Origin of the sequence: Yinghuangia sp. YIM S10712, from assembly GCF_051388935.1 — a bacterium.
Taxonomy (GTDB): domain Bacteria; phylum Actinomycetota; class Actinomycetes; order Streptomycetales; family Streptomycetaceae; genus Yinghuangia.
The window spans coordinates 719-54255 of record NZ_JBPKBI010000026.1; the positions used below are offsets into that span (position 1 = coordinate 719).

Genomic DNA, 53537 nt, shown 5'->3' on the forward strand with positions numbered 1-53537 from the left:
GGCGGCGGGCCCGGCCGGGACTTCCCGGTCGGGCCCAACTCACCTGCCTGGTTTGCCGCGTCGCTCAGCGGCCGAGAGCGCAGGTGTCCTGGTGGTCGCCCGGTCCCGCGTCGTAGGTGCGGCCGTCCGGGAGGGTGACGGTGGCGGTGGTGCCGGGCGGGACGGTGAACGCCAGGTCGAAGCGGCCGTCCTCGATGGACCACCGGGTGGAGATGCGGCCGTACGGGGTGTCGAGTTCGGCTTCCGCCCGGGTCAGGCCGCCTCCCGGTTCGGGGCGGATGTCGAAGTGCCGGTAGGCCAGGGCGTCTTCGCGCGGGCGGATGCCGGCGGTGTGGCGGTGCAGGAAGGAGACGACGGCGCCCTTGCTGTAGTGGTTGAGCGAGGCGTGGGCGGTGCCGTCCGCGTCGATACCGTCCCAGTCCTCCCAGACCGTGGTGGCGCCGCGGTCGATCATCACGAGCCAGGAAGGCTCGGTGTCCTGCATCAGCAGTTCGTAGGCGACGTCCAGGTGCCCGGTGTCGGCGAGCACCGGCAGCAGGTACGGCGTGGCCAGGAACCCGGTGGCCAGATGGGTGCCGGCTTCGCGGATGAGGGCGACCAGGCGCGCCGCGGTCTGTTCCCGCAGATGCTCCGGCACCAGGCCGAAGGCCAGCGCGCGGACGTGGTTGGCCTGCGTGTCGACGGTCAGGTGTCCGTCCGGGCCGATGAACTCGGTGCGCCACGCCGCGAGCACGTTGTCCGCGTATCGCCGGTAGCGGTCGGCGTCGTCGGCCCTGCCGAGCACCGCGGCGGTCTTCGCGAGCAGTCGCGACGAGTAGTGCAGGTACGCGGTGGCGATGGGACCGGGGTCCTGCGCGTAGAACGGGGTGTCGTGGGTGCCTTTGGGTTCGCACCACTCGCCGTAGTGGAACGCGGAGTCCCACAGGAACTCCTCGTGCGCGGCGGGCTCGGGGCGGGCCTCGGCGCGGGCGCCCCAGCGGCCGGTGCGGGCGATGCCGGCGGCGTAGTCGTGCCAGCGGACCATCGAATCGTACTGATCGGCGAGAACCTGCTCGTCGCCGTACGCGCGGTACGTCTCCCACGGCACGATCACCGCGGCGTCGCCCCAGCCGGCGGAACCCTGGATGTATGTGAACAGGTCCTCGCCGCGGCGTTTGTGCCCGCCGTCGGGGATCACGTTGGGGACCCGCCCGTCGGGCCACTGGTCGGCGGCGAGGTCGCGCAGCCACTTCGCCGAGAACCCCGCGACGTCGTACAGGAAGGCGGCGGTCGGGACGAAGATCTGCCAGTCGCCGGTCCAGCCGTCGCGTTCGCGCTGCGGGCAGTCGGTGGGGATGTCGCAGGCATTGCCGCGGAAGCTCCACAACGCAGCCTCGTGCAGGCGGTTGACCCGCTCGTCGCTGCACCGGAACCAGCCGGTTCGCGCGAAGTCCGTGTGGACGACGACCGCTTCGATGTCGCCAGGGGTGAGAGTCCCGGGGTGGCCCTCGACGCGAACGTACCGGAAGCCGTGTGTGGTGTGCCGTGGTTCGAAGACCTCGCCCGTCCGCCCGGACGACACCACTTGGTCCCGCTGGTCCGGGCCGCGCGTTCCGTCGCCGTCGGTGATGAAGAGGTGATCCAGTGTCACATCGCCGTCGGGGCCGAGTGTTTCGCCGTGGGTGAGAGTCAACTCGGTGCCCTGCGGCCCGAGTTCGTTCAGGCGTACCCAGCCGTTGATGTTCTGGCCGAAGTCGACGACCTGCACGCCGGGCCGGGGCGCGGTGATCGCGACCGGGGTGAGTGCCTGTACGCGGCGGACCGGCGGCGCGGGGCTTGCGGCGAGGCGGTCGGTCTTCGCATAGAGGCCGTCCTGCGCGACGACGGCCTTGCTCCAGGCGCTGTCGTCCGCGCCGGGCTCGGACCAGCCGGGGACGGCCAGGCGGAAGTCGGTCCGCTGGCCGTCCATCAGGTCGGCGGCGGTGATCTCCGCGCGGGTGGACCGCCAGCCCGGTCCGGTGCCGACCATGGTCACGTCGCCGGTCTCCGTGGTCGCGCGCAGTTGCGCCAGCAGGGCCGTCCGGCTGCCGAACGCGTCGGGCGTCAGGCGGGAGGTGATCTGTCCGCGGAACCAGCCGTCGGACAACACCGCGCCGATCGCGTTCGCCCCCGGACGCAGAAGCGCCGTGACGTCGTACGTCTGGACCATCAGGCGTGAGCCGTACGCCGTGAACCCCGGCGCGAGCTCTTGGTCGCCGACCCGGGTGCCGTTGACGAACAACTCGTAGACGCCGTGCGCGGTGGCGTACACCCGGGCGGTCGTCGGCGCGGCGTCGAGGGTGAACTCGTGTCGCAGAAGGTAGGCGGGGCGCCTGCCGGCCTCCGGCACAGTGTCCTCGGCGGGTTCGATCCACGCGGCCGTCCAGTCCGCGACGTCGAGCACGGGCTCCCAGGACGACGGCTGCGACCAGTCGCTCTCGCCCAGATCCGTGCGAACCTTGACCTGCCACACGCAGCGCTGCCCGGGCGCGGGCACCGGCCCCGCGTAGGGCACGAGGACGCTTTGGTCGCTTTCCACCCAGCCGGAGTCCCAGTCCTGCGTACGAATCCGGTAGGCGGACTGCCGCAGCGAGCCGGCAGGCAGCCACCACGACAGTCGCGGAGCACGCACGTCGGTGCCCAGCGCCTCGTCCAGGTGTTCGACGCGCAAGCGTGTGGGTACTGCCACGGCGGCCCTCCAGCCCGCCCCGGGCACTCTCCCTGCACGGAGCCGCCGGGGCCACCCGTTATTGGAACGTTTCACTGATCATGTGGCAACGAGCGCCGGACCTCCGGACCGATGGCGGGGCGCACACGTCCTCACATGCCTCGGCCACCGTTCCGGAGATCGCCCTTCGCTCGGATCGATCCCGGCACGGTAACCGCCGGGGGACACACCGCGGCAATCGGTTGCCAGATGTTGCTTCGCCCGGAAAACCCGTCGGTGACCGGGTCTGGCGCGGCCCTACCGCAGCGTTTACTGTCGACGATCACACGTCCTCACGCTCCGATTTTCTGCACCTCACAGCCAGGACATTTCATGACAGCCGTAGCACCGTCTCCGGAGCGCGAGACCAAGACCGACGAGGCACCGCGATCAACGCTTGGCGCGCGGTATGCGCTGATGGTCTTCTCCCTTGTATGGGCGGCGCACCTGACCGCGCTGCTGGGCATCCTCGCCGGCAACGCGCAGTCCAAGATCGCGCTGCACTTCCAGACCACGGAGATCGTCTGGTTCACGCTCGCCGGCAGCCTGGTCGGCACGTTCGTCACGCCGTTCGTGGTGAAGGCCGCGGGCATGTTCGGCAAGAAGCGCGTGATGGTCGTCGTCGCCGTGCTCGGCCTGGTCGGCGACCTGATCGCGGCGCTGGCGACCAGTTACGGCATGCTTCTGGTCGGCCGCGGGATCGCCGGCGTCTACCTCGCGGCCGGCCCGATCGCCTACGCGCTGACCCGCGACATCTTTCCGCGCCACATGGTCGGCACCGCCACCGGTCTTCTGGGCGGCACCGTCGGTCTGGTCGCCGTCGGCGGGCCGTTCCTGACCGGCTGGCTCCTCGACGACTTCGGCTTCCGCGGCGCACTGTGGTTCATGGTGATCGGGGCGGCGATCGCCCTCGCCGCCCTCGTCGCGTTCGTCCCGGAGAGCCCGGTGCGCGAACCGCGCACAAGGGTCGACTGGCTCGGCGGGCTCCTGCTCGGCGGCGGCCTGACCGCCATCGTCTACGGCTTGGGCGAAGGCTCGGAGTGGGGCTGGAGCAGCGGCAAGACCTTCGGCTACATCTGCGGCGGCGTGGTCGCGATCGTGGCCTTCGTGGTCGTCGAGACGAGGGTTCCCCACCCGATGTTCCCGATGGCCCTGCTGACCCGGCGCCCGGTGTGGACGACGCTGCTGGCCGGCGCCCTCGCACAGGCCTCGGCGTTCAGCGTCGGGACGTTCATGTACCTGATGTCGCTGATGCCGAGCATCCCCGGCGTCTCGGACGGCCTGGGCTTCTCGGCCACGCACAACGCCCTGGTCAACGCGCCGAACAGCACTGTCGTCCTGCTGTCGGCGGTGGCTGCGGGGACACTCGCCCGGCGCTTCGACGGACGCAAGGTGCTCTGCTGCGGTGCGCTCATCTTCGCGGTCGGTTTCCTCCTGACCTCGCAGTACCACCACTCCGAGGGGCAACTGATCGCGGTCGGCGTCGTCGGCGGCATCGGCATGGGCATGATCGTCTCCACCGTCCCGGTCCTGGTGATCCAGGCGGTCGAACCGTCCGAACAGGCCCTGGGCAGCGGTGCGCTGTCGATGCTCGCCGGGGTCTTCGGCGCTGTCATCACCCAGGTCGTCTTCACGGTCATGGCCGAGGACGCCAAGGTCATGCACGGCGTCGAGTTCTACCGCGACGCGGCGTTCACCAACGCCTACCTGCTCATCGCGGGACTCGCGGTGGTGACGGCCCTTCTCGCCCTGCTCATCCCCAAGACCCAGCGCATCGACGAGGTGGAGGCGGGACAGGCGGCGCCCTGACCTTGACTCCTGCAACGCAGAAGCCCGGCCGCCCCCGCACCGTGGGCCGGCCGGGCTTCCGCGTTGCGCGGTGAGGGACCGGCTGATGTTCACCGGGGTCGGGAACGGCTCCGGTGTCGCCTGTCAGGCGATCTGTGTTCCGCCGTCGATGGACAGGATCTGGCCGGTGACGAAGGCGGCGGCGTCGGAGGCGAGGTAGACGGCTGCGGCGGCGATTTCGGAGGGGTGGGCCGTCTGGCGCAGGAGGAGGGTGCGGCGGCCCACGGAGTGGAGTTCTTCGGCGCGCGTCGCGGCGAGGCGGGCGAATATGCCGTCGGGGTGCCAGCGGCTGCCTGAGCTGACGTCGCGTTCGCCGTCTTCGGGGAGGGTGCCGTAGGGGGCGATGGCGTTGACCGTGATGTTGTGCCGGCCGACCTCCTTCGCGAGGACTTTGGTGAACGCGTGCACTGCTCCCTTCATGGCCGAGTACACGGCGAGCAGCGGGTCGCCGACGATTCCCGAGACCGAGCCGATGTTGATGACGCGTCCGCTTCCGCGCTCGATCTGGCCGGGCAGGACCGCGTGGGTGCAGTTCAGGGTGCTCGTGATGTTGAGTGCGATGTCGCGTTCCCAGTCGGACGGGTCGGATTCGGCGAAGGCGTCGAGGCCGACGTTCCCGCCGACGTTGTTCACCAGCACGTCGATCCCGCCGAACTTCTCCCGCGCCGCGTCGACGAGGGCCTGCACCTGAGCACGGTCTGTGACGTCGGCGGCGTACCAGAGTGTGTCCTTGGCGCCGTGGCGCGGGAGTTCGTCGCACACCCGCCGGCCCTGGGCAGCATCGCGGCCGCACACCACCACGTTCGTCCGTTCCGCGGCGAAGGCCAGGGCAATCGCCTTCCCGATATTGGCATTTCCGCCGGTGACCAGCACCGTGCGGCCGTCGAGACCCGTCTGCAAAGCGTCCTCCCGTGATCGGACGAATGCGCTTTCCCGGTTCCGCGGAATCCGCGTTCGCGGACGCGCGTCCGTGCTTTGTGCCCTTGCCCTCGCATGCCTGCCCACCGACCGGCGCTCGGCATACGTCGACCGATGCCACTTCGGAAAATAGTTGAGTCAGTAGCCTATAACAGCTAACCTACCGAAGCGCAGGGCACAAGGCAGGCGGTTCCGCGGAAAGGCCGAGACATGAGCGACCGAGCCGGCCGCCTGTGCCGCCATCGCCGGGAATCGGCGTACCCGAAGGGCGTGACATGGCCGACACGACGCTCTACCTGGTCTTCTCGAACCCGGTCGAGGGCAAGGACCGTGAGTTCAACGAGTGGTACGACACCGTGCACGTCCGCGACGTGCTGGCGGTGCCCGGCATGGTGTCGGCGCAGCGGTACGACCTGAAGGACACGGAGATGTACCGTCTGGCCGGCGGCGGCGCGCACCGGTATCTCGTCGTGTACGAGATGGACGGCGACCCCGACGTCGTCATGCCGGGGATCCGCGAGGCGGTGGCGGCCGGCGACATGGTCATGAGCGAGACGCTGGACCTGCAAAGCGTGCAGATGTCGTTCTGGTCGCCGCACGGCCCGCGCATACAGGCCCGGCAGCAGCGGACCACATGAGGGCAACCGACCGTAGTCGTCAGTGTGTTGACGTAGGACAGGCGAGAAGGGCGGGCCAGTGGGCGCTGAGCCGTTGAAGGGCAAGGTCGCGATCGTGACCGGCGCGGCGGGGGGTATCGGGCGGGCGTACGCCCGAGGGCTGGCCGGCGCGGGTGCGTCCGTGGTGCTGGCCGATCTCAATGCCGACGGAGTGCGTGCGGCGGCCGAGGAGTTGGAGCGCGACGGGTACGACGTCGCCTCGGTGCAGGTGGATGTGAGTGACGAGGCGAGCGTCGCCGAAATGGCAGGGTCGGCGGCGGACCGGTTCGGCTCGGTCGACATCCTGGTGAACAACGCCGCGCTGATGGCCGAGATCATGGGCCAGACTCTGACGACCATCCCGATGGACACCTGGCACCGCACGCTGGCCGTCAACCTCACCGGTCCCCTGCTGTGCGCCCGGGCGGTGGTGCCCTACATGGCGGAGAAGGGCTACGGGAAGATCATCAACCAGTCGTCCGGCGGCGCCTTCCTGCCGTCGGCGCACTACGGCATCACCAAGCTGGGTGTGGTCAGCATGACGATGTCGCTGGCCAAGGAGCTCGCTCCCCGGGGCATTCGCGTCAACGCGATCGCTCCCGGCTGGGTCAACACCGAGGCGGGCCTGGCCACCACACCGCCCGAGGTCCGCGCCGCGCTCGCCGTGTCCATCCCCATCCCCTTCGGCGACCCGGAGGACCTCGTCGGCGGGCTGGTGTTCCTCGCTTCCGCAGCGAGCGACTGGGTCACCGGCCACACCCTCAACATCGACGGCGGGTGGATTCCGCGCACCTGACGCGGACCCGGCAAAGCCGACGGACCCGGTCCGGTCGACGCCGAAGCGGCACCGAACCGGCACGAACCGGCACCGGCCGGTCACACCGATCGGACCTTGCCGGCGACCGGCCGGCACAGCCGGGGAGCGGGGGCCGTCGGACTGCGGTCCGGCGATCCCGCCGTGTCGCGAAGTGCCTTATGAGGTCGTCGGTTTCAGTCCCGCCCCGTCCCACGTACAACGCCCCTGCGACAGAATCGAGCGAGCCCCGATGAAACCCCCTGCTGAATTGTTCGACCTCACCGGCAAGGTCGCGATCGTCACCGGCGGGAGCCGCGGCATCGGCCGCGCGGTCGCCGAAGGCCTCGCCGTCGCCGGTGCCGACGTCGTCATCGCCAGCCGCAAGGGCGACGCCTGCGAGAAGGCCGCCAAGGAGATCGAGGCGTCGACCGGCCGGCGCGCGCTGCCGGTCGCCACCCACGTGGGCAAGTGGGAGGACTGCGACCGCCTCGTCGAGACGGTGTACGACGCCTTCGGCCGCTGCGACGTCCTGGTGAACAATGCCGGCATCGCCCCCCTCTACGCCGACCTGCCGTCGGTCACCCAGGAGCTGTACGACAAAACGCACGCCGTCAACGCCTCGGGCCCCTTCCGTCTCTCCGCGCTGATCGGCACCCGGATGGCCGAAGGCGACGGCGGGTCGATCATCAACGTGACCACAGCCGGATCGCTGCGCCCGAACCCCGACGACCTGCCCTACGCCATGGCCAAGGCCGCCCTGAACGCACTCACCCTGGGACTGGCCGGCACCTGGGCCCCCAAAGTCCGGGCCAACCTCGTGCTGCCGGGCGCCTTCGACACGGACATCACCAAGCCCTGGGGCCCGGAGAACAAGGCCAATGCCGGCCGTATCAACCCGATGAAGCGCATCGGCCTGCCCGAGGACATGGTCGGCGTGTGCGTCTTCCTCGCCGGCGCCGCCTCCTCCTACATCAACGGCGCCCAAATCCTCGTCGACGGCGGCCTGTTCCGGACCCTGTGACGCGCACCACCGAGGAGAACCACATGCAGACGATCAACGGCCGTACGGCCTTCGTCACCGGAGCCGCGAGCGGCATCGGACTGGCGGTCGCCGAGTCACTGCTCGCCGCGGGGGCGCGGGTCGTACTCGCCGACCGCGACGAGGCGGCACTCGAACGGGAAGCCGGCCGGCTCGGCGCCGGCGCACTCGTGTGGCACCTGGACGTCACCGACCGGGACGGCTGGCAGGAGGCCAAGCGCGCCACCGAGCAGGCCTTCGGACCAGTCGACATCCTCGTCAACAACGCCGGGATCGGGCACAACCTGGTCGACACGGTCGATCTGCCCGCCGAGGTCTTCGACCGCATGATGGCCGTCATGCCGACGGGCACGTTCAACGGCGTCCACACGTTCGCCGCCGGCATGCGTGACCGGGGCGAGGGCCACATCGTCAACACCGCCTCGATGCTCGGGCTGGTGGCCAACGCCCGCTTCGGCGCGTACTCGGCGGCGAAGTTCGCGGTCGTGGGACTGAGTGAGGCGCTCGCCGCGGAGATGGCTCCGCACGGGGTCGGTGTGTCGGTGGTGTTCCCCGGCCTGGTCCGGACCAACTTCGGCAAAGCGGGTGACCGCGGCATGAGTTCGGCCGACCTGACATCCTCCGTCGGGGAGGGCATCGACCCCGGGCTGGTCGGCGCGCAGGTGGTCGACGCCATCCGCGACAACCGGCTGTACGTCCCCACGCACGGCGAGTTCGGCCCGACCGTCGCGGCACGGGCAGCCCGGCTGCAGGAAGCCTTCGCCACCGCGCCCCGGCACGACGGCGCCTGAGCACGGCGACGTTGCCACGGCGGTTCCGACGCGCCCCGGACGGCACCGGGCGCGTCGGAGCGCGCGGCATCGGGTTCCTCTGGGCGGAGGAGGCTCCGGCGCCCCCGTGGAGCGAGGCGGCGTCGGAGCCCCGGCCCCCTCGCCCGCCTACTCGATGAGGTCGACCACCAGGCGCCGGCCCAGGTCGGACGTGTCGAAGAAGGGCGCGCTGGCCTCCAGGCACTCGGCCCATGTGCTCGCGGCCCGTGCGGGGTCGTGGTCGGCGAGGGCGGTGACAAGCTCCGCGAACTTCGCGTGGGCGTTGCGGTTGGTCGTCGTCACCCACGGCAGGCTGGTCGCGCCGATGCTCACGGCGGGTCCGATGCCGACCTTGACCCACTGCAACATCTGCGCGATGACGGCCAGAGCCGGGTTCCGGGTGCCGGCGAAAGCCACCATGACGGCGTTCCGGAAGAGCTTCATGAACCGCGGCGTGTCCTCCACGGCCTCGGCCATCTCCGCCTCAAGGGCGCGCAGTGCCTGGAGCTGGTCCGCGTCGATTCGCGCGGCGGTCAGTTCCATCACGGCGGGTTCGACCATGCGAACCGCCCGGGAGAAGTCCGCGAGCGTGGTTCCCCGGGCCTCGAAGACCGTGCCCGCCAGTTGCGCGGCGACTCGGGACGACGGATACCGGACGATGGCGCCACCGCGGTCGCCGGGCCGCAGTTCCAGCAGCAGTTCCATCTCCAGGATGCGCAGGGCCTCACGCAGCGTCGGCAGCGAGAGACCGAACTCCTGGGTCAGTTCCGCGAGTGGCGGCAGCCGCTCACCGTCGTGCAGGCGTCCGTCGGCGATGCGGGACCGGATCTCCGTCGCGACCGCGGTCGCCACCCGGCGCGAGCTCTCGCCCCCCGCCTGTTCGACCTGCGCCCTCCACATCGGCACGACGTCGATCGGGCGCCGGCTGCGGCTGCGGCTGACCATCAGCCGGCCCGCGCTGTCGAGATAGTCGCTCCACGCTTCCGCGGCGAGTGCGCCGTCGCGACGTCGGGCCGCTTCCAGGAACCCGTTGTGCGCGATGACGACCCTGCGTGCGAACCGCTCCGCGGTGCTCCGGTCGGCGGTGCCGACCGCCGTGTACACCTGGCCCGCGTAGATGTGGCGGAGCACTCCGGCGACCACACCGACGGACAGGTTGCCGGAGAGCTCGGTGACGGCCTGGTCGAAGATGGCGACGGCTGTCGCGAACGACAGCGCGTCCCCGGCGGCGCCGCGTTCCGCATCGTGCAGCGCGACGAGGCGGTCAAGCCGTTCCTGGTCGCACGCGAGGGCGAACTGCGCCGCGGCGGGGGGCTCGATGACCAGGCGGGCCTCTTCCAGGTCCGCCAGCGTCGCGTGGCGCACTTGCAGAAGCAGCGCGACGTACCGCCCCACGGAGTCGAGCCCGGGCCGGCGGACGACGGCGCCGCCGCCGCGACCGCGCCGGATCTCGATGAGCGACTGCGATTCGAGGATCCGCAGGGCCTCACGCAGGGTGTCCCGGGAGACCTCCAAGGTGGTGGTCAGCTCGGCCTCGGCGGGCAGGCGCCGGCCGACCTCCAGCTCCCCGCTGAGGATCTGCCTCCGCAGCCCGGCCGCGAGGATGTGCGACGTCTTGCTGATCCGGCGCCGATGCGGCGGCGTCCAGCCCTCGTCGAGGGAGGCGAGCCCCGCGCGCGGCGACGGGACCGGCTCCGGCGCCCTGTCCGCGTGTGACGTGGCAGCCCCCTCGATTTCGGGTCGGCCTCCGTTCATGTCCACCTCGTTCCCTTGACAGTCCGGACGCCCCGGCGGTCCGGTCTCCGAGAACCGCTGATCGAACCCTGCGGCGGCGGACCGGATCCCGCCCACCCTATGTGTGGCGGCAGACCACGATCACCACGGCGGCGGGTCCGCCGTGACGAACGGCGTCAGGCGGGCGGCACGTCCCGCCGCGGCCGGGTTGTGGGCACCGAGCCCGTCGGCGTCGGCCGCACGCTGGTCCGCGCCGAGCCACGGGCGCGGGCTTTTCCGGGACGTCGGACGGGACGGAGCCCGGCAGGCGGCCTCGCCCGGTAACGCTCGTCCTTGTCCTCGACACAGTCGCGGACGCGGCGGTTCCGAGTGCCAGAGCCTCGCCGGTGGGCCCTCGGAGGTCGGCGCCCCCGAACCGGGCGTTCGCCGCATCTCAGCACCTTGTCGGCCGAAATCGCTTGTGCTGAAGCGGAGTTGGCCGCCTTTCGGCGTTCGCCTCCTCCCCCGCGCACTCGCTCCGCGGTGCTCCGTCACGAGTGGCCGTGGTGGCGCTGTTCCCTCCTTGTGCTGCGCCCATGGGTAAGCTAGCCTCATACTTACGACCTAGTCAACTATTTAAACCCGCGCCGCGGCGGACCTGCGCCGGCCGTGGGTCCGGTGCGCTCCCCGGCCGTTTCCGGATTCCCACGCCACGGCACGCCCGGCCTCACGGCGCTCCTACGACCAAGTTCTTCAGCCGGAAAGCCGCTTTCGACAGCGCGACACCGTCGGGTGGCCGGTGAGAAGTAACTTCGTTCTCGGTGAAGGATTTCCTCGATGGACTTGGACGACCTCATTCTGATCAGCGTCGACGACCACCTGATCGAGCCGCCGGATCTGTTCGTCAACCACCTCGACGCCAAATACCTGGACCGGGCCCCGAAGCTGGTCCGCAATGAACAGGGCAACGACGTCTGGGTGTTCGGCAAGCTCGTCATGGAGACCGCCGCGCTGAACGCCGTCGCCGGGCGACCGCCCGAGGAGTTCGGCATGGAGCCGCAGAGCCTCGACGAAGTCCGGCCCGGCTGCTACGACGTGCACGAGCGGGTGAAGGACATGAACGCCGGCGGGGTGGTGGCCTCCATGAACTTCCCGTCGTTCCCGACGTTCACGGCGCGGACCTTCGCCTCCGACGACCTCGACCTCTCGGGCGCCTTGGTGCGCGCGTACAACGACTGGCACATCGACGAGTGGTGCGGCGCGTACCCCGGCCGGTTCATTCCGATGGCCGTCCCTGTGATCTGGGACGCCGAACAGACCGCCGATGAGGTCCGCCGGTGCGCGGCCAAGGGCTGCCACTCGCTCACCTTCACGGAGAACCCGGCCGCGCTCGGCTACCCCAGCTTCCACAGCGAGTACTGGGACCCGGTCTGGCAGGCGTGCTGCGACACCGGAACCGTGCTGTCGATCCACCTCGGCTCCTCCGGCCGCCTCGCCGTACCCGCCGCGGACTCGCCGCCGGACGTCCTGCTCACGCTCCAGCCGATGAACATCCAGTCAGCCGCCGCCGACCTGCTGTGGTCCCGGGTCCTGAAGCAGTTCCCCGACCTGCGGATCGCCCTGTCCGAAGGCGGCAACGGCTGGATCCCCTACTTCCTCGACCGAGCCGACCGGACGTACCGGCTCCACCGGGCGTGGACGCTCCAGGACTTCGGGAACCGGCTGCCCAGCGACGTCTTCCGCGAGCACTTCCTGACCTGCTTCATCAGCGACCCCGTCGGCATCGAGATGCGCGACAGGATCGGCATCGACAACATCGCGTGGGAAGCCGACTACCCGCACAGCGACTCGCTGTGGCCCGGTGCCCCCGAGGAACTGCACACCGTGCTGACCGACAACGCCGTCGCGGACGACGACACCCGCAAGATCACCCACGAAAACGCCATGCGCTGGTACTCGTTCGACCCCTTCGCGCACATCCCGAAAGAGGAAGCGACCGTGGGTGCCCTGCGCCGGTCCGCGGCCGGGCACGACGTCTCCGTCGTCCCGCGAAGCACACGCGCCCGGACCGCCGACGAAAAGCTGGAGGGCTTCCGCGAGCGCGCCCGCCGCGCCGTTGCGGCCCAAGGCTGACACGGGAGCAGGCCGGCACGGGAGCGGCCGGCACGGGAGCAGGCCGGCACGGGGGCGGCCGGCAGCACGCCGCATCTCCGACGGCGACCGACGTACTCCGTTCGCGGCAGCCGAGACGCGCGAAAAACATCACGAGCGACATTGCGCAAGCATGGGGAAGGGACCGCCATGTCATGGGACTTCGAAACGGAGCCCGAATTCCAAAAGCTGCTGGATTGGGCGGATGACTTCGTCCGCGAGGAAGTCGAGCCGCTGGACTACGCATGGCCCGACCTCCAGTTCACCCCGCCCGACGAGACACTGCGCCGGGTCCTCGACCCGCTCAAGGAGGAAGTGCGCAGGCACAACTTGTGGGCCACGCACCTCAGCCCGGAACTCGGCGGCCAAGGCCACGGACAGCTCAAGCTGTCGCTGCTCAACGAGATCCTGGGGCGCTCGGAGTGGGCGCCGATCGTGTTCGGCTGCCAGGCCCCGGACACCGGGAACGCCGAGATCATCGCCCACTACGGCACCGAGGAGCAGAAGAAGCGCTACCTGCGGCCGCTGCTGAACGGCGAGATCTTCTCGTCCTACTCGATGACCGAGCCCGAAGGCGGCTCCGACCCGACGGCGTTTCGCACCCGGGCCGAGCGCGACGGCGACGGTTGGGTCATCAACGGCTGGAAGTACTTCTCCTCCAACGCCAAGACGGCCGACTTCCTCATCGTCATGGTCGTCACCAACCCGGATGTGAGCCCGTACCAGGGCATGTCGATGTTCCTGGTGCCCACCGACACGCCCGGTGTGCACATCGAACGCAACATAGGCCTGGCGTACGAGCCGCTCGGCGACGGCATCCACCCGCTCATCCGCTACGACAACGTCCGCGTCCCGGCCGACGCGCTGCTCGGCGGGGAGGGCCAGGCGTTCGCCATCGCGCAGACACGCCTCGGCGGCGGTCGCATCCACCACGCCATGCGCACCATCGGCACCGCGAAGAAGGCTCTGGACATGATGTGCGAGCGGGCCCTCAGCCGCCGCACGCAGGGCGGCCCGTTGGCCGAGAAGCAGTTCGTGCAGGGCTACATCGCGGACTCGTACGCCCAACTCATGCAGTTCCGGCTGTTCGTCCTCTACACCGCGTGGACCATCGACAAGCACCAGGACTACCGCAAGGTCCGCAAGGACATCGCCGCCGTTAAGGTCCTCATGCCCGGCGTACTGCACGACATCGTCCACCGGTCGCTCCAGGTCCACGGCGCACTCGGCACGACCAACGAGATGCCCTTCGGCAAGATGCTGCTCGGCGCCGCCGTCATGGGCCTGGTCGACGGTCCCACCGAAGTGCACAAGGTCACCGTGGCCCGCCAACTCCTGCGCGACCACAAGCCCAGCGACGACCTGTGGCCCACCGCGCACATCCCCAAACGCGTCGCTGCGGCACGCGAGAAGTACGCCGAATACCTGGAGCACGAGGTGGGAAACCAGTGACCGACACCGACACCCCCCGGACCGCCGACACCCCCCAGACCGCCGAGGCCGCCGTCCCGACGCTCGACGGCGAGCCGGCGAAACGGCTCGCGGCCTGGATGGACACCGCCGGCCTCCCCGGCACCGGCGAGCCCCTGGAGTCCCGATACATCTCCGGCGGAAGCCAGAACGAGATCTTCGAGCTGCGCCGCGGCGACGCGCTCCACTGCGCCATGCGAATCCCGCCCGGCACCGCGCCCGCCGACCGCGACGCGGGCATCGTCCGCGAGTGGCGGATCATCGAGGCCTTGAACGGCACCGATGTGCCGCACACCGAGGCCGTCGCGGTCTGCACCGACCCTTCCGTGCTGGGGCGCACCTTCTACCTGATGGGCTTCATCGACGGCTGGTCGCCGATGGGCGTGTCCGACAGGACGCGCTGGGCGGCGCCGTTCAACACCGACCTGAAGGCCCGTGCCGGCCTGGGCTACCAACTCGCCGAGGGCGCCGCGCTGTTGTCGACGGTGGACTGGCGGGCACGGGGCCTCGCGGACCTCGGACGCCCGGAAGGCTTCCACGAGCGGCAGGTGGACCGCTGGTCGACGTTCTTCGCGCGCATCAAGGGCCGCGAACTGCCCGGCTTCGACGAGGCGTCCGCCTGGTTGCGCGCCCGCAAGCCGATCGACTACGTCCCCGGACTCATGCACGGCGACTACCAGTTCGCCAACGTGATGTACCGGCACGGCGAACCGGCGCGGCTGGCCGCGCTCGTGGACTGGGAGATGGGCACCGTCGGCGACCCCAAGCTCGACCTCGCCTGGCTCCTGATGGGCTGGCCGGAGGACACCAACGCCCCCGAGGCCGCGACATCGACCTACGTGGACATGACGGGGATGCCGTCACGGGAGCAAATCCTCGCGCACTACTCCGAGTTGTCGGGCCGTCAGGTCGACGACATCGACTACTACAGCGTCCTCGCCAACTGGAAGCTCGCCATCATCCTCGAACGCGGCTTCCAGCGCGCGGGCGACGACGTCAAACTTCAGGCGTTCGGCCCGATCGTCCTGGAACTCATGCAGACCGCCGCCGACTTGGCCGAGAGCAGCAGGTACACATCGTGACCGAACAGATCGACAACGCCCGGCAGAACGACGAACTGGTGCGCGAACGCCGGGGTCCGGTGCTCGTCGTGCGTCTGAACCGTCCCGAGGCACACAACCAGCTCACGCCCGCCATGATGCGCGCCATCGGGGCGGCCGTGGCCGAAGCCGAGTCCGACCCGGACATCCGCGTGGTCGTCCTCACCGCCACCGGCGACCGGACGTTCTGCGCGGGGATGGACCTGCGCTCCTTCGCCGGCGGCGCGGACTTCACCGTCGGCAGCGACTCGGACATGAGCCACTACATGCGGTTCATGACCGGCCGCGCGTCCATCCCGGTGGTCGGTGCCGCCAACGGCACGGCACTGGGCGGCGGCTTCGAGGTGCTGCTCGCCTGCGATCTGATCGTCGCCTCCGAGAAGGCGCGGTTCGGGCTTCCCGAGGTGAAGCGCGGGCTCTTCGCGGCCGGCGGCGGTGTGTTCATCGGCACCAAGATCCCGATGAACGCCGCACTGGAACTCCTGATGACCGGGGACTCGATCACTGCGGAGCGCGCCCACGGGCTCGGGCTGGTCAACGCCGTCGTGCCGCCCGAGGAGGTCGCGGTCACCGCGCTGGGGCTCGGCGAGCGGGTCGCGGCCAACGCCCCGCTCGGCGTGGCCGCGAGCCGCGACCTGGCGCGCCTCGCGGTCGCGGATCTGCGGGGTGCCGAGGCCCGCATGCAGGAATTGCAGGAGTCCGTGTACGCCAGCGAGGACGCCCAGGAAGGCGCGATGGCGTTCATCGAGAAGCGCAAGCCGGTGTGGAAGGGACGCTGAGCCGACGATGCGAGCCGCCGTCTGCCGGACCCACGGAGGCCCGGAAACCGTCCGGATCGAGGAGATCCCGGCGCCGGGAATCGGCGCGGGCCAGGTCCGCGTGGCGGTGCGCGCCGCCGCGGTGAACTTCTCCGACGTGCTGGTCGTCGCCGACCGCTACCAGGCGAGCGCGCCGACGCCGTTCGTTCCCGGCAGCGAGTTCGCGGGCGTGGTGCGGGAGGTCGCCGAGGGGGTGCGGGGCATCGGCGTGGGCGACCGGGTGATCGGCACCGCGTTCGTCGGCGCCTTCGCCGAGCAGGCCGTGGTGGACGCCGCGGCGGTCACCCGCATCCCGGACGGTGTCGGCGACCGTGTCGCGGCGGCATTCGGCGTCGCCCACCGCACCGCGTACCACGTGCTGCGTTCGGTGGCCCGGCTGCTGCCGGGCGAGGAACTGGTGGTGCTGGGCGCGGGCGGCGGGGTCGGCCTCGCCGCGGTGCAGATCGGGGCGGCGCTCGGGGCATCGGTGACCGCGGTGGCGTCCACGCCCGAGAAGCTGAAGGTCGCCGGGGCGTACGGTGCCCGCAACCTCATCGGCCACCGCTCGGCCGACCTGCGCGCGGCGCTGCGCGAGCACCTGCCCGGCGGCGCGGACGTGGTGGTCGATCCGGTGGGCGGTGCCCTGTCCGAGCCGGCGCTGCGGTCGCTGCGCTGGGGCGGACGGTTCGTGACCGTCGGCTATGCGTCCGGCGTCATCCCGCGCATCCCGCTCAACCTCGTGCTCCTGAAGGGCATGCAGGTGCTCGGTTTCCAGTTCCGCGACTTCGCGGCGCACGCCGCCGAGGAGTACCGCCGCAACGAGGGTGAACTGCTCGCCCTCCTCGCCGAGCGCCGCGTCGAACCCCACATCCAGGCCGTGTACGCCTTCGACGACACGGCCGCCGCCCTGCAACACGTGGCGGACGGCCACGCAATCGGCAAGGTCGTCCTGGAGGTCGCCGGCTGACCCGCACCTCGGCGTCGGGGACCGGACGACGAAACCGCGTCCGGTCCCCTGACCTGGCCGATGCGGGCGACAGCATGAACGACCTCACATCGACGCTGCGGGGGGCAGGGCGATCGGTGTGCGGTCCGGGCCGCCGTCCGGTGGCAGGCCGACGGCGTTGAGCACGGCCGCCAGGCACAGGTAGCCGCCGATCACGAACAGCACCTCCAGCAACTGCCGTTCGTCGAAGTGGCGGGCCAGGCACCGCCAGGTCGGCTCGTCGACCGTGTGGGCGGCGACCATCTGGTCCGCAGCGGCGATCAGCGCGCGCTCGCGGTCGCCCCAGCCCGGGTCGTCGCCGGCCCCGCCGATGGCGGCGATCTCGTCGTCGTCGAGGCCGGCCCGGCGTCCGATCCGGACGTGCTCGGTCCACTCGTAGCGGGACTGTGTCCGCCACGCCACTCGGAGCACCAGCAACTCGCGGTCGCGTGGCGGTAGTTCGGGGTCGGTCGTGAGTCCGCCGGAGAAACCGATCCAGCGGGCGGCCAGTCGGGGGTGGTGCCCGAACAGGCCGATGACGCCCGGCATCGCCGACTCGTCGGCGTCGTCCGCCAGGTAGGCGTCGGCCGAGGGGATGTGGCCGCGCAGCAGCGCCCGCCCGTTCGGCGACCAGTGCCGGGCCGGCAGGGGTGCGAGCCGGGGTGCCTCGGTCGAGGTCACAGCACCGCCCCGCCGTTGACGCCCAGCACCTGTCCGGTGACGAAGCCTGCGCCCTCCGAGCTGAGGTACGCCACGGCGGCGGCGATGTCGTCGGGGGTGCCCAGGTGGCCGATCGGGATGGCCCGGGCCATGGCGTCGTTGTCCGGCAGGCGACCCTCCCGCTGGGAGCGGTGCTGCATCGGCGTCTCGATGCCGGAGGGCGGGATGGTGTTGACCGTGATGCCGAGCGGCGCGTAGATGCGGGCGAGCGACTTCGTCAGCACGATCACGCCGCCCTTCGCGGCGGCGTAATGGGCGCAGTTCGGCGACCCGCGCTGGGCGCTGGAGGAGGAGATGGTGATGATGCGCCCCCATCCCGCGGAGGTCATGTCGCCCACGGCCGCCTGGCAGCAGTGGAACGTGCCGGTCAGGTTGACGTCGAGGACGCGTTGCCATCGTTCGGGGGTGATGTCCTCGAACGTGTCGAACGCCATCAGGCCCGCGCTGGTGACCAGGATCCCCACCGGCCCGAGGTCGGCGCGGACCTTGTCGAACGCCGCGTCGACGGCGGTCCGGTCGCTGACGTCGACGCCGACGGCCAGCGCCGCGACGCCCTGGGTGCGCAGGTCGTCGGCGACCGCGGCGGCGCGTTCGGCGTCCAGGTCGAGTACGGCGATGCGGTGTCCCGCGGCGGCGAGGTGGCGGCAGCTCGCCTCGCCGATGCCCGACGCCCCGCCGGTGACGACGGCGACGCGGGATGTCGTGGTTGCCTGAGCCATGCTGGGTGTCCCCTATTCGTAGACCACGCTGGTGCGCGCCGAGGTGGGCACCGCCTGACAGGTCAGCACCCAGCCCTCGGCGACCTCCTCGGCTGTCAGGGCCTCGTTGTTGCGCATGTCGGCCCGGCCTTCGACGACGCGGGCGATGCAGGTGCCGCAGCTCCCGGTCTCGCATGACGCCGGGGCGAGCAGCCCGGCTGCGCGGGCCGCCTGGAGGAGCGTCGTGCCGGGGCGGTGGGCGGTTACGACGGTCCGTTCGCCGAGGCGGATCGCGACGGACGCCGGGACGCCGCTTGACATGTGTTCTCCATCCTGGGGTGGGACTCAGACGTTCTTGTGCACGCGGCCGTCCTTCATGACGAACCGCACGTCCTGGGTGACGGTGATGTCCTGCGTCGGGTCACCCGGGACGGCGATGACGTCGGCGAGGAACCCCTCGCGCAGGCGGCCCAACTCGTCGTTGAGTCCGACCAGTTCGGCGCTGGTGACGGTCGCCGCGTGCAGTGCCTGCATCGGCGTCATCCCCCGTGACACAAGCGCGGCCAACTCCTTGGCGTTGTCACCGTGCGGGACGGCCGGTGCGTCGGTGCCGCACGCGATCCTCACTCCCGCGGCGACGGCCTTGGGCAGCATCGACTTGGCGCGGGGGAACACCTCGGCCGCCTTCTTCCGCAGCTCCGGTGCCGCCCGTGCGATGTCCATCGCGTCGGTCAGGTACGTCGTCGAGACCAGGAACGTGCCGTGGTCGGCCATCATCTTCAGCGTTTCCTCGCTCGCCAGGAAACCGTGCTCGATGCAGTCGATCCCGGCCCTGATGCACGCTTGCACGGCACTGTCGCCGACGGCGTGCGCGGCGACGCGGATGCCCGCGCGGTGGGCCTCGTCGGCGATCGCGGCCAACTCCTCGTCGGAGTACTGCTGTGCGCCCGGCCCGGTGCTGTGCGACATCACCCCGCCCGAGGCGGAGACCTTGATGACCTTGGCGCCGTGGCGGATCTGGTAGCGCACACAGGCGCGGACCTCGCCGACGCCGTTGGCGATGCCCTCGCCGATGCTGAGCGGCATGATCCCCGGGGCCAGCCGCTGGAACACCGTGGGGTCCAGGTGGCCGCCGTACGGGGTGATCGCGTGGCCCGCGGGGATGATGCGCGGGCCCTCCACCCAGCCCTGGTCGACGGCGCGTTGCAGCGCGACGTCGAGCAGGTAGCCGCCGGTCTTGACCATGAGGCCGAGGTTGCGGACGGTCGTGAAGCCGGCCATGAGCGTCGTGCGGGCGTTGAGTGTCGCGCGGATCGTGCGGTACGCGGGGTCGTCCTGCACGCCGTGCATCGGCAGCGGCAGTCCGGTCGGCGTCTCCGGCCCGCCGATCAGGAAGTTGAGCTCCATGTCCATCAGGCCGGGCAGCAGAGTGACGTCGCCGAGGTCCAACTCGGTTGCGCCTTGGGGTATTCGGTCCGGGTTGACCGCGGTGATCCGGTTCCCCTCCACGACGATCACGGCCGGCGACCGGACCTGCCCCGCGTCGCTGTCGAGCCACCGGGCGGCGCGCAGGACCACGGGCCCGGTCACGGCGTCGGCTCGATGAAGCAGTCGAACGCCGCCGATCCGGTGTCGGGGACCTTGGGCTGGTGCCACACCTCGACGGGGAAGGACACCTGGATCATCGAGTAGAGCAGGTGCAGCAGGTTGAGCGCGTCGTCGGGCAGTGCGTCGTACGGAAGCTTCTCCAGGTACGCCATGGCCTGCTCGGCGCGGGGCATCGCCGCGTCGTACAGCGCCTGCATCTCCTCCATCGTGCTCGCCAGCCGCGTGTGGTGGCGCTCGTGTTCCGTCGGCAGGCACCACTTGGCGGCGAACGGCTCCAGGTCGGCGAATTCCTCGGGCAGGTATGCGGTCACCGGGCGGCTCCCTCGTACTCCTCGACCCAGTCGCCCACGACCTTGTGGAGGTGCCGGCACAGGATCTCCTGGTCGTTCAGCAGGAAGTGGTCGACGTAGCGGGTCTCCAGCATCGTCTGGGTGGCCTCCAGGGTGTTGGAGTCCTGCAACGCGAACTCCTTGAAGGTCACGGCCGCCATCTCCTGCGCGACCCGCTCGCGGACGTTCGTCGCCGGCAGGAAGTAGGCGCTGCCCTCGAAGACGTGGGTGTTGTAGGACGTCGGCCAGTACTGGTAGGTGATGTACCAGCCCTGGCTCCAGATGAGGATCACGAAGTTGGGGAACAGCTGGAAGGAGTCCAGGCCCCACGGGTCGCAGTTGGCCGGATTGACACCCGGCGGCATCGGCCCCAGGTCCGGTTTGTCCCACGGCCCGAAGAGCCCGCTCCGGGTCAGGGCGTCGACCGGTTTGACGGATTCGGCGTCCAGCTCCCAGAAGCGGATGCCGGACGTGCTGACCAGCCGGTGGGGCCCGTCGAGCTGGTAGTGCGGCGCCTCGAAGCCGGCCTGTGCGGCGGCGACCGAGAACTTCTCCGGCGACTGCTTCGCGTGCAGGATCGGCGCGTGGTAAAACTCGGCGAACGCGTCCATGTACAGCTTCCAGTTCGCCTTGATCTCGGTGCTGTAGCCGAACCGGGACGTCATCTTGTCGAACGGATAGCCCTCCAGCGCGGTCACCATCGGACCGAGGAAGTCACGCAGCGACTGCGCCGGTTCGTCCGCGAGGTTCACGAAGATGAACCCGGCCCACACGTCGCAGTGCACCGGTGCCAGGCCGTACTTGCTCTTGTCGACGTCGAAGAACTCCCCCTCCTGCTGGATGAAGTTCAGTTTCCCGTCGAGGCCGTAGCGCCAGCCGTGGTACTTGCAGGTGAACTGTCGGCACGAACCCTCGACGTCCAGCGTCGGATCCTCGTTCCACACCAGCTTGTTGCCCCGGTGCCGGCAGATGTTGTGGAAGGCACGGACCGTGCCGTCCTTGTCCCGAACCACGATCACCGAGGCGTTGGCTGCATGGATCGTCTTCGTGAAGTGACTTCCGGTACGCGGCAGTTGCTCGACACGGCCGACGTGCAGCCAGGCGCGCTTGAAGATCGCCTTCTTCTCGCGCTCGTAGAACTCGGGGTCGATGGAGTCGTCGTAGGACACCGGCCCGGTCCCGAGTTCCGGGTAGTGCCGGGTCCAACTGCCTTCCGGTGGCTTGGGGAAACGCGGCATGGCCTTCCTCCTTGGTCGGTGCGGTGTCCCGGGCAGGCGGCCGACGGTGTTCATCGAGTGATCAAGACACGTTCATCACATGATTAACACAGTCGGATCGGTCGGATCGGTCGGCTCAACCGGCCGTTCGTCATGCGACGCGGCGGCACCGCGATACTGGTCGGCGGATCTTGATCTGGGAATGAGGACACGTATGGCTCGGGCACGGCGAAGCCCTGTTGACAATTCGGCCACGCGCACCGCACTGCTCGACGCCGCCGAGGCGATCATGCTCGACGAGGGCTACGCCGCCGTCAGCATCCGCCGCCTCGGCGCCAAGGTGGGCGTCAACAGTGCCCTGGTTTCCTACTACTTCGGGTCGATGGACGGACTGTTCGTCGAGTTGTTCCGCCGGGGCGCCGAGCGGAGTCTGCACAAGCTGACCGAGGCCCTGCGGTCGCCGCAGCCGCTGTGGGCGCTGTGGGACCTGACCCACGACTACTCGGGTAACGCGCTCACCATGGAGTTCCTTGCGCTGTCGAACCACCGCAAGGCCATCCGGTCCGAAATCGCCGCGTATTCCACGAAGTTCCGCACCCTCCAGCTTGAGACACTCTCGGACGTGCTGCGTCGCCACGGCGTGGACCTGGACCGCTGGCCGGCCGTGTCGCTGATCCTGGCCATGGCCGGCATCTCCCGCTACCTCCACATGGAGGAGGCGTTCGGCGTCGACATCGGCCACCGGGAGACCATCGCGGTCATCGAACGCGAGATCCGCACCTTGGAAGGCGAACGCCGACCGGCCGGCGAGCAAACCGTCGTCCATCCAACCCCTTAGATCTGCAAGCCGAAAGACGACGCATCGGGTTGTTCGCCCTTCCCCTCATCGGATCGGCTCGTTGCCGAACACGGTGGTGCGCAGCAACTCGCGCGGTGAGTCCGGCTCGTACGGTGCGGCGCGGTGCACGACGCCGGTGTTGTCCCAGATGACGGTGTCCCCCACCGACCAGTGGTGCCGGTGGACCCGATCGGGTTCCGTGGCCCGGTCGAGCAACTCCCCGAGCAGCGCCCGTCCTTCGTCGAGGTCCATGCCGACGACGCGGTCGGCGTGGGCACCGACGACGAGGGACTTGCGGCCGGTGCGGTGGGTCCATACGAGCGGATGGGTCGACGTCGGCCGGGCGCGCCACCGGGCGAGCTGTTCCGGGGTGGGGTCGGGGACGACCCGGCGCTGGGACGCCTCCAGGGAGTGCACGACCCGCAAGGAGGCGAACCGCTCCTTGTCGTCGTCGCCCAGCGCGTCGTACGCGGCGTACGTACCGGCGAACTCGGTTTCCCCGCCGCTCGCCGCGACCTGCACCGCGCTGAGTATGGTGGCCTTCTGCGGCGGCTCGCCGTGCAGCGGGGTGCAGCCGTCCATGTGCCACTCGAAGGTGGCCTTGAGGTAGGCGGCCGAGGTGTTCTTGGCCTGGTCGAGGCTGACGCGGTAGATGCCTTCGACGGGGTGGTGTCCGTACTCGTGGTCGATGTCGCCGAGCCGCCGCGCGAAGGCGACCTGGTTCTCGGGGGCGAGGTGGAGGTCGCGGAAGACCAGGACGCCGTACTCATCGAGCGCTTCGAGAACGGCAGCGACGGCGGTGTCGTCGTGGGCGAGCTGCTCGGCGTCGACGCCGCGCACCTCGGCGCCGACGGTCGCCGCGAGCGGTGTGCAGGTGATCGTCGTCGTCACGGGTGCGGCTCCAGGTGACGTTCGAAGTAGGCGGTGCCGGCGTCGATGACCTTGGGCTGGTGCCAGACGTCCACGGGCAGCGACACCATGATCAGCGAGTACACGAGGTGGAGCAGGTTCAGCTCCCGCTCGGGCAGGTCGTGCAGCGGGAATCCGTCGAGGTGGGCCATCGCGTCCGGCACGCGCGGGAAGGCGGCGTCGTAGAACTCCTGCATGTCGGCCATCGTGCTGTTCAGCCGCTCGGTGTACCGGGCCGCCTCGGTTTCGATGCACCAGCGGGCCGCGAACGGCTCCAGGTCGGCGAAGGTGTCGGGCAGCATCGGCGTGGTCACGCGCGCACCGCCTCTCCGTCGCGGCGCCCCTCGGGTTGTCCGTCGCGGAGATGGGACTGCACCCAGTCGCCGACCGCCTTGTGCAGATGACGAACCGTCACCTCCTGGTCGCACAAGGGCCATTGGTCGATGACGCGTGATTCGAGGCCCATCTGGGTGCCGTCCAGGGTGCCGGCGTCCTGGAGCCCGGCCTCCTTGGACACGACCGCGGTCACCTCGTGGCGGATGCGCTCACTCGCGTTGCGCGACGGCGGGAACCAGTACGACATCTCCCAGGTGTGCGTGTTGTGCGAAGTCGGCCAGTACTGGTACGTCAGGTACCAGCCCCGCTCGTACAGCAGGATCACGAAGTTCGGGAAGATCTGGAAGTTCGAGATCGACCAGGGGTCGAGCCCGCCGGGGTTGATCCCCGGCGGCAGGTTGGCGGGGTCGAGCTCGGGGATGTCCGGGCGTTCCCACGGACCCATCATGCCCGCCTGGACCTGGTGTTCGATCGGGTACAGGTTCTCCGGCGGGGACATGTGCCGCGGCACGCCCTTCCAGCCGCCGGTGCTCACCAGCCGGTGCGGCCCGTCCATCTGGAAGTACGGGACCTTGAACCCGGTGTCGAAGCTCCGCAGGGCCGGGACCTGCTGCTGTGAGTGCAGGATCGGCGCGTGGTAGTACTCCTGGAACGCGTCCAGGAAGATCTTCCAGTTGCTGAGGATGTCCGCCTTGAACGCGTACCGCTCCGTGAACAGGTGGAACGGGTAGCCTTCCAGCCCCCGCACCATCGGCCCGAGAAAGTCGGGCAGCGACTGGCTCGGCTCGCGCGAGAGGTTCACGAAGATGAACCCCTCCCATACCTCGCAGTGCACCCGCACCAAGGGGAACTCGGACCTGTCGAAGTCGAAGTACTCCTCCTCCTGGAGCACGAACTTCAGCTCACCGTCCAACCCGTAGCGCCAGCCGTGGTATTTGCACATGAACTGGCGGCACACGCCGCTGGTTTCATCGCGCGGCGTCTCTCCCCACAGCAGCTTGTTGCCGCGGTGCCGGCACACGTTGTGGAACGCGTGCACCCGCCCGTCGAGGTCCCGTGTGACGATCACCGACGTCGCGGCGACCGTGAGCTCCTTGGTGAAGAAGCTTCCCTTGCGCGGAAGTTGCTCCACGCGGCCGACGTTCAGCCACGCCCGCTTGAAGACCGCCTCGCGTTCGAGCTCGTAGAACTCCGGCGATATCGAATCCTCGTACGACACCAGGCCGGTTCCCAGCCCGGGAACGCGCCCGGTCCAACTGGCCTCCGACGGCTTGCCGGAACGCACCATGGCCATCCTTCCGCTCGAAGCCACCCGTTCGCCACGCCGCATGTGTTACTCGACCGATTAACAGACACCTGAGTAACACAGCGCGGACGCGGCCCGCAAGGCTTCGAGGGTCACCGGGCTGCCGTGGACGGTCGCGGACGCCTCACGCACGCGACCGCCCGACAGCGGCCCGGCGCGCCGGTCAGGTCCCCGGAGTGGCCGGCACGGCGCTGTCCGGACGAGGCGTCGGCACGTGCCGGTCGCTTCCCTGTTCGCGTTCGCGCCAGAAGGCGGCGTAAGTGCCGTCGGCGGAAAGCAACTGGTCATGGGTGCCGCGTTCGCTGATGCGCCCTTCGGTGAGGACGAGGATCCGGTCGGCGGCGACCACGGTCGACAACCGGTGGGCGATGACCAGCAGGCTCTTGTCTCGGGCGAGGGCGGTGACGGTTCGTTGCAGGGCTGCTTCCGTGGCGGCGTCGAGGGCGGCGGTGGCCTCGTCGAGGATCACGATGGGGGTGTCCTTGAGGATGCTCCGGGCGATGGCCACGCGTTGGCGTTGGCCGCCTGACAATGTGGCTCCGCCCTCTCCCACCCGGGTGTCCCAGCCGTGCGGCAGGTCGGTGACGACGTCGTCCAGCCCCGCGAGGTGTGCGGCGTGCAGCACGCGGTCCCAGTCCGCGTCCGGGGCGCCGAGGCGCACGTTGTCCGCGAGGGTGCCGGCGAAGAGATAGGCGTCCTGGAAGACGGTGGACACGTGGCGGGACAACTCGGCGGTGCCGATGTCGCGTACGTCGACGCCCCCGATCGTCACCGCGCCCGCGTCCGCGTCCCAGAACCGCGCGAGCAGTCGGGCGACCGTCGTCTTGCCCGCGCCGGACGGGCCGACCAGCGCCGTCATCCCGCGTTCGGGCAGGCGGAACGAGACGCCGTCGAGGACGGTGCGGTCGTCGTAGCCGAAGACGACGTCGCGGAACTCCACGGCGCTGCCCGCGGGTTGCCTCGCCGCTTCGGGCTCCGGCAAAGGGGCGGTCTCCAGCACGGCGGTCAACCGGCTCAGGCTGTTGCCGGCGAGGCGCACACTGGCGCCCAGCTCGGCGGCCGTCGACACGGTTTCCGCGAGCCGGGCGGTGAGCACGACGAGGGCGAGCATCGTCGGCGCGGTCAGTGCGCTGTCGAGCACAAGCTGCGCGCCGACGACGAGCACGGCGGCGAAGGCGACGCGGACGGCGAACGCGAAGGACACCAGGCCGGGCACCCCGCGTGCGATCATCCTGCGGTCCGCGAGTGCTTCCGCCGCGAGCGCTTCGTCCAGGGCGCGGTGCCCGTCGGCGGTGCGGCCGAAGGCGCGCAGCACGGGCTGGTTCTGCGCGTACTCCACGAGGTGTTCGGCCGCGTCGTGGATGGCCTGTTCGCGGTGCCGGTCCAGGCGGCGTACGACGGCCCCGCTCGCGACATGGGCCGCCGCGAGCACGGGGGCGGCGATGGTGAGGACGAGCGCGATCCGGTGGTCGAGGAGCCAGCAGGCGGCCACGATCGTGACCGGTGTGACGACCGCGTTCGTGAGCGGCCGGACGAGGTGGGCGGGAACGTTCATGATCTGGATGACGTCGTTGCCCGCGAGCCGCCCGAGCGACGCCGATCGCCCGCGCGTGAACCAGCCCAGCGGCAGGGTCACCGCGTGGTCCGCGAGCCGGTGGTGCAGCGCGCGGGACAGCCGGGCGCCCGCGGTGAACCCGCCGGCGATGCTCGCGGCCTGCGCGACCGCGTACGCCGCCGAGACCACCGCCAGCCACCACAGCCAGGGAACCGCGGAGGCAGGGTCGTCGCCCAGCAGGCGGCGCAGCACCGGCACCAGGAACGCGAACGCGACTCCTTGGAGCACGGCGGCGGCGGCCGTGGTGGCGAGCACGCGGCGCAGCGAACCGGCCTCGTTCGGGCCGCGCGCCCGGGACAGTTGGCGCATCATGCCGATCACACGGGCTCCTTGCCGGTCGCGGTGTCGAGTACGCGGCGCCGCCACAGGCGGGCGTAGTGGCCGTCGGCCGCCAGCAGGTCGTCGTGGCCGCCTTGTTCGGCCACCCGGCCGCCGTCGAGGACGATGATGCGGTCCGCGGCGCGCACGGTCTCCAGGCGGTGGGCGATCACCAACACCGTGCGTCCGGCGGTGAGTTCGCCGAGCGCTTGGCGGATGCGCGCTTCGGAGCGGGGGTCGGCGAACGCGGTCGCCTCGTCGAGGACGAGGATGGGGGCGTCGGTGATGAGGGCTCGCGCGATGGAGACGCGTTGGGCTTCGCCTCCGGAGAATTCGGCGTCCTCGCCGACCACCGAGTCGTAGCCGCGCGGCAGTTCGAGGATGCGGTCGTGGATCTGCGCTGCCCGGGCGGCTCGTCGGACTTCCTCCGGCGACGCTTCCGGGCGGCCGAGCCGGATGTTGTCCACGACCGTTCGGCGCAGCAGACGCACATCCTGGAAGACGAACCCGACGGTGCGGTAGAGGACTTCGGGGTCGATGTCGCGGATGTCGGTGCCGCCGATGCGGACGGTCCCGGCGTCGGTGTCGTGGAATCGGGGCAACAGGGCGGCCAGCGTGGACTTTCCGGCGCCGGAGGTGCCCACGAGCGCGGTGACGGTGCCGGGTTCGAGGTCGAGGTCGACTCCGCGCAGGGCGTCGTGGTCCCCGTCGTAGGAGAAGCGCACGCCGCGCATGCGCACATGGTGGCCGTCGGGTCGTCTCGGCTGAATCGGGCGCGGCAGCGGTGGTTCGGCCAGGAGCGCGACGACGCGGCCGGCGGCGGCCTGGCCCGTCTGGATCTGCTGGAGCCGGGTGCCGACCGCGCCGACGGGTGCCGCGACGGCGGGCGCGAGCAGGGCGAAGGCCACGAGGTCGGCGGGCGGCAGCCCGTCGTGCAGGACGAGTGCGCCGCCGGTGCCCAGCACGACGGCGAGGACCACGACCGGGGAGACGACGAGGAAGGCCGCGGTGGTGACCTTGAGTGTGCCCCGGGACCACGCGCTGAAGAAGCGGGCGAAGTCGTCGGCCGCGTCGGTGAATCGGCCGTGCGCGGTGCCGTGTCGGCCGAAGGACTTGACGACGGGGATGCCGTCGGCGAACTCCACGGCGCGGGCAGCCAGTTCGGTCCTGGCCTGCTGGTACTGGGCCATTTTCGCGCCGGCCCCGGCCATGGCGCGGCGGAACAGCAGGAAACCGGCGACCGGGACCGCGGTCGTCACCAGCGCGAGCCGCCAGTCCACGGCGAACAGGTATGCCAGCGCCGCGACCGGCCCGACGAGTGCCGCGGTGGCGTCGAGCAGGGTGTGCGCGACGAGGTGGTGCAGTGCGTGGACGTCGTCGTGCACCGCCGTTGTGACGCGTCCGGTGCCGCGGGCCGTGAACCAGCCCAGCGGGAGGCGTCCCAGGTGCGACGCGAGCTCTCGGCGCAGGTCGAGTTGCATGCGGTTGTCGGCGTAGTGGCTGATCGTGGCAGCCGCGTACGAGCCTGCCAGGGCGACGACGGCCGCGCCGCAGGCGACGGCGACATACGGCCACACGCGGTCCCCCGGCGCCGACGGGTCGTCCGCCAGGACGGCCGCGAGTTCCGCGACCGCGATGTAGGGGACGACTCCGGCGAGCGCGGCGAGGGCCTGGAGGGCCACGGCGAGGGCGAGTTGCCCGCGTACGCCTGCGGTGACCGTGCGCAGGGGGGCCGCGGTCGGCGCGGTGGTCATGCGGCGAGCACTCCGATCTGGGGGACGACATGCCCGCCGACGTGGGTGATGTGCCGGACCGTCAGGTCCGTTTCGCGAGCCAGGGTGCCGATGTCGTACGCGTGCCACTCGTAGCTGTCGGCGACCTGGCGTACGACCTGTCCGTCGCGCAACACCTTCCACGTCGTCGTGAAGCGCGTGCGGTCGTCCCCGACGGGTTCGGCGGCCATCCACCACTCGTACTCCTGGCGGCCGACGGTCTCGCGCAGGGAAAGCGTCGGCGGCATCGCCCTGGGGACGGCGGTGCCCATGAGTTCGACCGCGATCAGTCCGCCCGGGGCGAGGCGCTCGGCGAGGCGCTGCCACAGGGCGGCGCGCTCGTGGGGTCGGAGGTGGCCGGCGACGCCGAAGACGACGGCGGCCGAGATGCGCTCGGGCAGGTCCATGTCCTGGGCGCTGCCGTCGGTGACGGTGACGCGGCGGCGCAGGTCGGCGTCGCACGCGATGCGGGAGGACAGGACCGCGCGCATCGTCGCCGAGGGCTCTGTGGCGACGATGTCGGCGGTGGGCAGGGTCCGGGCGATGACCTGGGTGACGCGGCCGGTCCCGGCGCCGATTTCGACGACCGGCCCCGCGGCCGGGTCGACGGCGGCGAGGACGGCCGCGAGCGCCGGGCCGCTGCTCGCGACGTGCCGGGCTGCGACCAGGTCGTAGAACTCGGCCGAGGTCGAGTAGTAGTCGATCACGTGGGGTTTCTTTCGCGAGGAGCGGGCGACGGCGGTCAGGGGGTGCTGGGCCACGGCCCGGCAGTGTGTGCGAGGGACGGGTCGAGGCGTGCGACGAGGGTTCGGACGACGTCGCGTCGGGCCGGTCCGAGGTAGAAGTGGCCGCCGGGGAAGACGTGCACGCGGGAGCCGCCCGTGGTGAGCTCGCCCCAGGGGCCGGCCTGGTCGGGCCCGAACTCGGGGTCGGCGTCGCCGGTGAAGATCTCCACGGGGCAGTCGAGTGGGTCCCGCGCGGCCGGTCTGTGGGTTTCGATGAGGCGGTAGTCGTTGCGTACGCACGGGAGGATGGCGCGGCGCATATCGGTGTCGGCCAGCACCTCGCTGTGGGTGCCGCCCAGGCGGCCGAGTTCGGTGCACAACCCGTCGTCGTCGCGCAGGTGCACCCGGCCGGGTCGCGCCCGAGTCGGCGCCACGCGCCCGGACACGCACAGCCGCAGGGGCGCGGGCGCGCCGCGCCGCCGCATTTCGTGGGCGAGATCCCAGGCGACCGCCGACCCCATGCTGTGTCCGAACAGGGCGTAGCGGCGGTCGGCCGGGTCGGTCAGGGGCGTGACCGCGTCGGCGATGTGGGCGACGAGTTCGTCCATGGTGTCGACCATGGGGTCGGTGAAGCGGTCTTCGCGTCCGGGGTATTGCACGGCGTGCAGTTCGATTCCGGGCGGAAGCAGCCCGGCCCATGGGCGGTACGTGGCCGCTCCCCCGCCCGCGTGCGGAAGGCAGATCAGGCGCAGGGACGCGGCGGGCCGGGGCAGCCAGCAGCGCAGCCACCGCGCGCCCGAGGTGCCGCTGCCGTTGGACGTCGTCGCGCCGCGGTCGTACGTCACCATGCGACGGGCAGCCGCTCGACGCCGAACGTCGCCGATTCCTGCCGGTAGACGAGGTCGTCGAACGGGACGGCGAGGCGCAGCGTGGGGACGCGTGTGATCAACGTGCCGATGGCGACCTCCAGTTCGAGGCGGGCGAGGTGTTGTCCGACGCACTGGTGGATCCCGTGGCCGAAAGCGAGGTGCTGCCGGTTCTCGCGGCGGAGGTCGACGCGGGAGGGGTCGGGGAAGGCCTCGGGGTCGTGGTTGGCCCCGGCGAGGAGGGCGATGACTCCGTCGTCGGCGGGGATGACGGTGTCCGCGATGTCGGTGTCGCGGGTGGCGACGCGCAGCGGGATGGAGTCGGCGACGGAGAGGACGCGCAGCATTTCGTCGACGGCGGCGGGCAACAGGGCGGGTTCGGCGCGGAGTTCGGCGAGCAGGTCGGGTTCGCGGAGCAGCAGCAGGGTGCCGAGGGCGATCATTTGGGTGGTGGTCTCGCGGCCGGCGATGACGGTGATGCCGATGAGGGACAGCAGTTCCTGGTGGGTGACGGCACCCGTGTGCAGGTGGTCGACGACGAGTTTGGACAGCAGGTCGTCGCCGGGTTGGCGTTCGCGCAGCGCGATGAGGTCCGCGAAGAGTTTGAACATCGCGCCGAGCGCGGCGGAGACTTCCTCGGCGGTGCTGCCCCGGCCGCCGGATACGCGCGTGATGTCGTGGAAGAACGCGAGGTCGTCCTGCGGCAGCCCGATGAGTCGGCACATCGTGGACGTGGAGACGACATTGGCGTAGTCCGCGACGAGGTCGGTCCCGGCCTCGGTCCCGGCCTCGGTCCCGGCCTCGGTCCCGGCCTCGACGGCGAGCATGGCGTCGAGGGCGGCGTCGGTGATGGCCTGGATGGCCGGGCGCATCATCCGGACGCGCTTGACGGTCAGTTCGGGGACGAGCAGGCGCCGGTTGCGGGTGTGCTCGGGCGGGTCGGTGCGGATGAAGGGGCGGCTTTTGGCGCCGGCTTCCTGTTCGCCGATGCCCATGGCCGGGAAGTTCGGGCGGCGTATGTCGGCGCTGATGCCGGGGTCGGCGAGCAGGGCGCGCACGTCGGCGTAGCGGGTGAGGATCCAGGCGGTTTTGCCGGTGGGCAGGGTGACCTGGGCGGCGGGCGCTTCGGCGCGCAGTTTGGCGTACGCGTCGGGCGCGGCGAACGGGCAGGTGCGGGGCACGGGGAACGACGGCGGGCTGCTCACGGTGTGGCCTTCGGGGTGTCGGTGGGTTCGGTGTGCTGTCACGGTGTCGGTCGGGTGTCGCGGCGGCGCAGCACCGCGAGGGGCGGGCCGCCGGGCCGGGTGGGCAGGGGTTGGACGTCCATGCCGGTCTCGCGCGCGAGGTGTTCGAGGTCGAACGGCAGCCAGGTGTAGGTGTCGTGGACCTCGCGGATCAGCGCGCGGCCCTGGTGGACCGTCCATCGGCTGCGCAATCGCATGCGCTCGCCCTCGGGTTCGCCGGAGAACCACCAGGTGTACGACTGGGTGCCGATCTCGGCCTGTGCGAGCGGGAGTTCGGGGACGGCGGCAGGTTTGTCGAGGCCCATGAGTTCGACGACGACGGGCGCGCCGGGGGCGAGCCGTGCGTCCAACCGCCGCCACAGCGTGGCGCGTTGGCGGTCATCGAGGTGGCCGAGGACGCCGCACAGCACGACGGCGTCGAGGCGGTCGGGCAGTTCGAGGTCGGGGGCGGCACCGTCGGTGACGGTGACGCGGCGGCGCAGGTCGGGATCGGAGAAGACGCGGCTGGTCAGGGCGGCGCGCATGCCGACGGCTGGTTCGGCGGCGAGGATTTCGGCGTCGGGGAAGGCCTTGGCGACCGCTTCGGTGATCAGCCCGGTGCCGGCGCCGAGGTCGAGCACCATGCCCGCGCCGAGGCCGGCGAGTGCGCGAACAACTTCGGGACCGGGGCCGGTTGCGGTGTACGGTCCGGCGACGAGGTCGAAGAATTCGGCGGAGGGCGAATAGGAGTCGGTGGCCGCGGTGGCGCGTCGTTCCGCCGCCGCGACCGGGGCTTGCACAACCGCGTGCGCCGCGCGGCTCACGTGCGGTGCTGCGGGCGCGACCGCGTCGTCCGTGGTCGGCGCGGCCGAGCCGTGATCGGCCGGCCGCGCCGGCCACTGCCCGGCGATCGGGCCCAGTTCGTCCGCGGCGACCGGCCGGGGAGCGGGTGGGCGGACGACTTCGGGCGGTCCGAGCCGCGCGGCGATCTCCGACCAGATCCGACACACCGTCAGGTCGTACTGTGCGGACCGCAGTACGTCCGCCCGGGTGTCCGCGGCCGACCGCAGTCCGTCCAGGGCGCGGCCGATGGCGTCGGGCCACAGGTCGGTGAACACGTCGCGGAAGGTGACGGGTGTGTGGGGGCCGAGAGCCGACGTGGTGGGCTGGTCGAAGTGGCCGGTGTCGGGCCCGTCGAGGACGAACCGGTGGTCGGGGTCGCGGTGCGCGTGCAGGCGGGGGCTCCACAGGACCGGTCCGTGGGTGTCGGCCAGGGTCAGCACGCCGCCTTCGGTGCCGATCATGATGCGGTGCCACAGCAGTGCGTGGTTGTCGCGGTCGGCGGGGTCGAGCTGGTGGTGTACGCGCAGGGTGAGCGGCACGCCGGCGACCACGCCGTGCAGGGTGCGGAACGGGTGGCCCGGCTCTGCCTGCGGTGGTTCGCCGATGCGCCAGGGCCGCAGTCCGCCGAGCGCGGCCCCGAGGATGTCGACGAGGGGGTGCAGGAGGTGGACGGGGGTGGCCGCGTCCACGAACAGCGGGGCCTGGCGCTCGCGCAGCCTTCGCGCGGCGTCGGTGAACGCGCGCACGGGTGCGACGTGCGGGTAGTGGGTGTTGACCCGGTACTGCACGCCGTGGGTGCGGGCGGTGCGCAGCGACGCGGTGAACTCGTCCAGGTGCAGGGGGTGTTCCTGGAGGACGTGGATGCCGCGCGCCATCAGGGCGGCGGCGAGTTCGGTGCCGTTGCCGGCGGAGATGGCGGAGCCGACGGCGACGCACGCGAATTCGACGTCGTCGGGGACGGCTTCGACATCGCTGTGGAAGGGCACGCCCAGGCGGTCGGCGTACTCCCGTGAGGCGGCGGAGCCCCGGGCGAGAATGCCCGCGAGTTCGTAGTCGTCGGGGCGCCGCAGGACGGCTTCGGCGTGGAAGCGGCCGAAGTTGGTGCCGCAGACCAGGACGCGGCGGGGACTCACAGCGTGCCCTCCTCGTGGTCGGCGCCGCCGGGGTCGCCAGGGGTGTCGGGGGTGTCGGGGGTGTCGTCGACGGTGACGTCGAAGCGGTCGCAGACCCCGGTGTCGCGCAGCCACGCGACGACCGGCTCCGGGTCGAGCGCGTCACAGGCGAAGTGGAGGCCGGGCGGCACCTGACCGGAGGCGACCGCGCGTACGGCGAGCGCTCCGACGGCGGCGGTGAGCCGGTAGCTGCTGGGGGTGCGGACGGTGACGCGGCGGGTGCGGGCCCGGCCGCCGGACTCGCCGGTGAGGGTGAACACCATGGCGTAGTACGGGCTGCGCCCGGCGAGGTCCAGGTTTGCGGCGCGGATCATGTCCTCGGCGAGGGTGTCGGTGTCCGCGCCCTGCGCGAGCTGTCCGGGGAGGCGGCCGAGGGCGGCGCGTACCTGCGGCCCGGGGTAGACGTTGAACCAGTCGGCGGTGACCAGTCCGATGTCCGCCGCGAGGCGTTCGGTCTCCCCGCTCAGGAAGGGCACGAGGGCGGCGCGGTCGGGGAAGCCTGGGACCGCGGCGTCTTCGACGGCACGCAGGGCCCCGGGTTCGCGGCGGCCGTCGCGCCACGCGGCCAGGGCCTGTCCGTAGGCGGCGCCGTCCGCTCCCCCGGTGGTCAGCGACAGCATCATGTCGGCGGCGACCGTGGGCGAGCACTCCTCCATGCCTCCGGTGTGGGCGGTCAGGGCGGTGACGCGCTCGAAGTCGCGCCGGGCCGCCCACCGCGGCAGCAGGCTGGACAGTCCGGGGAGCGCCCCGGCGGACAGCACGACGCTGCTGTCCCCGGCGGGCATGCCCTTCGCGGTGAGTTTTTCCGCGGCGGGGTCGTCGCCGGCGACATCGACGTAGTGCGCGCCTTCGGCGAGTGCCGCGACGGCGACGGTGTCGACCAGGCGGTAGGTGGGGCCCGCGCAGTTGAGCACCACCGCGCATCCGCGCGCAAAAGAGCGAAGCGCTTCCGGGTCGTCCGCGTCGACGGTGAACGGCTCGCAGCCGCCTCCGAGTTCGTCCGCCACGCCGTGCAGCGCGGCGGTACGGCGGCCGCCGAGGCGCAGGTCCGTGAAGCCCATGGCGCGCAGCTCGCGCAGCGCCGCCAGACCCACCGACCCGGTCGCGCCGAGCACGCCGATCAGGAGGCCCGCGGGTGTGTCCGGCCGGCTGGTCGTGGGGCCGGGTACGGAGGTGTCGGAGCCGCTGACCGCGGCAGGGGCTCCTGCCGAGCTGCCCCGGGCCTTGTCCGCGGCGTTCATCGGGTGACCGCCCCTTCGGTCAGGTCGTCGAGGGTCCCCAGGACGCCGGGCGCGTGGTCGACGGACAGGCAACTGAAGTGGTCGCCTTCGATGTCGAGGATGCGCAGGTCGCCCAGGGTGAGGTCCTGCCAGTGCGCGGTGACGGCGTCCCTGCTTCCGGGGAACGGGTACGCGCCGCTGTGCCGCAGGAAGGTGATGTCGCCGGCGTACGGCTCGGGCTCGTAGCGGGTGATCGCGAACACGCTCTGCCGGAAGGTGCGGAACAGCCGTGTCATGTGGTCGTGTTCGTATGTTCCCGCGGACGCGGGCACCGCCTCGCACATGCGGGCCACGCGCTGGTGCCGGGATGTGGCGCCGAGTGCGCGGAAGCAGGCCGCCACGTCGGCGTGTTCGCCGGACAGGGCGGCAAGGCCGCCGTCACGCAGGACTCCGGGGCTGTCGGCGAGTACGGCGTCCGCGGCGGCGGCGACCGCGTTCTCGTCGGCGGGGAAGCCGAGGTCGGCCGGGTTGATGCCCATCATGACGGCGAACGAGTATTCGGACAGCAGTTCGTCGTCGAGCCGGAACCGCGGGCTGTGGCTGCTGATGACGGTCAGGCTCGCCACATCGGCGCCGGATTCGGTGAGTCCGCGGGCGACTTCGGTGGCGATCAGGCCGCCGAGGCAGTACCCGACCAGGTGGAACCGCGTCGCGCCGGTGTCGGCGAGGGCGCGGGCGTAGTCGGCGGCCAGGGTCTCGATCAGCCCGGCGGGCGGTGCGTCGAGATAGTGGTCGAGGGCGGGGATCTCCAGCCCCAGCAGGGTGTTCTCGCTCGTGGGGCGGCGGCGTATCTCGGTGATCAGCGCGCGGTAGGGCATCACGGTGCCGGTTCCGGCGTGGACGAGCACGGTCGCCGTCCGGCCCCCGGCCGGGGGTCCGTGCAGATGGACGACCGGTGAGGCCGGCGCCGCGTCGGGTCGGGCGGGCTCGACGTCCCCGGCGCTGCGCAGGTACGCGGCGAGCCCGGCGACGGTGGGGAGCAGCAGCATGTTGCGCAGCACCGACTCCCATTCCAGGTCGGCCGCGCCGGGTATCTGTTCGCGCAGCCGGCCCACCATGCGGGCGACGAGCAGGGAGTCGCCGCCGAGGGCGAAGAAGTCGTCGTCCCTGCCGACCTGTTGGCCGACGAGCAGTTCGCGCCACACGTCGGCGAGCTGCCGTTCGAGGTCGTCGGCGGGCTCCGCGGACGGCGCGGGCCCGGCGGGGGCGGTGCCCTGAGCGGGCAGCCAGGAGACGAGGCGGGCGCGGTCGACCTTGCCGTTGCCGGTGTGCGGGAGGGCGTCGACGAGGTGGAAGGCCGAGGGCACCATGTATTCGGGCAGCCTGGTTGCGGTGTGCCGCGCGAGTTCCGCCGGGCCTACGCGGGCGCGGTCGGTTTTGGCGGTGCCGAGGAAGAGTTCCTGGCCGGTTCGGGTCATGGGGTCGTCGTCGGGCGGCAGCACGACCGTGTCGCGTACGCCGTGTTCGGCCAGCAGGCCGAGCCACTGGGGCCGGGTGATGAAGGACTGGCCGCTGTCGGCGCGCAGGTCCGTCCATGCGGGGCCGGTCAATTCGAGGAATTCCATGGAGACCATGAGCGGGTAGTGCTGGTCGCGGGTGTGTTCGACGACGGCCAACCGGCCTTGGGGGGCTAGGAGTTCGCGCAGCCGCCCGAGTGCGGCGCCCGCGTCGGGGGTGGCGTGCAGGGCGTTGGCGCACACGATGACGTCGAAGCTGTTCGGCTGGTGGCCTTGCGGGCGCGGGTCACGGGTGATGTCGAGGAGGCCGAAGCGCACCCACGCGTGGTCCGCGAAGCGTTCGCGGGCTTCGGCGACGAAGAACGGCGAGGCGTCGGTGAACAGGTAGTCGACGCCGAACTCGGCGAGTGCGGGGACGAGTCGTGTGGTCACGCCGCCGACGCCGCCCGCGACTTCGAGGATCCGCAGGCGCTCGTCGCCGACGTGTCCGGCCGCCAGGGCGCGGAGCGCGGCGACCAGCCCGCCGCCCAGGTGGCGGATGGCGAGGTTGTCGCGGTACGCCGATTCGATGGCGTCGGTCGCCGCGCCGGGGAAGAGGACGTCGCGGATGTCGGCGGTGCCGCTGACGAGTTCGCGGACGCGGTCGGCGCACGTGCGCATCGTGGTGAGGAGACCGCTGCTCCAGCCGACTTCGCGTTCGAGTTCCGCGGCGTGTCCCCAGGCGGCGGACAGGTCGTCTGCCGAGACCGTCCGCAGTGCGGTGTAGGCGCCCGCGGTGTGCCGCAGTCGTCCGGTGTCGGTCAGCGCGCGGAGCCAGCGGCGGACGAGGTGCCGGTGGCGCGGCGTGGCGGCGAGGCCCGCGCAGATCGCGTCGAAGGACAATGCGGCACCGTCGTCGGTGAACAGGCCGGCGTCGGTGAGGGCGCGGGTCATGACGCCCAGTGCCGCCTCGTCCAGGGCGGTGAGGAAGTCGCCGAGTCGGTCGGCGTCGATGTCCGCCGACGCCTCCCGGACCGCCCGCGCGGCGGCGCCGGCGACCGGGTCGGCCCGTCCGGTCACGGGCGGTTCGACGCGCGCCGGTTCGACGAACGCCGCGAGGCGCCGGCCGGCGCTGCCGTCGTCGTCGACCACGACCGCGCAGCCGCCGACGGCCGGGTGGTTCTGCACCGCGGCCTCGACCTCGGCGAGTTCGATGCGGTAGCCGCGGATCTTGATCTGCGCGTCCTCGCGGCCCAGGAACTCGATGTCGCCGTCGGGCAGCATGCGGCCCAAGTCGCCTGTGCGGTAGAGGCGTTCGCCGGTTTCGGGGTGGGTGACGAAGCGTTCCGCGGTGCGTTCGGGGTCGCCCAGGTAGCCGTCGGCGACGCCGGTGCCGCCGATGTGGATCTCGCCGGGCACCCAGTCGGGGCGGGGGCGCAGCCGGTGGTCGAGCACACGGACGACCTGGTTGGTGAGAGGTCGGCCGTACGGGATGCTCGGGCGGCGCGGGTCGACGTCCCCGACCGGGTGGAAGATCGACCAGATCGCGCCTTCGGTGGCCCCGCCGAGACTGACGACGTCCAATCCGGGGACGAGCGCGCGGGCGTCGCCGGGGAGGGTGACCGGGATCCAGTCGCCGGACAGCAGGGCCAGGCGCAGGCTGTGCAGTGCGGTGCCGTCCTGGCCCAACCAGTCGAGGACCATGCGGAGTTGGCCGGGCACCGAGTTCCAGACGGTCACTTCGTGGGCGGCGACGAGTTCGGCCCAGTGGGAGGGGTCGCCGCGGCGGTCCGCGTCGGGGAGGACGAGCGTGCCGCCGACCGCGAGCGGGCCGAAGATGTCGTACACCGACAGGTCGAAGCCGAGACCGGCCACGCCGAGGACGCGGTCCCCGGCCGATATTCGGAAGCGGCGGTTGATGTCGAGCACGGTGTTGAGTGCGGCGCGGTGGCTGATCATGACGCCCTTGGGCGTGCCTGTCGAGCCGGAGGTGTAGATGACGTACGCCAGGTCGTCGGGCTCGACGCTGCTCTCCGGCAGGGAGCCCGGCAGGGAGTCCGATGCCTCCCGTGCCCCCTCCGCGGCAGACTCGACCGCAACGGCGGCGACGCCGTCCGGGAGCGGCGACGCGTCGACAAGGTCGTCGCGGGTCAGGACGAGGCGCACGCCCGCGTCGCGGAGGATCGTGTCACGGCGCGCCGGGGGCTGCGCGGTGTCGACGGGCAGGTACGCGGCACCGGCCAGCAGCGTGCCGAGGACGGCGACGATCTGCTCGCAGCCCTTGTCGAGGTGCACGCCGACGGGCACCCGGCCGTCCGCACCGAGGCGGCTCAGCGTCGCGGCAACAGCCCTTGCCTGCTCCAGCAGTTGCCTGTATGTCAGCTCTCGGTCGGAGGCCTGCACCGCGACGGCGTCCGGGGTGGCGCGTGCCTGGGCGAGGATCGCGTCGTGCAGCAGTGCGTCCGATACCGGCCCGGCGGTGTCGTCGACCCTCGCGCGCAGCGCGGCCTGGGCGGGCGGCAGCGGAACGTCGGCGCGGACGTCCCACGCGGTCTCGTCCCGGGCGAGCCGGCCGACGAGCGCGGCAAACGCCGCAAAGGCTTCCTGTGCGAGCCGGTCGGGCAGCACATGGTCGCGCACGTCCCACGACAGCGCGAGGGTGTCGCCGCGCTCCATGACCTGGCAGTCGATCCACACCTGCGGCGTCTGGGTCACGGCGTGGACCACACCGGACGCGGCTGCTCCGCCGAGGGCGCTGGTGAACACCACGGGCATGAGGGTGCGCGCGCCGGCTCGGCGGGAGATCTCGGCCAGTACATCGCCGCCGCCGAAGGAGGAATGCGCGAGGTCGTCCAGCAGTTGCGCGGTGATCGTCCGGACACGTTCGGCGAACGACTGATCCGGCTCAAGATCCACCGCGAGCAGCTCGACCGACGTGAACTCCCCTACCACCGACTCGATTTCGTCGTGGATCGCCGGACGGTCGACGACCGGCAGGTTGAGCGTGAACGCCGGGTTGCGGCTCCAGCGGCCGATGGTTTCCGCGAAGGCGGTGAGCAGCGCCCCGGAAGCGGTGAGGCCGCGCACCGACGCGTGTGCCTTCAAACTCGTCCACTCCGCTGCCGTGAGCACGGTCTCGATGCGGGTGAACCTGGGCGTGTCCGGGGTGTCCCGCGTGGCGGCCCACGGTTCCGAGGTGGGGAGTTCGGGGGCGGGCGGCAGGTGGTCGATGCGGTCGAGCCAGTAGGCGCGGTCGCGGGCGTGACGCGGGGTCTCGGTGAGGGCTCGACGGGCGAGCACGAAGTCGCGGAAGGCGACGTTCGGCGGCGGCGGGAGTGTACCCGGCGCGGTGTACGCGGTGTGGAACTCGGCGAGCAGAATGCGCAGGCTCGCGTGGTCCACGGTCAGCAGGTCGACCGAGAGGTGGAGGGTGGCGCCGTCGTCGCCGCGTGTGACGTGCAGGAGGTGGGCGGGCCCGTCCGCGCGCCCTGGGCGATGCGAGAGCCTGCGCCGGGTGCGGGCCACCGCTTCCGCCGCCGCTGCGGGGCCTTGGCCGCGTACGTCGTCGACTCCGACGACCGGGTCGGGGACGTCGGGCCGGACCTGCTGGTACCCGTCGGGGTGGACGGTCGCCCGCAGCATGTCGTGCCGTTGCGCGAGTTCCCGCCACGCGGCGGCGACCCGGTCGGGATCGAGGTCGGGGTACGCGAGTTCGAGGTAGGCGTGGCAGGCGATGCCGCCGTACTCGTACGCGTCCGCCCGCCCGACGAGGTAGGCGGCCTGAAGGTCGGTGAGGGGGAAGGGCTCGTGGCGTGCGGCCGGGTCCGGGGTGATGCGCAGGGTCTCGGCGGATGCGAGGTGTGCGATGAGTTCGTCGCGGCGGGCGCGGAGCACGGCCTTGCGTTCCTCGGTCATGACGCCGCGCGGCGCCCGGAACCGCAGACCGCCGTCCTCGGCCCACAGTGTGACTCCGGCCTTCTCGAACTCGGCCAGCAGGTCGGTGGTGTTCACAAGACCCCGTTTTCGTAGTCGGGTGCCGCGTCGGCCGCCGTGTGTGCCGCGATGCGTGCGGCGAGCGCGGCCACGGTCGGTGCGGCGAGGAAGGTGCGGGTGGGGACGCGTACGCCGAATCGGTGTTCGATGGCGGCGGCGACCCGGATCGCGGTGAGGCTGTCGCCGCCCGCGGTGAAGAAGTTGAGGTGCCGGTCCGTCGGTGCTGCGCCCAGGTGTTCGGCCCACAGTGCGGCCAGTGCCTGTTCGACGCCGCTTTGCGGTGGGTCGGCGGCGGTGTCGGGTGGTACGGCGTCGCGGGCGCGGGCGCGCAACGCCGCCCGGTCGGTCTTGCCGTTGGCGGTCAGGGGCAGGTCGTCCAGCACGGTGATGCGGGTGGGGACCGCGTAGGGCGGCAGGCGGTCGACGAGCCATCCGGTGAGGATGTCGGTGAGGGCATCGGCCGATCGGCTCTCGGCTTCGGCGGTGACGAACGCGACCAGCGTCGCCGCGCCGCGCTCCCCGACCGTGACCGCCGCGGCTCGGGCGACTGCGGGATGGCTGCGCAACGCGCTTTCCACGTCGCCGAGTTCGATCCGGTTGCCGCCGATCTTGACTTGTTCGTCGGCGCGGCCCAGGAACTCCAGGGTGCCGTCGGGCCAGTAGCGGCCGAGGTCGCCCGTGCGGTACCAGCGGGTGCCGTCGTGGTGGACGAACTTCTCGGCGGTGCGCGGCTCGTCGCCCCGGTAGCCGAGCGCGACACCGGCGCCGCCGATCCACAGTTCGCCGGGGACCAGGTCCGGGGCGTCGCGTCCGGCGGTGTCGCAGACGCGGTAGCGCTGGTTGGCCAGCGGGCGCCCGTACGGAATCGACGCCCAGTGCGCGGGGACCGCGTGCACGTCGTACGCGTTGGACCAGATCGCCGCCTCCGTGGCGCCGCCCAGGGCGGTGAAGCGGCAGCGGGCCGCGGTGGCCGTGCGCAGCCGCGCGGGCAGGTCGAGGCCGATCCAGTCGCCGGAGACCAGCGCGACGCGCAGCGCGGCCAGGGCCCCGACGTCGGAGGCGTTCCGGTCGGCGTCGAGCAGCATGTCGAGCAGCACGGGGACCGTGTTCCACACGGTGACGCCGTGCTCGCGCACGAGTTCGCGCCAGCGGGCGGGTTCGCGGCGGTCTTCCTCGTCGGGGAGCACGAGCGCTCCGCCGGCTGCGAGGAGTCCGAAGATGTCGTACACCGACAGGTCGAAGTCGAGCGCGGATAGTGCCAGCACCCGGTCGCCGGGGCCGACGCCGTGTCGGGCGTTGACGTCGGCGATGGTGTTCCAGGCCGCGGCGTGGCTGACTTCGACGCCCTTGGGCTCGCCGGTGGAGCCGGACGTGAAGATGACGTACGCGAGGGTGTCCGGGTTCACCGCCACCGGAGCGGCCAGTGGCTCGGCCCGCGTCGCGTGCTCGGCCGCTTCGCGGTCCAACACGGCGCTTGTGTCGGCGACTTCGAGGATTCGGCGGCGGCGCAGCGGCGGCTGTTCGAGACCGACCGGCACGTAGGCGCCGCCCGCGGCGAGCACGCCGAGGACCGCGGCGATCTGCTCGGGTCCCTTGGGGAGGGTGACCGCGACTCGGTCGCCGGGGTGTATCCCGCGTCGTTGCAGCGTGGCGGCGATGCGCAGCGACCGGTCGGCGAGTTCGCCGTACGTGGTGGCGGTGCCGCGGCCTGCCGCGTCGGCGTGCACGAGCGCGACGTTGTCGGGGTTGCGCCGGGCCTGTTCGAAGAACCCGGCGTGCAGGGGGCGGGCGGGGATGTCCGTGTCGGTGGCGTTGGCGTCGGCGCGTACGGCTCGGGACGTGTCGGGGCGCAGGTCCGGCAGGGGCGCGTCGGGGCCGTGGTCGGCGACGTGGTCGAGCAGCCGCCGGTAGGCGTCGAACATGGCGTCGAGGACGCCTTCGGCGAAGGGTTCCTCGACGGCGTCCCAGGTGACGCACAGGGCGCCCGCTTCCTCGGTGACCTGGTTGTCGAGGCAGACCTGCGGGGATTGGGAGACGCCCCACAGGCGGGCCGGGAACCCGTCGGACAGGTCCATGGACACGCCGTCGCCGACGCCGAGCGCGCTGGTGAAGACGACGGGCGCGGCGAGTTCGCCGCCGAGGTGCCGGGCCGTCTCGCGGAGCAGCCAGGCCGCCGACACGTCCCGGTGGTCGAGGTCTTCGGCCTGGTGGCGCTGGAGTTCGGCCGCCGCCGGCGACAGGGCGCCCGAAGCCCGGCGGTAGCCGGCCGGGGCGAGGGAGGTGAAGTCGCCCAGGACGCGGTTGATGTGGGGGTGGGCCTCGCGGCGGTTGAACAGGGTGAGGGTGACGGTCACCGCGTCGGTGCCGCTCCAGGCGGCGAGGACTTCGCTGTAGAGGGCGAGCAGCAGGGTCGACGGGGTCAGGCCGTGGCGGCGGGCGTGGTCCTTCAGGGCGTTCCAGCGCGTGGGTGCGAGCCGCGTGGTGCGGCGGGTGAATGCCGGCGACTCGACGTGGGACAGGGGTTTGACGAGCGGGAGTGCGGGGGGCGGCGGCAGTTCGGCGACGCGTTGCCGCCAGTGCGCGGTGGCGCGGCGCTCGTCGTCGGGGTCGGGCCGTACCTGCGTGAGGTAGTCGCGGAAGGTGACGTCGATCGGAGGAAGGGCGGCTGCGGGGTCGGTGTAGAGGCGGTCGAGTTCCGAGTAGAGCGTCATGATCGACAGGGCGTCGAAGACGATGTAGTCGAAGCCGATCGCCAGGCGGGTGCGCAGGCGTCCGTCGGTGCCGGGGTAGCGCACGGCACGCAGGTCGAACAGCGGCCACCGGCCCAGGTCGAGCACCCGGTGGGAGCCTTCCGCGCGGAGCTCGGCGAGGGCGTGTTCGGCCCCTTCCGCGGTGGTGTCCACGACGGGGATGGTGACGTCCGGTACGTCGGCGAGCACGCGCTGGGTGCCGTCGGGTTCGACGACGGCGCGCAGCATGTCGTGGCGGGCGACGAGGGCGCACCACGCCTTCTCCATGCGGGCCAGGTCGACGTCGGTGTCGTCGAACTCGGTGTAGTGCCACGTGCCGACGTTGCCGAGGGTGAAGGATGCCGCGCGACCGCTGAGGTACGCGGCCTGGACTTCGGTGAGCGGGAACGGTTCGTGGCGCCGGGCGGGTTCGGGCGCGATGGGGTGGTTCGCGGGCAGGTCGCCGAGGCTCAGCGAGGTCGCGAAGTCCCGCAGGCGCGGGGTGGCGAACACCGACGCGACGCGGGCTCCGGTGATCCCGGCGGCCCGGAGGCGGCCGAGCATGCGGGTGGCCACGAGCGAGTCGCCGCCGAGTTCGAAGAAGCCGTCGTCGCGGCCGACGAAGGGGACGTCGAGGAGTTCGCCCCAGATTTTGGCGACGGCGGTCTCGACCGCTCCTTCGGGGGCTGCGCCTTCTGCGGACCGGTCGCGTTCGGCGCGTTCGGCCGCGCGGTGGACCGCGCGGCGGTCGAGCTTGCCGTTGGCGGTCAGGGGCATGGCGTCCCATATGTGGATGGGGTCGGGCAGCATGTACGGCGGGACGCGTTCGCCGACCCAGGCGCGCAGTTCGCCGGCGTCGGGAGTGCGCGGGCCGGGCGCCGAGACGGCTGCGGCGAGCCGCCGGGCCGCTCCCTCGACGACGGTGGCGACCGCGTGCACGACGTCGGGATGGCTCTCCAACGCGGCCTCGACCTCGCCGAGTTCGATGCGGTGGCCGCGGATCTTGACCTGGTGGTCGGCACGTCCGAGAAACTCCAGGACGCCGTCGCTCCGGTAGCGGGCGAGGTCGCCGCTGCGGTACCAGCGGTCGCCGTCGTGCTCGACGAACCGCGCGGCGGTGCGCTCCGCGTCGCCGCGGTATCCGGCCGCGACGCCGGCGCCGCCGACCCACAGTTCGCCGGTGACCCAGTCGGGGCAGTCCCGGCCGCGTGCGTCGGCGACGCGGGCGCGGGTGCCGGGGAGCGGTGCGCCGTACGGGATCGACCGCCACGCGGGGTCGACGTTCGTGACCTCGAAGACCGTGGAGTGGACGGCGGCTTCGGTCATGCCGCCGAGCGCGGCGAACCGGCAGCCGGGCACGAGCGCGCGCAGCCGGGCGGGTTGGTCGAGGCCGACCCAGTCGCCGCCGAGCATGACCAGGCGCAGGCTGTCGCACAGCCCGTCCGCCCGGCCGTCGTCGGCTGCGGCGCTGACCAGCATGTCGAGCAGCGCGGGCACGCACGAGACGACGGTGACGCGGTGCCGGCGGACGAGTTCCGCCCAGTGCGCGGCGTCGCGGCGGTGGTCCTCGTCGACGGAGACGACCGACCCGCCGACGGAGAGGAACGCGAACAGGTCGTACGCGGACAGGTCGAAGTCGAGCGCGGACAGCGCGAGGGTGCGGTCGTCCGGCCCGATTCCGAACAGGTCCCCCACCGCGTCGATGGTGTTGGCGACCGCGCGGTGCGGGACTTCGACGCCTTTGGGGACGCCGGTGGATCCGGAGGTGAAGATGACGTACGCGATGTCGTCCGGGGTGGCGGAGGCGAGGGGGGCGGGAGGTTCGTCGTCCGCTTCGGCGATGCGGACGACGGTGGTGCCGGGGACGGCTTCGGCGAGGTGGGTGTGCGCGTCGTCGGTGAGGGTGGCCCGGGCGCGTGCGGCATCGTGCATGGCCGCGCGGCGGTGCGGGGGCTGGTCGACGCCGACGGGCACGTAGGTCGCGCCCGCCGCGAGGACGCCGAGGACGGCCGGGGCCTGGTCGGCCCCCTTGGGCAGGGTGATCGCGACGGTGTCGCCGGGGCGTACGCCGTTGCGGGCGAGCAGCGCGGCGATCCGCCGGGCGCGCAAGGCGAGTTGCCCGTAGGTGAGTTCGGTGTCGGCGTCGATCAGGGCCACGCGTTCGGGTTCGGCGCCGGCGATTCGGAAGAACCGCTCGTGCAGGGTGCGCGGGGCCGCGACACGGGGTTGCGGTGCGGGCCGGGCCGCGAGCTGCGCGGGCGGGGCGAGCGAGGGTACGGGTGTGCGCCACGCGTCGTCACCGTCCACGAGGGACCGGACCAGGTCGCGGTAGGCGGCGAAGGCCGCTTCGGGGACTTGGGAGGCGAACATCGCGTGACGTACGTCCCAGTTCAGCAGGAGCCCGTGGTCGAGTTCGGTGACCTGGGCGTCGAGCCAGACCTGCGGGCCCTGCGAGATGATCCAGACCGGTTTGCCGAACACGGCCTGCACGTCGTCGGAGAACGCCTCGCCGAGGCCGATCGCGCTGGTGTACACGACGGGTGCCAGGACGGGTTCGCCGTTCGCGCGTGACAGGTCGCGCAGCACGTCGACGCCTCCGTACGCGCCATGCGCGACGCCCGCGCGCAGGTCTTCCTGGACGATGCGGGCCCGGTCGGCGAACGGGATCGCTTCGGAGGTGTCGACGCCGAGCAGGATGGAACTGCTGAAGTCACCGACGAGGTGGGCCACATCGGGGTGCAGCGGCTGCCGGTCGAACAGCGGCACGTTGAGCAGGAAACGCGGCTCGCTGCTCCACGCGGCGATCACCTCGGCGAACGCGGCGGCCAGCGCGGCAGCGGGCCCGACGCCGAACTTCCGCGCTCGGCGAGTCAGTTCCGCCTTGGCCTGAGCGTCGATCCAGTGATGGAACCGCTTGGTGCGGTTGAGCGCGGTGTCGTGCGCGTGGACGGGGGTGAGGGGCGGGACGACGGTCGGCAGGCGGGGTGGTGCGGGAAGGTCGGACAGACGCTCGGTCCACCACTGCCTGGCGCGTTCGCGTTCGGGTGCACGGGCGGCGGCGTGTTCGGCGAGGTAGCGGCCGTAGCTGACGCCGATGGCGGGCAGCGGCTCGTCGGGTGCCGTGTAGAGCCGGTGCAGGTCGGCGAGCAGGATGCGCAGGCTCACCGCGTCGCCGGCCATCATGTCGAGGTCCACGTGCAGGCGGTGGCGGCCGTCGGGCAGCAACGTCAAGGCGACGCAGAGCACTTCGCCCGCGGCCGGGTCCATGCGGTGGTGCGACCGGCTCTCGCGCAGGTCGGCGAGCCGGGCGTCGGCTCCGTCCGCGTCGAGGCCCCGCAGGTCGTGCACGATCAGGCGGCCGGGGGCCGACGGGAGGTGGTCCTGGGTCCCGTCCTCGTGGAAGCGGGCGCGCAGCATGCCGTGACGCAACGTCAGCGCGTCCAGTGCGGCGCCGAGTCGGTCCGGGTCGAGCCCGGTGCCGTCGAACTCGGTGTAGAAGTGCGCCCCGACGCCGCCGAGCGGCTGGCCGTCCTGGCGGCCGGCCCAGTAGGCGTGCTGCATGGTCGCGAGCGGGTACGGGGCCGACTCGTCGAAGGCGGCCTGGTCCGGTGGCGCGGTGTGTCCGCCCGCCTCGGCGGCCCGTTCGGCGAGCAGGAGACACCAGTCGGCGAGGGTCGCGCGCTCGACCAGGTCCTCGAAGGTGACGGCGATGCCGGCACGGCGCCAGCCGCCGGCCAGGCGCATGAGCGTCAGTGAGTCCAGCCCCAGGGCGAACAGGTCGTCGTCTGCGGTGAGTTCCGTCTCCGGCATGCGCAAGGCGGCGGCGACCGTGCACAGCACGGTGTCCGGATGGATGGTCTGGCGCTCGTCTGGCACGTGCGCTCCCCTTCGTCGGTCATCCACACCCCGCTCCGGAGCCTCGTCCGGGCGGGTTCATGGGTCGGTGGAGCCGCCTGGCCGGCGGCCCGCCGGCAGGCTCCCGAGCAATTGAAAATGACTTTCATTTCGGGTATTCACATCCTAAGCACATGCCGCAGACGAACACCACCCCGGCCGACCCCGGTGTGGCGTACGGCATGTGACGTCCCGTGAAACCCGATCGAGAGGCACCGTTGTGAACCAGGAGTGGCCGGGCTGGCCCCCCGAGTACGCCGAGCAGTACCGAGCCAAGGGCTACTGGGAGGGCCGTACGCTGGGTGCCCGCCTGCGTGAGTGGGCCGACACCTATGCCGACCGCACCGCGCTCGTGGACGGCGACCGCCGCTGGACGTACGCCGAACTCGACGACACGGTCGACCGCTTCGCCCACGGCTTCCGCGGCCTCGGGCTGCGGCGCGGCGACCGCGTCGTGGTGCAACTGCCCAACGTGGCCGAATTCGTGCACGTGTGGTTCGCACTGCTGCGCATCGGCGCGGTCCCCGTGCACGCGCTGCCCGGCCACCGGCGCGCCGAGATCGCGCACCTGGTGCGCCTCGCGGGCGCGGTGGCGTACGTCGTCCCCGATCGCCACCAGCGTTTCGACTACCGGGAGTTGGCGTCGAAGGTGCGCGACGAGGAAGGCTGCGGGAGCCTGGCCCACGTCATCGTCGCCGGAGAGCCCGGCGCACACACGCGGCTGGCGGATCTCGGCACCCGCGACGCCGGCGCGTACGACGACCCCGATGTAGCCGCGTCGGACCTCGCGATCCTGCTGTTGTCCGGAGGCACGACCGGGCTGCCCAAGCTGATCCCGCGCACCCACGACGACTACGCCTACAACGCGCGTTCCGGCGCGGAGGCGTGCGGGCTGGACGCGGATTCGGTCTACCTCGCGGTCCTGCCGATCGCGTTCAACTTCACCCTCGCCTGCCCCGGCGTGCTGGGCACGCTCCTGGTCGGCGGCACAGTCGTCCTCGCCCCCTCCCCGGCACCCGAGACCGCGTTCGCGCTGATCGAGCGCGAGAAGGTGACCATCACCGCCGTCAACCCGCCGCTCGTGCCGCACTGGTTCGACGAGTACGCGGCGACCCGGCCCGATCTCTCCAGCCTCGCCGTCCTCCAGGTCGGCAGCGCGCGCCTCGCCGACGACCTGGCACGCCGCATCCAACCGACGCTGGGCGTACGGCTCCAGCAGGTGTTCGGCATGGCCGAAGGGCTGCTCAACTACACCGCGCTCGACGATCCCGACGAACTGGTCACCACGACGCAGGGCCGGCCCGGCAGCCCCGCCGACGAGATCCTCGTCGTCGACGACGCGGGCGCGCCGGTGCCGCCCGGAGAACCGGGCGAACTGCTGACCCGGGGCCCGTACACGCTGCGCGGCTACTACCGCGCGCCCGAGCACAACGCCGGCGCGTTCACCCCCGACGGGTTCTACCGCACGGGCGACGTCGTACGGCAGCTCCCGTCCGGGCACCTCGTGGTCGTCGGGCGCGTCAAGGACCAGATCAACCGCGGCGGGGAGAAGATCGCCGCGACCGAGGTGGAAGGGCACATGTCCGCGCACCCCCGCATAGCCGTCGCCGCACTCGTGGGGCTGCCGGACGAGCGGTGGGGCGAACGCCCGGTCGCCTTCGTCGTGTGCCGGCCCGGCCACGAGGCGCCCTCCGCACGCTGCCTGGCGGCGTTCCTGAGGGAACGTGGCCTGGCCGCGTACAAGCTCCCCGACGAGGTCGTGGTCGTCGACGCGATGCCGCTGACGCCGGTCGGCAAGATCGACAAGAAGGCGCTCGCAGCGTCCTGGGCGGGACGGTGAGCGGGCCGCGCGACGGCGCTCGGGGCGTCCAAGACCGGGCAGTCACCCCGACCCCGGACGCTGCCGACACCCACGGCCGAGCCACGAAGACTTGGGCTCCGAACGCTTCCAGCGACCGCGACCGAGCGGCGTACCCTCCAACCCGAACCGCTTCCGACAACCCCGGCCGAGCCACGAGCCCCCTCCCCCGAGTCGGGCCCGACCTACGCCGTGAAACGGTCGGGGTCGGTGAAGCCCACGTCGACCGGTGGCTTCTCTCCGACGGTGAGCGCCGCGAGCACCTCGCCGATCCCCGTCGCGTGCTTGAAACCGTGGCCGCTGCACCCGCCGCCGACCAGCAGGCGCGGGTGGCCGTCCGGTCGGCCGAGCACGAACTGCCGGTCGGGCGTGCGCGTGAACAGGCACACCTCCGCCCGGGCCGGCACGGGATCGAGACCGGGGAACGCGGCCGGAAGCCGCTCGGCGGCGCCCGCCCAGTCACGCCGGTGCACCGACCGGTCCAGCGCTTCGGGATCGACGACGTCGAACGTCCCGCCGCCGTCCTCCAATCCGAGCTTCACCGGGTCGCCGTCGCGCTCGCTGCCATGCCCCCACAGGCTCGTGCCGTCGCCCAACTCCCGTATGAAGACCGGGAATTCTTCGAGCCGGAAGTCACCGGTGCGGCCCACAAGCGGCGCGAACCAGGTCGTCGGCATCCGCACGGCCTCCAGCGGAAGGCCGGGCACGAGCGCCGACAGCCACGAGCCCGCGGTCACCACGGCCTGCCGCACCCGGAACTCGCGGACCGGCGTACGTACGACGACGTCCCCCGCACCGGGCTCGACCGCGATCACACGGGTGTCGGCATACACGCGGGCCCCCGCACCCACGGCGGCGTCGACCGCGGCCCGCACCGTCTCCTCGGGCCGCACCAGCCCCGCCCCGACCTCCCACACGCCCGCGTCGCGATCGCCGATTCCGGCGTGTGCGGGGAACCGGCGGCGCAGCTCGCCGGCGTCGAGCACGTCCACCTCAAGGCGCCGCGCCCGCGCCACCGCGAGCGCCGCCGGCACCAGGTGCCCGTCCCGGGGACCGGCCAACAGGCCTCCGGACGCGGTGAACAGCTTGCGCCCGGAGGCCGACTCCAGTTCGCGCCACAGCTCGCGGGAGAGCCGGGCCAGGTCGACCAGGCCGGGGTGCTCCAGACACGCCGTGCGGAACATCCGACTGCCGCCGTGCGACGAGCCGTACGCGTGTCCGGGGGCGTGGCGTTCGAAGCCGACGACGTCGACTCCGCGTGCGGCCAGCCGCCACAGGGCCGACGAACCCCACGCGCCGAGTCCGATCACGGCAACGTCCGCGTCCATGCTGCTCATGTCCTGCTCCTGTCTGCGGAAAGGGGTGGCTCGCGGTCAGCGCCCGGCCAAGGCGGGGGCGACCCGCGCGGCGAACAGCCGCACGGAGGCCTCGGCGCGGTCCAGGGCAGTGGCACCGGGGTTGAATTGCAGGCTGACCGACAGGTCGGGCCCGAACCAGTCGGCGACGGTGTCCAGTTGCCGCGTCACGTCGGCGGCGGTCCCGGCCAGGACCTTGTTGTCGGCGAGCGCGCGATCGAAGTCGTACGCCTTGACCTTGTCGACCAGTGCGGCGTACCCGGGGTAGTCGCCCCCGCCGGCCCCCGGAGCGGCCCAGGATGCGACGGCGGCGCTCATCTTCTCGATGTAGTTCGCCTCCCACCGCCGGCCGGCGGCGAGTGCCGCGCCGCGGTCCTCGTCGAGGTAGCACGTGTACTTGATCTGCACACGCCCCGGGCCCGCGTGCCCGGCGGCGGCCCGCGCGCTGCGGTACGCCGCGAGCATGGCCTTCAGGCCCTCGGTCGACGTCACCGACGGAACGACCTGGAGGTGGTGGCCGGCTGCTCCAGCCGCCGCGCACGAGTCCTCGCTCGTCGTGGCGGCGACGAATATCGGCGGGTGCGGTCGCTGGACCGTGCGCGGCAGCATCGTCACCGGCCCGAACGAGCTGAACTCGCCCTTCCAGACCACGTCTTCGTGCGCCCACAGCCGACGGCACGCCTCGACGTTCTCGGCGAAGCGCGACCGGCTCTCGGCCATCGGCACACCGAACGCCGCGAACTCCTCGGGCAGGAACGCCCGGCCGAAGCCCACATCGAGGCGCCCGTGCGCGAGGTTGTCCAGCATGGCGAGCTTCCCGGCGAGCTTCACGGGGTGCGTGAACGCCGGGACCACCGCCCCGGTGACCACCCGGATGCGCGTCGTCCGCGCGGCCACGGCGGCCAGCAGGGTCACCGGGTCGGGGCTGTAGCCGCCGTACGCCGAGAAGTAGTGCTCGACGGTCTGCACATGCTCGAACCCGAGCTCGTCGGCGACCTCCGCCAGCCGCAGGCAGTCGTCGAAATAGTCCGAGGCGGAACGCTCGGAAGGCGCGAGGACAGGGAAGAACGTCAGCCCGAATTTCATGTCTTCTCCGGATTCGGCGGGGTCGGGAACGGCAATATTGAATAGACCTTCGTGCGGCGATGTCAACTCTCGGAATTCAGTACGGAGAGGCAATCCACCCTGCCCAAAAAATTCACCACTCACCGAGTCCGCAGCAGGTCAGACGCTATGAGCTGCCGATAAGAACCATCAGGGCGCCGTTTCGCCCCCACCACCAGGAGGTTTTTCCGCGCGCATGAAAATATCCTTTCCGACCCGCGGGACCATTCTCGGACGGGCCGAGTCGAATGCCGTCTCGGCCGTCATCGAAAGCGATGCGTCATTGACCCAGGGAATCTGGCGCAAGCGTTTCGAGGAGCAATTCCGCGAGCACATCGGCGTACGCCACGCGATTTCGGTGACCAGCGGAACCGTCGCTTTGGAAACGGCCCTGCGCCTGCTGGACCTCCGGCCCGGCGACCAGGTGATCGTCACCCCCCAGACGTTCCAGGCCACCGCCCAACCGCTGCTCGACCTGCCCGCCGACGTGGTGTTCTGCGACGTCGAACCGGACACCCTCAACATGGACCCGACAGCCCTCGCCGGGATGATCTCCGACCGCACCGCCGCTGTCCTGCTCGTGCACTACGGCGGGCTGCCGGCACGCATGCACGAGATCGTGCCGCTCGCCCACCGCCACGGAGCGGTCGTCATCGAGGACTCCGCCCACGCCCTCGGCGCCCTACACCGGGGACGACGCCCCGGCGCGCTCGGCGACATCGGATGCTTCAGCTTCCACGGGTCCAAGGCGATCACCACGCTCGGCGAGGGCGGCATGCTCACCTTCGACCGCGACGACTGGGCCGAACGCCTCGACCGCGTGCGGTCGAACGACACCGACTACGAGTCCCTGCCGTACGCCGGCCCGCAGACCACTCCCCCGGCACTCCTGCCGTGGATGCGCTACGCGGACGACGTCTACCGCCGCACCTGCACGCGCGTGCGCCGCGCAGGCACCAACGCGACCATGTCCGAGGCAGCCGCGGCCGTCGGCGTCGTCCAACTCGGCCGCCTGCCCGAACTCACCCGCCGCCGCCGCGAGATCGCCGAACGCCTGGACGACATCCTCGCCGAGTTCCCCGACACAACGCGCCCCCACCGCGCCGCCCCGGGAGACGTCCACGCCCACCACCTGTACACGTTCTTCGTGAACGACCCCGCCGCCCGCGAAGACGTCGTCCGCCTGCTGGACCACCACGAAGTCGAAGTCCAGTTGCGCTATTTCCCCCTCCACCTCGTCCCCGAATGGCGAGCCCGAGGCCACGGCCCCGGCGAATGCCCGGTGGCGGAACGCTCATGGTTCGACCACCAGGTGAACCTGCCCTGCCACCCGGGCATCACCGACGCCGAACTCGACTACCTGACCGACACCCTGCGCACATGCCTCCGGGCAACCACCCGCTGAACCGCCCGACCAAGGAGCCGAACCATGCCGTTCATCGAAGTCAAGCTGTACGAGGAACGCCTCACCCCGGAAACCGAAGAGGCCCTGATCACCAACATCACCGAAGCCGTCGTAGCCGCCCTCGGCGAATCCGTCCGCGAACAGACCTGGATCCTGCTCTCCGGCACCCCAGCCACCAAATGGGGCATAGGCGGCCACCCGGGAAAGCCGTAAACACCGCCTCCCACACGGCCGTCCGCCCTCACCCTAGGCGGACGGCCGCACACCTGCCACGCAACGCCACAACGCGCAGTCAACGCCAACTCGTTCACCCCCGCGACCTTCAGGAACGGCCGCTCCGTGCGCACGATGTCCTTGTAGGCGATCGGCGACACCTCCTTCAGGCGCATCAGGAACGCTGCCAGGTTGCGGGCGTCGGGGTGGAGCATCTCCGTATCGGAGGTGTAGCCGGACTGCTTGACCGGCGCCTGCCGCGAGGTGTCCTGAAAATGGAATACCCGGCAACCGCGGAGGACTTCGCGGGTGAACCCGGCCACCGAGGCCGATGTCTCTTCTCCTGCCTGGGCGAGCAGCGACTCCCGGTGGCCCAGACCGAGAACCTCTTTCACCGGTTCCGCGGACGTGCAGCGGTCGTGGAACTCGACGGCCTCGTGCCGGAAGACAAGCTCGTCGTTCACTGCCGGCGCGAGCACGGCTTCGTAGGTGTTGACCAGCTCCCCGCGGGCGGCTTCCAGGCGCAGCTTGATACGGCTCGACTTGGCGTCGGCGTGCACAAGCGCGCCGGCTCCGCCGCCCAGGCCCACTTCCAATTGCAGATTGCCGTCGGCGATTTGCCCCAGCAGTTCGAGGGCTTGGTTGACTTCCTCCCCCTCGTGAACGAGGGGGATTCCCCTCGGCCTCGCGGCCGAGCCGCCGCGCGTCAGCGCGGCGGTCGGGACCTTTCCTGCTTCACCGACGACCGCCCCGTCCGGGAGGACTCCC

Annotated in this window: 36 protein-coding genes and 1 pseudogene; 13 read left to right on the top strand and 24 right to left on the bottom strand. The window is 71.5% G+C overall.

Features of this window, described 5'->3' with window-relative positions; genetic code table 11:
• Positions 1 to 64: 64 nt before the first annotated feature.
• Positions 65 to 2707 carry a family 78 glycoside hydrolase catalytic domain gene (locus ACRX5W_RS30240; RefSeq protein WP_436791565.1) on the bottom strand — a complete coding sequence of 881 codons (2643 nt, stop codon included), beginning with the start codon at positions 2705 to 2707 and terminating at the stop codon, positions 65 to 67.
• Positions 2708 to 3058: 351 nt separating this feature from the next.
• Here ACRX5W_RS30240 and ACRX5W_RS30245 point away from each other — a divergent pair, with 351 nt between their 5' ends.
• On the top strand, positions 3059 to 4534 hold the full coding sequence (locus ACRX5W_RS30245; protein ID WP_436791566.1) for an MFS transporter: 1476 nt from the start codon (positions 3059 to 3061) through the stop codon (positions 4532 to 4534).
• Positions 4535 to 4657: 123 nt separating this feature from the next.
• Here ACRX5W_RS30245 and ACRX5W_RS30250 read toward each other — a convergent pair whose 3' ends face one another.
• The gene (locus ACRX5W_RS30250; protein WP_436791567.1) at positions 4658 to 5473 is read right to left on the bottom strand and encodes an SDR family NAD(P)-dependent oxidoreductase; all 816 of its coding nucleotides are present in this window, start codon (positions 5471 to 5473) and stop codon (positions 4658 to 4660) included.
• Positions 5474 to 5766: 293 nt separating this feature from the next.
• Here ACRX5W_RS30250 and ACRX5W_RS30255 point away from each other — a divergent pair, with 293 nt between their 5' ends.
• From ACRX5W_RS30255 to ACRX5W_RS30270, 4 genes are all read left to right on the top strand, one after another.
• Positions 5767 to 6129: a hypothetical protein gene (locus ACRX5W_RS30255; RefSeq protein ID WP_436791568.1), complete on the top strand. Its 363-nt coding sequence runs from the start codon at positions 5767 to 5769 to the stop codon at positions 6127 to 6129.
• A gap of 58 nt (positions 6130 to 6187) precedes the next feature.
• Entirely contained in the window at positions 6188 to 6943 is a 756-nt protein-coding gene (locus ACRX5W_RS30260) for an SDR family oxidoreductase (RefSeq protein WP_436791569.1), read from the top strand.
• 250 nt (positions 6944 to 7193) lie between these two features.
• Positions 7194 to 7964, top strand: coding sequence for an SDR family NAD(P)-dependent oxidoreductase (locus ACRX5W_RS30265; RefSeq protein ID WP_436791570.1), 771 nt, complete (start codon positions 7194 to 7196; stop codon positions 7962 to 7964).
• A 23-nt stretch (positions 7965 to 7987) separates the two neighbouring features.
• The gene (locus tag ACRX5W_RS30270; protein ID WP_436791571.1) at positions 7988 to 8773 is read left to right on the top strand and encodes an SDR family oxidoreductase; all 786 of its coding nucleotides are present in this window, start codon (positions 7988 to 7990) and stop codon (positions 8771 to 8773) included.
• 147 nt (positions 8774 to 8920) lie between these two features.
• Here the strand turns inward: ACRX5W_RS30270 and ACRX5W_RS30275 are convergent, their stop codons facing one another.
• Positions 8921 to 10546 (bottom strand): FadR/GntR family transcriptional regulator, encoded by a 1626-nt coding sequence (locus tag ACRX5W_RS30275; RefSeq protein WP_436791572.1) that lies wholly within the window; start codon positions 10544 to 10546, stop codon positions 8921 to 8923.
• A gap of 795 nt (positions 10547 to 11341) precedes the next feature.
• On the opposite strand from ACRX5W_RS30275, the gene ACRX5W_RS30280 reads away from it, so the two are divergent.
• From ACRX5W_RS30280 to ACRX5W_RS30300, 5 genes are all read left to right on the top strand, one after another.
• A complete protein-coding gene (locus ACRX5W_RS30280; protein ID WP_436791573.1) occupies positions 11342 to 12637 on the top strand; it encodes an amidohydrolase family protein in 1296 nt (431 codons plus the stop codon).
• A gap of 168 nt (positions 12638 to 12805) precedes the next feature.
• Positions 12806 to 14107 (top strand): acyl-CoA dehydrogenase family protein, encoded by a 1302-nt coding sequence (locus ACRX5W_RS30285; protein WP_436791574.1) that lies wholly within the window; start codon positions 12806 to 12808, stop codon positions 14105 to 14107.
• Positions 14104 to 15207 carry a phosphotransferase family protein gene (locus ACRX5W_RS30290; protein ID WP_436791575.1) on the top strand — a complete coding sequence of 368 codons (1104 nt, stop codon included), beginning with the start codon at positions 14104 to 14106 and terminating at the stop codon, positions 15205 to 15207. Before ACRX5W_RS30285 ends, ACRX5W_RS30290 begins: the two co-directional genes overlap by 4 nt.
• A complete protein-coding gene (locus ACRX5W_RS30295; protein ID WP_436791576.1) occupies positions 15204 to 16004 on the top strand; it encodes an enoyl-CoA hydratase-related protein in 801 nt (266 codons plus the stop codon). The genes ACRX5W_RS30290 and ACRX5W_RS30295 overlap by 4 nt, the downstream gene beginning before the upstream one ends.
• Positions 16005 to 16011: 7 nt before the next feature.
• Positions 16012 to 16989 (top strand): NADPH:quinone oxidoreductase family protein, encoded by a 978-nt coding sequence (locus tag ACRX5W_RS30300; RefSeq protein WP_436791577.1) that lies wholly within the window; start codon positions 16012 to 16014, stop codon positions 16987 to 16989.
• A gap of 84 nt (positions 16990 to 17073) precedes the next feature.
• On the opposite strand, the gene ACRX5W_RS30305 is transcribed toward ACRX5W_RS30300, so the two are convergent.
• The 6 genes from ACRX5W_RS30305 to ACRX5W_RS30330 are packed head-to-tail and all read right to left on the bottom strand — an operon-like array spanning position 17074 to position 21600.
• Complete coding sequence (locus tag ACRX5W_RS30305) at positions 17074 to 17688, bottom strand: carboxymuconolactone decarboxylase family protein (RefSeq protein ID WP_436791578.1); 615 nt, start codon at positions 17686 to 17688, stop codon at positions 17074 to 17076.
• Entirely contained in the window at positions 17685 to 18446 is a 762-nt protein-coding gene (locus ACRX5W_RS30310; protein ID WP_436791579.1) for an SDR family NAD(P)-dependent oxidoreductase, read from the bottom strand. Before ACRX5W_RS30310 ends, ACRX5W_RS30305 begins: the two co-directional genes overlap by 4 nt.
• 12 nt (positions 18447 to 18458) lie before the next feature.
• Entirely contained in the window at positions 18459 to 18746 is a 288-nt protein-coding gene (locus tag ACRX5W_RS30315) for a 2Fe-2S iron-sulfur cluster-binding protein (RefSeq protein WP_436791580.1), read from the bottom strand.
• Between the two features lie 24 nt (positions 18747 to 18770).
• On the bottom strand, positions 18771 to 20015 hold the full coding sequence (locus tag ACRX5W_RS30320; protein WP_436791581.1) for a metal-dependent hydrolase family protein: 1245 nt from the start codon (positions 20013 to 20015) through the stop codon (positions 18771 to 18773).
• Positions 20012 to 20344, bottom strand: a complete 333-nt coding sequence (locus ACRX5W_RS30325) for a hypothetical protein (RefSeq protein ID WP_436791582.1) — start codon at positions 20342 to 20344, stop codon at positions 20012 to 20014. The genes ACRX5W_RS30320 and ACRX5W_RS30325 overlap by 4 nt, the downstream gene beginning before the upstream one ends.
• Positions 20341 to 21600 (bottom strand): aromatic ring-hydroxylating oxygenase subunit alpha, encoded by a 1260-nt coding sequence (locus ACRX5W_RS30330; protein ID WP_436791583.1) that lies wholly within the window; start codon positions 21598 to 21600, stop codon positions 20341 to 20343. The genes ACRX5W_RS30325 and ACRX5W_RS30330 overlap by 4 nt, the downstream gene beginning before the upstream one ends.
• 193 nt (positions 21601 to 21793) lie before the next feature.
• Between ACRX5W_RS30330 and ACRX5W_RS30335 the strand changes: the two genes are divergently transcribed.
• The gene (locus tag ACRX5W_RS30335; RefSeq protein ID WP_436791584.1) at positions 21794 to 22417 is read left to right on the top strand and encodes a TetR/AcrR family transcriptional regulator; all 624 of its coding nucleotides are present in this window, start codon (positions 21794 to 21796) and stop codon (positions 22415 to 22417) included.
• Between the two features lie 45 nt (positions 22418 to 22462).
• On the opposite strand, the gene ACRX5W_RS30340 is transcribed toward ACRX5W_RS30335, so the two are convergent.
• The 12 genes from ACRX5W_RS30340 to ACRX5W_RS30395 all read right to left on the bottom strand — a co-directional run bounded on the left by ACRX5W_RS30340 (position 22463) and on the right by ACRX5W_RS30395 (position 46816).
• Positions 22463 to 23308 carry a TauD/TfdA dioxygenase family protein gene (locus ACRX5W_RS30340; protein WP_436791585.1) on the bottom strand — a complete coding sequence of 282 codons (846 nt, stop codon included), beginning with the start codon at positions 23306 to 23308 and terminating at the stop codon, positions 22463 to 22465.
• A complete protein-coding gene (locus ACRX5W_RS30345) occupies positions 23305 to 23640 on the bottom strand; it encodes a hypothetical protein (RefSeq protein WP_436791586.1) in 336 nt (111 codons plus the stop codon). The genes ACRX5W_RS30340 and ACRX5W_RS30345 overlap by 4 nt, the downstream gene beginning before the upstream one ends.
• On the bottom strand, positions 23637 to 24950 hold the full coding sequence (locus ACRX5W_RS30350; RefSeq protein WP_436791587.1) for an aromatic ring-hydroxylating oxygenase subunit alpha: 1314 nt from the start codon (positions 24948 to 24950) through the stop codon (positions 23637 to 23639). The genes ACRX5W_RS30345 and ACRX5W_RS30350 overlap by 4 nt, the downstream gene beginning before the upstream one ends.
• Positions 24951 to 25131: 181 nt before the next feature.
• The gene (locus ACRX5W_RS30355) at positions 25132 to 26895 is read right to left on the bottom strand and encodes an ABC transporter ATP-binding protein (protein WP_436791598.1); all 1764 of its coding nucleotides are present in this window, start codon (positions 26893 to 26895) and stop codon (positions 25132 to 25134) included.
• A 5-nt stretch (positions 26896 to 26900) separates the two neighbouring features.
• Positions 26901 to 28655, bottom strand: a complete 1755-nt coding sequence (locus ACRX5W_RS30360) for an ABC transporter ATP-binding protein (RefSeq protein WP_436791588.1) — start codon at positions 28653 to 28655, stop codon at positions 26901 to 26903.
• Positions 28652 to 29380, bottom strand: coding sequence for a class I SAM-dependent methyltransferase (locus tag ACRX5W_RS30365; RefSeq protein WP_436791599.1), 729 nt, complete (start codon positions 29378 to 29380; stop codon positions 28652 to 28654). The genes ACRX5W_RS30360 and ACRX5W_RS30365 overlap by 4 nt, the downstream gene beginning before the upstream one ends.
• Positions 29381 to 29415: 35 nt before the next feature.
• Positions 29416 to 30246 carry a thioesterase II family protein gene (locus tag ACRX5W_RS30370; RefSeq protein WP_436791589.1) on the bottom strand — a complete coding sequence of 277 codons (831 nt, stop codon included), beginning with the start codon at positions 30244 to 30246 and terminating at the stop codon, positions 29416 to 29418.
• Complete coding sequence (locus ACRX5W_RS30375) at positions 30240 to 31469, bottom strand: cytochrome P450 (RefSeq protein WP_436791590.1); 1230 nt, start codon at positions 31467 to 31469, stop codon at positions 30240 to 30242. The genes ACRX5W_RS30370 and ACRX5W_RS30375 overlap by 7 nt, the downstream gene beginning before the upstream one ends.
• Before the next feature lie 38 nt (positions 31470 to 31507).
• On the bottom strand, positions 31508 to 33463 hold the full coding sequence (locus tag ACRX5W_RS30380) for a Gfo/Idh/MocA family oxidoreductase (protein ID WP_436791591.1): 1956 nt from the start codon (positions 33461 to 33463) through the stop codon (positions 31508 to 31510).
• Positions 33460 to 34626: a saccharopine dehydrogenase NADP-binding domain-containing protein gene (locus tag ACRX5W_RS30385; protein ID WP_436791600.1), complete on the bottom strand. Its 1167-nt coding sequence runs from the start codon at positions 34624 to 34626 to the stop codon at positions 33460 to 33462. The genes ACRX5W_RS30380 and ACRX5W_RS30385 overlap by 4 nt, the downstream gene beginning before the upstream one ends.
• A 113-nt stretch (positions 34627 to 34739) precedes the next feature.
• Positions 34740 to 40229, bottom strand: coding sequence for an amino acid adenylation domain-containing protein (locus ACRX5W_RS30390; protein WP_436791592.1), 5490 nt, complete (start codon positions 40227 to 40229; stop codon positions 34740 to 34742).
• Positions 40226 to 46816 (bottom strand): amino acid adenylation domain-containing protein, encoded by a 6591-nt coding sequence (locus tag ACRX5W_RS30395; protein ID WP_436791593.1) that lies wholly within the window; start codon positions 46814 to 46816, stop codon positions 40226 to 40228. Before ACRX5W_RS30395 ends, ACRX5W_RS30390 begins: the two co-directional genes overlap by 4 nt.
• A gap of 238 nt (positions 46817 to 47054) precedes the next feature.
• Here ACRX5W_RS30395 and ACRX5W_RS30400 point away from each other — a divergent pair, with 238 nt between their 5' ends.
• Positions 47055 to 48674, top strand: coding sequence for a (2,3-dihydroxybenzoyl)adenylate synthase (locus ACRX5W_RS30400; RefSeq protein ID WP_436791594.1), 1620 nt, complete (start codon positions 47055 to 47057; stop codon positions 48672 to 48674).
• A 203-nt stretch (positions 48675 to 48877) separates the two neighbouring features.
• On the opposite strand, the gene solA is transcribed toward ACRX5W_RS30400, so the two are convergent.
• Positions 48878 to 50029: an N-methyl-L-tryptophan oxidase gene (gene solA / locus ACRX5W_RS30405; protein WP_436791595.1), complete on the bottom strand. Its 1152-nt coding sequence runs from the start codon at positions 50027 to 50029 to the stop codon at positions 48878 to 48880.
• Positions 50030 to 50065: 36 nt separating this feature from the next.
• Entirely contained in the window at positions 50066 to 51133 is a 1068-nt protein-coding gene (locus ACRX5W_RS30410; RefSeq protein WP_436791596.1) for an LLM class flavin-dependent oxidoreductase, read from the bottom strand.
• 214 nt (positions 51134 to 51347) lie between these two features.
• Between ACRX5W_RS30410 and ACRX5W_RS30415 the strand changes: the two genes are divergently transcribed.
• A complete protein-coding gene (locus ACRX5W_RS30415) occupies positions 51348 to 52556 on the top strand; it encodes a DegT/DnrJ/EryC1/StrS family aminotransferase (protein ID WP_436791597.1) in 1209 nt (402 codons plus the stop codon).
• Here the strand turns inward: ACRX5W_RS30415 and ACRX5W_RS30420 are convergent.
• Positions 52508 to 53537: pseudogene (locus ACRX5W_RS30420) on the bottom strand (hypothetical protein); the annotation flags it as partial. The gene ACRX5W_RS30415 and the pseudogene ACRX5W_RS30420 overlap by 49 nt on opposite strands.

Bases quoted from the DNA above. Each gene is read 5' to 3' on its own strand.
- ACRX5W_RS30330 (WP_436791583.1), bottom strand. From the start codon at position 21,600: ATGCCGCGTTTCCCCAAGCCACCGGAAGGCAGTTGGACCCGGCACTAC.
- ACRX5W_RS30245 (WP_436791566.1), top strand. From the start codon at position 3,059: ATGACAGCCGTAGCACCGTCTCCGGAGCGCGAGACCAAGACCGACGAG.
- ACRX5W_RS30265 (WP_436791570.1), top strand. From the start codon at position 7,194: ATGAAACCCCCTGCTGAATTGTTCGACCTCACCGGCAAGGTCGCGATC.
- ACRX5W_RS30350 (WP_436791587.1), bottom strand. From the start codon at position 24,950: ATGGTGCGTTCCGGCAAGCCGTCGGAGGCCAGTTGGACCGGGCGCGTT.
- ACRX5W_RS30285 (WP_436791574.1), top strand. From the start codon at position 12,806: ATGTCATGGGACTTCGAAACGGAGCCCGAATTCCAAAAGCTGCTGGAT.
- ACRX5W_RS30315 (WP_436791580.1), bottom strand. From the start codon at position 18,746: ATGTCAAGCGGCGTCCCGGCGTCCGTCGCGATCCGCCTCGGCGAACGG.
- ACRX5W_RS30270 (WP_436791571.1), top strand. From the start codon at position 7,988: ATGCAGACGATCAACGGCCGTACGGCCTTCGTCACCGGAGCCGCGAGC.
- ACRX5W_RS30410 (WP_436791596.1), bottom strand. From the start codon at position 51,133: ATGAAATTCGGGCTGACGTTCTTCCCTGTCCTCGCGCCTTCCGAGCGT.
- ACRX5W_RS30370 (WP_436791589.1), bottom strand. From the start codon at position 30,246: ATGGTGACGTACGACCGCGGCGCGACGACGTCCAACGGCAGCGGCACC.
- ACRX5W_RS30335 (WP_436791584.1), top strand. From the start codon at position 21,794: ATGGCTCGGGCACGGCGAAGCCCTGTTGACAATTCGGCCACGCGCACC.
- ACRX5W_RS30280 (WP_436791573.1), top strand. From the start codon at position 11,342: ATGGACTTGGACGACCTCATTCTGATCAGCGTCGACGACCACCTGATC.
- solA (WP_436791595.1), bottom strand. From the start codon at position 50,029: ATGAGCAGCATGGACGCGGACGTTGCCGTGATCGGACTCGGCGCGTGG.
- ACRX5W_RS30415 (WP_436791597.1), top strand. From the start codon at position 51,348: ATGAAAATATCCTTTCCGACCCGCGGGACCATTCTCGGACGGGCCGAG.
- ACRX5W_RS30355 (WP_436791598.1), bottom strand. From the start codon at position 26,895: ATGATGCGCCAACTGTCCCGGGCGCGCGGCCCGAACGAGGCCGGTTCG.
- ACRX5W_RS30360 (WP_436791588.1), bottom strand. From the start codon at position 28,655: ATGACCACCGCGCCGACCGCGGCCCCCCTGCGCACGGTCACCGCAGGC.
- ACRX5W_RS30300 (WP_436791577.1), top strand. From the start codon at position 16,012: ATGCGAGCCGCCGTCTGCCGGACCCACGGAGGCCCGGAAACCGTCCGG.
- ACRX5W_RS30255 (WP_436791568.1), top strand. From the start codon at position 5,767: ATGGCCGACACGACGCTCTACCTGGTCTTCTCGAACCCGGTCGAGGGC.
- ACRX5W_RS30310 (WP_436791579.1), bottom strand. From the start codon at position 18,446: ATGGCTCAGGCAACCACGACATCCCGCGTCGCCGTCGTCACCGGCGGG.
- ACRX5W_RS30275 (WP_436791572.1), bottom strand. From the start codon at position 10,546: ATGAACGGAGGCCGACCCGAAATCGAGGGGGCTGCCACGTCACACGCG.